This window comes from Gardnerella sp. DNF01157 (assembly GCF_049244225.1).
GTDB lineage: Bacteria > Actinomycetota > Actinomycetes > Actinomycetales > Bifidobacteriaceae > Bifidobacterium > Bifidobacterium leopoldii.
The window spans coordinates 692,058-749,728 of record NZ_CP058388.1; the positions used below are offsets into that span (position 1 = coordinate 692,058).

The window sequence follows — 57,671 nt, forward strand, 5'->3', positions numbered from 1 at the left end:
TATTAATGAGATCAACGCTGATTGCGTCATATGTGATTATTATCGCGCTTATTTTTGTCAATATTTTTGCAATGCTATTTTGTGCGTACCGACGTTGCAAGTCTTAGATTATTTAGTAAGAAGTATCGTAGGGATATTATTTGATAGTAGTTGAGATTTTGTTGGTTGTGTTTGATTATTTATCTCTAATTTGACATAACGTACATTATCGGATAAATATCAAGTAAATCTAGTCAAATAATAAGCTCAACCGACAGAAACTGTGCATGTATGTAAAGAAAAAGCCGTTTTCCCGCCAAAAAACGACCGAAACTTTACGAGGGTGTAAAGAAAAAGCCGTTACGACAAAAATTCTGATTAGATTAAGCGAAATATTCGCAAATTGCAGTGCTTAATTCGCTTACGCTACCAATAATTCTGTAAGATCCGTGTGCTTCAAGCTCGCCAGGCTCAGCATAGCCCCAAGCGCATCCCAAGCAATCCAAGCCGCAATCTTTTGCTCCGTCGGCATCAGTCCAGCGGTCTCCAACCATCAAAGCTCTGTCGCCTTTTTCTGGATTGTAATCAATCTCATCAAAAACATAACGAATAACTTGAGTTTTGCTAATGCGCGACATATCTTTGCTAGCGCCATAAATTCCGTCAAGATACTTCGTTAAACCAAAATAATCGCAAATAGGCTTTACTTGATATTCTGGCTTGCAAGATGCGGTTGCTAAATAATATCCAGCTTCACGAAGTTTTGTGAGTTGCTCAAGTATTCCATCGTATACTTTGTTAAGTAGGCATCCTGGAATCTTTTTACCAGGATTATTTGGATCATCAAAAGTTGCTACTTCAGAATAATACTTGCGATACGTAGCAAGTCCCTTTGCTAGCAGCGATTCAGGCACATTATTGCGTTGAAGAGATTCTAAAATTGAAGGACCTATAAAACGATGCATTTCAGCATCGTCCGGAATAGACTGTTTCAATTCTTTCAATGCAAGCTTTGCGCAAGTAATAATACCAGCATCTGACTTTGTTAATGTGCCATCAAGATCAAGCAGAATAATGCGACGACTAGTGCATCCTGAAGTCACCGAGAATTCACTCATAGTCAGGAATCCAGCCCTCATGATGCATTTTTAGACGTTTGTCTAGTAAAGTTTTTAATTCTTCTTCACTACGACGTTCAAGCAGCATATCCCAATGCGTTCTAGAAGGCTTGTTGAAATCATCATCTGGACGATCATCGTCGCCTTCGCGATGTGCAATCGTGCCGCAGCGGCATTCCCACTCTTCAGGAATTTCTGCGCCTTGAGCAAAAGGAAGAATCGTGCGATGTCCCTTTGGGCACACATACACAACATCATTTCGTGCCGCGAAATCTACATTATCGTCAGATTCTAATGATTTCGCACCAATGCTCATACCGCGTAAACTGCGTTCTGCCATAGTATCTCCTTGTGTAGTACTTTATAAAATTACCGAATTGCACGGACTATATATATAAAAACGATTTATATATACAAAATACATGCGTTTTATTTGTATATGCTCATACTTATACATCTGAGTATGCAACAACTCCACGGTTTAATAGTTTTGCAGCTTCATAAGCGCACGAAGAAAGATTTTTATCTACGCCATCTATAGATTGTAAATATTCTCCTGCTGCGAAAAGTTGAGTAAGTAAATCAATAAGACGTTTAGCTTGACGCACGAAATCTCCTCCAGTGCTGTCGGTATTGCGCAAAATTTCAGCTAGATCAGCACCATTAGCCCAATCATACATAATATCTACAGCACCAAATTCAAGCGGTCTTAACGCTGGCAAATGAGCGTCTGCGCATAATGCGCTAGTACGCATAAATAATTCTTTCATTCGCAATACTGTATTAAATATCGCGCCATCCTTGCCGCCTGGATATCGTCTAGGTTCTCCCCCTGCAGGTCCTCTAGATTCATAAACTAATGCAGACAAGCACGATAATAATTCAAGCGGTGAAAGATTATTAAAAATTCCTTCGCAAATAGCTTCAGCAAATACAATGTCTAGTTCGTTATACAACCTTCTTAACAATTGACCGCGCTCAGTAAGGTGCAAAATTTGGTTTTGTGAAGAATCTTCAGATTGTAAATAATCCAAACTGTACAATACGTCACAAATATGGTCAAAAGTTCTAGCAACAGAACCAGTACGAGATTCGTAGCGTTCACGTACTTGATCAAGTTCCTTATGTTCTCTAATCCAATGGTAGCCCCAACGCAAATGTTGTTGAATATCTGCACAACCTGCACACGGATGCGTTCGCTCAGCTTCTCTAAGATTTGCAATAACATCATCCAGCGCTTTAAACGCTGCTGTGCGTTCTGCATCTGTGTGGAATAAAGTATGTTTCAGTTTACGGCGTTGATCGTGTTGAGCTTCTTTAAGCTTCATACGTAATTGTAAGAATTCAGCAAAATCCCCATGTTCGCAGTGGAATGCTTCTTCATAGCCTTTAAGAGCTGTTTCAAGTTCGTTCATGCGATTATGTAAACGTTCAGCAGAAGCATTAGCTTCCCATTGAGCAAAAGAACGATCTAGTGTTGTTCGAGCAGTATCTGCATCGCTTGAGTTCAGCAAATTAACTGCCATATTAAACGTAGGAACGAAGCTGGAATGTAGTGGGTATACGCGTTTACTAGAAAGCGCTGCAGCCTGTTGAGGAACAAAATCAGCATGATCTACAAGAATTGCGTAACCAATATCGTCAATTCCACGTCTTCCAGCACGACCTGTAAGTTGCGTAAATTCTCCAGGTGTAAGAGGTACATGCCCAGTACCGTCAAATTTTACTAGCTTTTCTACAACAACGCTTCGAGCTGGCATATTTAAGCCTAAAGCAAGTGTTTCTGTTGCAAAAACAACTTTAATAAGTCCGCGTTCAAATAGCGTTTCAACAATGTGACGGAATAGCGCAATCATACCTGCATGATGTGCTGCAAATCCTTGTTCGAGAGCAAAACGAAAACGCTCAAAGCTTAAAGCGTGTAAATCTTCTTTAGAAAGTTGATTTGCAACCATACTGTCAACAATTTTACGGATTTCGTACATTTCTTCATCAGATGTAAGTATTAATCCTGCGTTTAAACATTGTTGAACAGCTTGATCGCAACCGGAACGAGAGAATATAAAATAAATTCCTGGCAGCATTCCTAGGTAATCTAATTCGTCAATAACAGCCCAGCGACGAGGAGTATGTCGTTTCGCGCATTTATCTAACTGTGCAACTCCCCCGTTAGCACTGTGCTTCTTACCTTTTCTGTAACGGTATTTGCTATCGCTGTAAGATTCTTTACGGCGACGAGCGCGGTACTCAAATTCATTAAGTTTCCTAGTCAATGCAGGGTTAACGCGCTTAGTTACGTTTCCATTATTGTCATGGTCGTACAAATCGAGTAACTCAGGCTCAGTTGCAGAATCCTCTTGAATAACAACATGTCTTTCTAAAGGCACGGGTCTGTGTTCGTCGACAACCAAATGAGTTTCTCCACGCACTGATTCTAGCCATGCAGAAAAATCTTCAACATTTGAAACAGTTGCAGACAACCCAATAATTTTCACCGATTTTGGAAGGTGAATAATAACTTCTTCCCACACAGCTCCGCGGAATTTATCTGCAAGATAATGAATTTCGTCAAGAACGACAAACCCTAAAGATTGCAACGTAATCGAATGCTCGTAAAGCATATTTCTTAAAACTTCAGTAGTCATTACAACAATGTCTGCTTCAGGATTTACAGAAGTATCGCCAGTTAATAACCCTACTCTGTCTGAGCCGTACTGTTCGCAGAAATCGTGATATTTTTGATTACTTAAAGCTTTAATAGGCGTTGTGTAAAAAGCTTTTACATTACGATTTTGCGCAAGAAATACAGCAAAATCCGCAACAACAGTTTTACCAGCTCCAGTAGGAGCAGCAACTAAAACATTATTGCCATTTTCTAGTGCATCAATAGCTTCAAGTTGAAAATCATCAAGTTCAAAAGACAAAGAACGCTCAAATTTAGATGCCATTGAACGCTCGTGCTTCATTGTATTTTTAAAAGCTGCGAAACGTTGTGAAGGAGATAATACTACATCATTCTCATTGCAGTCAGTTGGATTGCTTGATTTATTTTTGCAGTCTTTTTTATGTGATAAATGAGACATAAAAAGTATTAGTCGCTTTCTTATATGCTATAGCTGAATGTCTTCTTCGCGAAGAGATTTTTTATCCCAATGCTGCCATATTTTACGGTGATTTTCGCGAATTTTTTGATGACGCTCAATAACTTTTGCGTGCGTTCGCTCATATCGATTCGTTGCATCTTTAATAGGAAGTGTAAATAATGGATCTCGAGGATTTTCATTATCTTCTTTATTTGGTTCATGCAAACGTTCAAATCTAGAAGAAACGTCTTCGGAAATGCCAAAGCAGACCCTAGCTATTTTTATTGCGCTTAAAACGACAATAGCAACTCCTAGCGCTACCATGAGCAGCATAAAAACTGTTATGAGTAGCCAAATCCACCAAGGCATTGTTATTCCTCTGTATTCGCATTATCAGCGTGATTAACGCTTAATTCACGTTGAGCGCGAGCAATAATCATACTACGCAATGTTTCAGGAGCAACAGCTGTAATATGACGTGCGTGAGCAATGCAAAAAGCAACGAACCATGAATCAGAAGAAACAGTAAGATGGACTTTTACTCCGCTGCCACAAGTTTCCATAGTGGCTCCAGAAAGATTCTTCAAAAAGTTCAATTCTGTTTCGTCGGTAATGAAGCAAGTCTCAGTTCCGTTATCAAAGCTCCACTTGCGAAGTTCGCTAACTGGCACATCTGGAATTTCAACTTGAGACACAGGCTCTACAACTTCTGCACGTTCAATACGTGCTACGCGAAGAACTTGCCAAATGCGAGGCAATCCATTCGCTTTATTAATTGTCGTATCTTTAGCAACAAATTCACGTTTATCTTCTGGTGTTTGCTGCTCTACATCAGTCCACACTGCAACATAGTAAACGCCTTCATCAACGTAAATCTTCGACGGTGCAACAATCTTGCGACGAATACGTCCTGCCCCGTCAGTGTATTCCATATCTAGCAAAGATCCAGAGTTAATAGCACTGCGAACAATAGAACAATTTCGAGGCTCAATTTCGTAACCTGTTAAACTCAGCCATGGAGTTTGACCAGGAAGAACATGACGGCGAAGACGTTTATACAAGGATTCAGCTTGTGTGCGCTGCTCAATAGGCAAAAGCAAGGAATGTGCCAAATAATTAGCAGACGCAGTAAGCATGCTCAAATATTGCTGCGAAATTCCAGCAAGTCTTTCCAATCCTAGAGAATTAGTAGCAGAAACAATTCCCTCGTTCTCAAGAAGAGTCCAATCTATATCAAAGAATTGGCTTCCGGCCATTTCCCCATCGTCAGAAACAGTAGTAAGAGTATTTATATCCTTGTGAAGAATTGTAACAAATCGACGAAGTTCATCATCGCTTTTTGGTCTACCAATAAAACGCTCAGCAAGCTCGTCTAATGGGAATTCCTCTCCAAGATGAGCAGACAAGAAAAGCATCAATCGAAGCCTACGATCTACTTCACTTCCAGTTTGGAATGAAGAGCCTTTTTTGGTATGCGATTTATCAGTGTCGCTATTTTGTTCTTCAATATTTTGCGCTTCTTGTATAGCATCTTCTTCATCTTTTTGCTCATTTTCGTCACATTGAGCAAAATTAACTGCTGCGTGCAAACGGCGATGGAAAGCATCAACTGCTTCTTGAGGGCTTACTACGCTAGATCCAGGATGTTCTAGCACAAACATCGCTAAGTCGTCAGCATCAGTATAAGCAACGTTTAAATGTTCACCATCGACATCCACAGTTGCGGCAAATCTGCGAGAATCAATAACTTTTACCAATGAATCAGGTAGCATTTGTGTTCCAAGACCAGGTGCGATTGAATCCAAGCCTAAGCCAGGAATAGGAGTTTGTGGAACTCTAGGAGCAGTGCGAGAAGTGCGCTGTTGCTCGTGTTGACCTGAATCAAGAGAAGAAATAGACATTGAACGAGCAAGATAATTTGCTGCAGCTAAAACTGGTAATTCAGATTGGTCGAAACGTAAACGTACGCGAGGTTCATCGCCTAATTGCAAACGATAAGACGCAAAGTCTTGACCTTCGGACTTTGAAGAATATTCTGGCTGCCTAGATTCGATTGCAATACCCATAGCAGCAAGCTTTGCGCGATCTCGCTGGAATTGTTTTGCGAATGCTGCTTTAGCTGCTTGATCTGCAAGCTCACCGTACGAATCTGCATATGCCTTTACGCGCTGTGCAATTTGACGCGAAGTCAGCCATTGCGGGAATGCGGAAGACAATACAGCGAGTACATCTAACTCGTGTTTGCCCCATTTGTCGGAAAAACGTCGCCTTCCGTTGCTTCCTTCTACCATTAGTCCTCACGTATCATGTTTGTATCAATTTACTTATGCGCCTTGCATACAAGCGACTACGAAATGCAGCAAAACTTGTGTTGCAATACTGCGCACACCTTTTCTATTTTAATGGTGTTTTGCGGTACGTGTGGACATTTTTTAAAAAACTTCTAATAATTATGTATTTTTTATTCACACGAACATCAACAACGTTGAAAATACGCCATTTTTTCGCGACACGCCATATAACTTTTTTATAGATAATTTTATTTACTATCAATAAAAATCGCATATTTGCAAGAAATCTGCTTTAAACCCAAGAGTCTGGTTCAATTCCTTGCGGTCCCACGAATTCTCCGTTCGGCACATAACTTGGTTCTCCTGTATCTTCTAAAACAGCGTCAGCAAACATTGAAACTTGATTTCCAAATGTCCAATCCCCTCTAATAGTTACTGATTTTGCAGCAGCTAAAGCTGGAACAGAATATGGGAATCTTTCGTTGAAATCATTGATGTTTTTGTAATAACGTGGATCCAAATCAATATCAGGAAATATATAGTTACCATCTTCCATTTCATATGAATCAGTAAGATGGAATCTATCTGATCGCATAATAAATAAGTCATTGGTTGTTTTAACAGGCAAGAAACGCATGCGATCAACTTCTACGCAAATTGCGTCATCAAAAAGTGAAGCTATTGCGCCCATTGCTGTTTCTAATTGCACTACTGGTGTGCTGCTTTCGTCAGTTGGGTCAACAGTTTTGTGATTAAAAATAACAGGCAAAGGCAAAATTCCTTTGTGCTCTTTTAACTTTTTTTCTAGAGCATCTACACGAACCCAAATATTATTTGTGTTGAAGTATGGATGTTTTTTAATGCTTTGTGCGCTTCTACGATCCTCAGGATGAACCTGTGTCATTTCTCGTAGTATTAGTCTTCCTGTTTGCGCGTCCCTAACAATGTGACCGCCCTTACGATCTGCTTGCGTTCGCTTCGCAACCTCAATCATGATAGGTGCGCCAGTATTTTCAAAATGTTGAGCAAGAGTGCGCGACGGTCTAGCACCTAAATTGTCAGAATTTGAAATAAACAAATACTCAATTCCATTTTCTTTAAGAGTATGCAATAAATCAGATTCCCACAGAGTTGAAAAAATATCGCCGTGACCTGGAGGGCACCATTCAAGAGATCGATCTTCCTTGTGAGAAACCGGTTCTCCAGTTTCCTCTACTAATTTTGGTTCTTGATGTTGAATAATTTCTACAGGAATATTGTCTTGCACAAACTTGCGATTGCGTTTTAGTACTTGCAAAGTATCATGAGACGTGCGGAAAGAATTCATGAAAATAAGCGGAAGATTAACTCCTAATCGTTGACGAGCTGTAAGAACTTGTCCAATAATAATATCAATAAAGCGCATTTGGCGAGCTTTATGCCTACGAACTGGTAGTAAAGATTTTGCGCAAGACAAGCCCATAGATGTTCCCAAACCGCCATTTAATTTAATAAAAGCAGTTTTTGCGAATGCGTTAACAGCTTTGTCGTGATCAATAGTTTCGTAAATTTCGTGGAAAGTTGGAACGCTTTTAATAGGCTCAACCGTGCTCTCGCGAATAAACTCCGCAGGCTTATCCCCTGATTTATCTAAATTCCAAGCATTATATAAGTGTTTAAATTGTTCAATAGCAATTTCGCTCATGCCTTGTTCGCGCATCTTTGCAGCGGACAACTCAAACGCGTCATCCATGTAAAAGCCTCCTCGTATGCATGTGACCTTAATAGTTTAGCGATTTGTGCGTCGCTGCGCAAATATTGCTTTTAACGGTTATTTTGAAATACTATTATGATTCTACCAAAGTTAGAAATTGCAAGATAGAAAATAATAAGCGCAGCCAATAATAAATACTGACTGCGCTTATGAGAAATTTGCTACTAAACACCACTAAATATGAAATTTAGTTATTTTCTGCATTGTTGTCATCATTTTCTTCCGGTTCATCTCCAGTTTTTAGATGATGCTCGTCATAGCCTTGCAAGTAACGAGTGTGACGCCAATGGTGAATAGAAGCGTTTGTACCGCGATGATGTACGTGATACTTACGTGGAGTACCACCATAAGGAAGCTCTTTAACTTCGCTAGCAACTGCTATTTGGTTCACATTAGAAGGATCCATAATAGCAATTGGAGCAACAGGCTCTGGTTCTGTTGGAGCGGCAGTTCGATTCTTCAAGTGCGATGGCAACCATTGTGCAAACCAAGACAATGCCAAGCAAATAAGGAAATATATTACTGCTGCAACGCTTAATGTTTGCAAAATATTAAAGTACATTGATCCGAGTCGACGCGATTCCTGAAGCAAATCAGTGTACATAATAATTGAACCAAGTGCAGTATCCTTCAAAACAACTACAAGCTGAGTTACTGCTGCAGGCATCATAGCAATAATTGCTTGAGGCATTTCAATTTGTGTCAATGATTGGTATTCGCTCAATCCTAATGCAAGCGAAGCTTCTCTTTGACCGTTTGGCAAGTTGCCAACACCAGATCTAACAAGTTCTGCAACAACAGAACCGTTATACATAATCAGTGCCAAAACAACAGCCCAGTATGATGATTCTTTCATACCAGAAAGTGCGAATGCTCTCCACAAGAAAATCATAAGCATCAATACTGGTACTGCACGGCAAAATTCTACTACTATTGCGGAAATACTACGAATAATAAAATTAGGTAGTAAACGGCAAAGTCCGAAGAATAAGCCAAATACAATAGAACCAACTACTGCAAGTAACGATGCCTTTAGTGTCATCCATAATCCAGGAAGATAAAAATCAACCCAGGCTTCAGATTCGAGTGCAGGATTCCAAAGTGTCCAAGAAAGTTGGTTTTCTCCCTCTGGAGGATTGCTCAAACGAACGAGAATAGCAATAATGCAAATAACAAAAATGCAACCGGCAATAATATTAGCTATGCGAATTTTCTTAAGAGCTTTTGGACCTGGAGCATCAAATAATAATGATTGTTCACGTTGTTTAGCCATTGTTATCACCTTCTCACAGCAAGTTTATTTGACAAATAAGTAGTCAAAATGCCGATAGGAATGATGAGCATAATGTATCCGCAAGCGAAAATTAAGAAGATTGGAACAATCAAATCTGCATGTTTCTCAATCATTTCGCTCATCATTGTTGAAGTCTCTGTGGCAACTGATGCTGCAGCAGCAACTGTAGAATTCTTAAGCAAAGCAATAAAAGTATTACCTAATGGTGCTACTGAACCGCAGAAAGTTTGTGGAAGAATTACTTGTGTTGCAGATTGGAAGAAATTTAATCCAAGAGCGCGGCAAGCTTCTGCTTGGCCAACAGGCACTGTATTAAGACCAGATCTCAAAGATTCGCAAACAAATGCTGCAGTATAAAGCGACAATCCAGCAATTGCCAGCCAGAAGAAATTCACTTCAAAAATTGAGGAGAATCCTATCTTAAGCTGAGCGTAAACGCCTAAAACCATAAAAACCATAATGATGGTAAGTGGCATGTTTTTAAACAATTCAACATAAACTGTAGCAATCATGCGTAATGATGAAACAGGGCAAATGCGCATAGTAACAAGAATTACGCCAATAATTGATGAAAAAAGTACACTCCATAAAGTTATTTCAATATTAACCAAGAATGCTCCTGGAATATTGTAGGAGGTAAATAGCTGCATAAAATCTTGCATATTACTTCTCTCCTTCTTGAGGAATTGGCGGATTATACTTTGCGTTTGGCTTAAAGCCAGTGCCTCGTAAATTGTCGTCTAGAGCTCTTTTCCATGATCCGTTACGAATCATGTCTTTTAAGGCTGTGTTAATTTTCTTAGCTAAGCCTGTATTTCCTTTTTTAATACCAATTCCGTAATATTCTGCGGTAAATGGCTTGTTTACAAGCTTTAAACGACCTCGAGAAGCGGTTGCTAAACCAGCAAGAATAATGTCGTCGGTAGTTACAGCATCTACAATTCCTGAGAATAATGCAGTTGCACATTCTGCATAACCAGGCTGTTGCATAAGCTGTACCTTTGAAGAGTAACGCTCCTTAATAGCAATTGCAGATGTTGAGCCTGAAACTGAGCATAAACGCTTTCCGTCCAAATCATTTGGACCGCTTACTTTATGCTCATCTTTTCGAACTAGTAAATCCTGGCCAGCAATAAAATATGGTCCTGCAAATGTCACCATTTTTTTACGAGCATCCGTAATAGAGTATGAGGCTACAATCATATCAACATCGCCATTTTGGAGCATCGTTTCGCGTTGTTTAGATGGTGATTCTTTCCACACAATCTGATCTTCGGAATAGCCAAGCTTTTTAGCAACATACTTTGCAACATCAACGTCGAATCCAACGTAAGTTCCTGATTTTTTGAAGCCGATGCCTGGCTGATCGAATTTAATACCGATGCGTATGACTTTTTTACCATCGCTACGATCGCACGCTGTAAGTGGCATAACGCAACATATGGTACAAAGCATCGCTAGTATCGCACGAAAAATGCGATTTTGTAATATTTTCATATCTTTTCCCTTCATAAGAACTGTTTTAAAGTTTCAGAATTTTACTGAAAGATAAAACAAAAAGCAGATTAATGCGTAAGAATCTTGGAAAGGAAATCTTTTGCACGATCAGTTTTTGGATGTTCAAAGAATTCTTCAGGAGTGCCTTGTTCAAGAATTTGACCATCTGCCATAAATACAATTCTGTCAGCTGCCTTGCGTGCAAATCCCATTTCGTGGGTAACACAAATCATAGTCATGCCTTCTTTTGCAAGTTCAACCATGACATCAAGAACTTCATTAACCATTTCCGGATCTAGTGCAGATGTAGGTTCATCAAAAAGCATAACTTTTGGCTGCATAGCAAGAGCTCGAGCAATTGCAACACGCTGCTGCTGACCGCCGGAAAGTTGTGAAGGCATTTTATTTGCTTGATTATCAACTCCGACTCGAGTAAGCAATTCCATAGCAAGAGATTCAGCACTTTGCTGATCCATATGGCGCACTTTCATTGGAGCAAGAATAACATTTTCCAAAATAGTCTTGTTAGCGAAAAGATTAAAGGACTGGAATACCATACCAACTTCTGCTCGCAAAGCTGCAAGTTCTTTTCCTTCTTGAGGAAGTGGCTCACCGTCAATACGTATGTCACCTGAATCAATAGTTTCGAGACGGTTAATTGTGCGACACATTGTCGATTTACCAGAACCAGATGGACCGATAATAACTAGTACTTCGCCTTTATTAACAGTCAGATTGATGTCTTTAAGCACATGAAGTTTTCCATAATGCTTTTCGACATGACTTAGTTCTACGAGGGGATTTGCCGCTTTTTGCACTGAAATAGTGCGATTAGTCATATCCTCGGCGTTTGGATTTGACTTTGATACTTGCTTATCCATAACAAGAAGTTTAGCTAACCTGTGTTACGGCTATTTATCACTATCGTTACGTTTTGTAACTCTTACGTTACAAAAAAGCCGTTAATTGTAATCATAAAATCAACAATCAACGGCTTATCAATAACACTTTTTACAAGTATTTCTATTTACTCGTTTTCTTCTGGATCGTAATCAACGCCAGTTTCAGCACGCTGCTCGTCAGAAATCGGAGCAGGAGCGCCGGTTAGAGGATCCCTACCGCCGCCAGCCTTAGGGAATGCAATTACGTCGCGGATTGAGCTTGCGCCTGCCAAAATTGCAGCAGTACGATCCCAACCCAAAGCAATACCAGCGTGAGGTGGAGCACCATACTTGAAAGCTTCAAGCAAGAAGCCGAACTTTTCGTCAGCTTCAGCCTTATCGATTCCAAGAACGTTAAGCACACGATCTTGAATATCGTCGCGGTGAATACGAACGGATCCGCCGCCCATTTCGTTACCGTTGCACACGATATCGTAAGAATCGCTCATAGCGTGCTCTGGATCTTTATCAAACTTATCGATCCAATCAGCAGATGGCATTGTGAATGGATGGTGCATAGAAGTCCACTTTGAGTGACCAACAGCAACGTCGTCATCATCTGGATCATCAGTGCGCTTGAACAGTGGGAAGTCAACAACCCAAGTGAAAGCAAACTCATCTGGGTGAAGCAATCCTGCGCGGCTAGCAAGCTCTACACGAACAGCACCGAGCAAAAGCTGCGAAGACTCGCGGGAGCCTGCTGCGAAGAACACTGCATCGCCATCTTCTGCTCCAACAGCTTCCTTAAGACCTGCGCGCTCTTCTTCACTAAGATTCTTAGCAACAGGACCCTTTAACTCGCCATCTTCACCAAACACAACGTAAGCCAATCCCTTAGCTCCACGCTGCTTAGCCCAATCCTGCCAAGCGTCAAACTGACGGCGAGGAGTTGCAGCACCGCCCTTAAAGAGCACAGCGCCAACGTATGAAGCTTGGAACACGCGGAATGGAGTGTTCTTAAAGTAGTCAGTCAACTCAATAAGTGGGTTTCCAAAACGCAAATCAGGCTTATCGGAACCATACTTATCCATTGCTTCCTGCCAAGTAATACGAGGCAAAGGAAGAGCAATCTCGTGACCAGCTTCCTTCCAAATAGCAGCAATAACGCGCTCTGCCATAGCCATAACATCTTCCTGGCTTGCAAAGCTCATTTCCATATCAAGCTGAGTGAACTCAGGCTGACGATCCGCACGGAAGTCTTCGTCGCGATAGCAACGAGCAAGCTGATAGTAGCGCTCGACGCCAGAAACCATGAGCAACTGCTTTAGAAGCTGAGGAGACTGTGGAAGTGCGTACCAAGAGCCTGGAACCAATCGTGCTGGAACAACGAAGTCGCGAGCACCTTCAGGAGTTGACTTAATGAAAGTTGGTGTTTCAACTTCAGTAAAGTTCATGTCTTCCAAAGCATGGCGGGCAGCCTTAGCCATATCAGAGCGAAGCTTCAAATTGCGTTGCATAGATGGGCGACGCAAATCAAGGTAGCGATACTTCAAACGAACATCTTCGCTTGGAAGCTTGTTCTCGGACTCGTTTTCCAAAGCTGTTGAAACCTGGAATGGCAAAGCGTCTGACTTCGCGAGAATAGTAACAGTTTGAGCAACAATCTCAATTTTACCGGTTGCTAAATGATCGTTTTCGTTGCCATCTGGACGCAAGCGAACTTCGCCGGTCACTTGTACAACGAATTCACTACGCAATGGTCGTGCAGTTTCTTCATCGTAAATAACAACTTGCACTAAGCCTGTGTTATCACGGACATCAACAAAGGCGACTCCACCATGATCGCGGCGACGATCAACCCAACCAGCGATGGTTACTTTTTGCCCGACTAATTCTTCAGTCACTTCAACGGCATGATGTGTGCGATACGCCGTCTGGCTCATAAGTCCACTTCCTCTACAATCTAATTGATATATTCATTTGTTTCTATTGACATGATTTTGCGCACAATATTCAAGCAAATTTGCAAGAACATTATTTAGCGCAAGAAACTGTCTGCCGGGCATAAACAGTATCCGGTTGCCAAGACGTGGCATCCGCGGTTTCCTGTTCGCCAGTAATAATATTTTTTACTTCATCGTGAGATGACTCTGATTCAGTGCTATCAGCAGGGAACCACACATAAGGAATGCCGAGCTTGTCAGCATATTTTATTTGCTTACCAAGCTTTGCTGCGCTAGGAGCAACATCTGCTGCAATGCCTCGATCTCGTAAAGTTTTAGCAATAGCATTGCATGCAGGACGATCTTCTTCATTCCACACTGCAACAAGTACTGCAGCAGGAGAAACTCGAGAAACAGTAGCTCCTGCAGTGTGAAGCATATAAGAAAGCAGTCGAGACATGCCAATTGAAAGTCCTACGCCTGGATACTTCTTCTTGCCCTGTGAAACTAAATTATCGTAACGTCCACCAGAGCAAATTGAACCAAGAGATGCTGCATTATCAAGGAAAGTTTCGTAAACAGAACCAGTATAGTAGTCAAGTCCACGAGCAATCTTCAAATCAGCAACAACAGCGCCTGGGCGAATACGTGCTGCTTCGTCTACAATCATTGCAAGAGTTTCAACACCTTGAGAAGCTAAAACGTAAGACTCGTTATCATCACTTCGAGAAATATTATGCTTATCGCATAATTCGTCGAAACGAGACTTCAACTCATCTCCTGTTTCGGCAGTAAGTTCAGCTAATTCTAAGCATGCATCAGCTTGAGAAGCCGTAGCGCCGCATTCTTTTACCAAAAGCTTGGATACTTCTTCAGCGCCAATTTTGTCTAGCTTATCGATTTCTCGAAGAACTCCCTCGATATCGCTTAATCCAATACCGCGATAAAAACCTTCAGAAAGCTTTCGATTGTTAGCATGAACAGTTGCCTTAGGAAGACCGAACTTACGTAAACGCTCAAGAGCTTCAACCATGACAAGTGGAAGTTCAACTTCGTAGTGTGAAGGTAATTCGCCATTTCCTACGACATCGATATCTGCTTGAACAAACTCACGGAAACGACCTTCTTGTGGACGCTCCCCTCGCCAAACTTTTTGCATTTGCCAGCGCTTAAATGGGAACGTCAAATCACCAGTATGCTCAACGACGTAACGGCTGAGTGGAACTGTTAAATCGAAATGTAAACCAATGCGTTCTTCTACAGGAGTGTCGGATTCGTGACCAACTTCTTGTAAACGCGATAATAAATAAATTTCTTTACTGGTTTCGCCTTTTTTTAATAAGCTTGAACCCTGTTCTACTGCACGCGTTTCAATTCCAATAAAACCGTTGAGTTCAAACACTTCTCTTAGTGTGTCAATTACTTGCTGTTCAACAGCGCGTTCACTAGGAAGCCATTCAGGGAAACCCGATATTGATGAGCCTTGTACCATGTCCACTATAATAGGTGGTGTTGCGGAAAAATCATGGCTTACCGTCATACTTATTCGTAACAATGTTACCGTGCATCTGCTGTAAGGAGTCGTCCCGTGACCGAACAGACTAAACCTGAAGAAACTACTAAAACTACTACCGCGCCAAAGCCAGTTGCTCCATCTCCAGCAAGCTTCGCGCATAAGACTCGTGTTGTTGCTCAAGCACCAACCATTTCTTATAGTGAAGAGGATATTAAAGCCGCAAAAACTTTTGGCCGTGTTGATGAAAATGGCACTGTTTACGTTACTGAAAACGGTGCTGAGCGTGAGGTTGGTCAATACTCCACTGGCACTCCTGAAGAAGCGTTGACTTTCTATATTCACCGTTATCTTGATTTGAAGATTAAGCTTGATCTTTTTGCTAAGCGCTTAGAAGCTTCCAATGTAAAAGCAAAAGAAATTGACGAAACGCTTAATACTTTGAAAGCTGAATTGGAAAATCCTGCTGCCGTAGGCGATATTGCTGCTTTACGTGCGCGACACGCCGAATTGACTGCAAAAGGTAATGAAAAGAAGGAAGCAATCGCTAAAGCTCGAAAAGAAGCTCTGGAAAAAGCTTTGAAAGAGCGTACAAATATTGTAGAACGTGCAGAATTGTTAGTAGCGCAAATGAATGAATCTACTAATTGGCGTGAATTAAACGATAAGCTACGTGCTTTATTTGACGAATGGCAGGAGCATCAGCGTACTACTATTCACTTGAATAAGTCTGATGCCGATGCTTTGTGGCAGCGTTTTTCAAAGGCTCGTTCTGCATTCTCTCAGGCTCGCAATTCTTGGGTTAAAGAACGTGAGCACGTGCGTAATACTGCTAAGCAGCTTAAGGAAGCTATTATTGCAGAAGCTGAAAGCTTAAAAGATTCAAAAGATTGGCGTGAAACTTCTATGAAGTTCAATGCTTTGATGGATCGTTGGAAGAAAGCTGGCAATGCTGGCCGCCAGCACGATGATGCTTTGTGGGCTAAGTTCCGCGAAGCTGCTGATGCTTTCTATCATGCTCGTCAAAATGACCGTGAAAAGGTTAATGCTGGAGAACACGAAAATCTTGCTAAGAAGGAAGCTTTGCTCGTAAAAGCAGAGGCTTTGTTGCCAGTAGAAAATGAAGAAGCTGCTAAGAAAGCTCGTAAGGCTTTGTCTCAGATTCAGGAAGAATGGGATGCTATTGGTTTCGTTCCTCGTGAAGATATGCGTCGTATTGAGTCTCGCTTAAACGACGTTGATAAAAAGATTAAGGCTGTTGAAGAAGCTGCTTGGCGTGAGGCTGATCCTGAAGCTAACGCTCGTAAGTCCAGTTTTGCTTTACAGTTGGAAGCACAACTAGAAGAGCTTAACGCTGCTATTGCTAAGGAAACCGATAATAAGCGTAAAGCTAAGTTGGAAGCTGAAAAGGCTACTAAAGAGCAGTGGTTGAACGCTGTTAAATAATTAGTTTTATAACTAACTAAAAGTATGGGGTCGCTTGATTTTAAGCAACCCCATACTTATTTTTTCGGCTGTATTTTAAGCTTTATTTGCTTTAAGAGTTTTTTATTAAAGATTTAGCTAAATGAATAAAAGTATTAGCTAAATTAGAATCTGCCAATTTTCCATCTTCGGTTAGAACAGCAGGTCTCCCTGCTTCACCAGTTTCTCTAAGCGCAGGATCTAAAGGAAGTTGAGCTAAAAGAGGCACATTAGTGTCAAGAGCGTTACAAAGTTGTTCGCTTACTCTCCTTCCTCCTCCTGAACCAAATAATTCTAAGCGCTCGCCGTTATTTTCAAACCAGCTCATGTTCTCAACAACTCCGCGAACTTTTACAGGAATTTGCAAAGCCATAAGACCTGACCTAACTGCTACATCTGATGCGCTAGGCTGTGGAGTTGTTACTACAACAAGCTCTACGTTTGGTAAGGATTGCGCTACAGCTAATGCCATATCTCCTGTGCCTGGAGCTAAATCAAGAAGTAAAACATCAGGGTTGCCCCACCAAACATCTGAAAGAAACTGCTCTAAAGAACGTTGTAATCGTGGTCCTCTCCACAAAATAGCACGATCAGTTCCAGCAAACATTCCAATAGAAATAAGCTTTACTCCCCAAGCAACTACAGGCATAAGCATTCCGTTTAAATTTGTTGGTTGAGAATTAACTCCAAACATTCGCGGTAAAGAAAAGCCGTAAATATCGGCGTCAATAGCTGCAGTATCGTAACCTAATGCGGCAAAAGTTGCAGCTAAATTAGCAGTTATAGAAGATTTTCCCACTCCGCCTTTCCCAGAGGCTATAGCAAAAATTCTCGTGCGAGTGCCAGCTTTATTAAATGGATTTTCTTTGCGTTCAGCTTTTAAATCTGCAACCAACTTTTCTAATTTAGTTTTACTCATTGCAGTAGCGTTAACGTGCGGTATGAGTATTGCTTGAGGATATTTAGATATAGCTTCTTGAACTCGTCCTGTAATTACTTCTGCAAGAGGGCAATTTGGCACAGTAAGTTCAAGATTTATCTCTACATCATAAGCAAACTTTGTTGTATCAATGGTTTCAGCTTTCTTTATCACATGCACTCCGGTTACCATATTTAATTCGGTAACAGAGCGACCTAATTCTGGATCAATAACGCTACCCAGCAAATCGTAAACTTGTTTTTCGAGTTCACTTGTATTCATGCGTTATGATTCCTCAGCAATGAGATTTGGAACAGTATTATTTGCAATTTGTAGTATTTCTTCTAAGTTCCCAGTTTTTAAAAGAGTATTAAACTGTTGTTCGTTAAGCATAGGGATGCCAAGTTCTTGCGCTTTAGTTGCCTTGGATCCTGCATTTTCGCCTAGAATAACGCAATATGTGTTCTTGCTTACTGATCCTGATGCTTTGCCGCCTCTTGAGACTATAGCTTCTTTTGCGCTGTCTCTTGTAAATCCTTGCAAAGATCCTGTAACAACTATTGTTTTACCTACTAATGTTTGAGCGAAAGATGATGCTTCAACTTTCCCTACTACACCTGCTTCTTGCCACGATTTTAATACTTCAAATTGCCAATTAGCAGGGTCATTAGCTTGTTGGAACCAGTTGTATACTGCTTGCGCAATTTCAGGACCAACTCCATCAATTTGTGTAAGTTCTTCAATAGATGCTTTGGAAATATTGTCTAAAGATCCAAAATTTGCCGCTATAAGACGTGCAGTTGGTGGACCTAGTCTACGAATAGATAAAGCAACCAAAACTCGCCACAGTGCTGCATTCTTGCCTTTTTGAGCTATTTCTTCAAGCATACTACGAGTAGTTTCAGAAGGTCTTGTATACCATGGCACATTTATTGTTTCTTTAGCGTTGTCGCTAGTTTTAGCATTTCTAGTAATGCGCTTATTTTTCCAAAGTACCACTTTAGCGTCAATTGGAACTTGGAATTTAGGATATTGAGGATCCCATTGTTCGTTTGGTGAAGTAGTTTTTTCGGGAGTTCCTTCTGCTTCGTAATTTGTAGATAACTTTGCTTCGATTGTGCGAGTCCAAAATGCTCTAACTTGGTGCCAAAGACCAGATCCGCCTATTTTGCGTGTACGCTTTTTAAAGCTACCGTCTTTACTAACTTCTTTCCACTCTTCAACAAGAGGAATTTCTTTCCAAACCATTACATTTTGCAAATCGTCGGCAGTAATACTAAATAATCCAGCTTCATTTCTAAGTACTGGAGTTTGTGGTTCAGGTAGCGTTAAATCTGGTGCCGGTATATATGATTGTTGAGTTGCTCCTCGCTGAATTATAATTTTATCCATATCTGGGCAGTAAACTTCTGCAGTTGTAGGTCTGCAATCCTCAGGATTTGTAAGAGCTAGCGCAGCGTTATCGCCCAAATTTTCAATATCAAAAGCTTGTCTGGAAGCCAAGTGAATTATTCGTTCTGTAAGTTGAGCTGGGCAGTTTTCTACATTTGGGCAACGAATGTCTTTATCTCCCTCTTTTGCAGGAGCTAGCTTAGTTCCACAAGATGGGCAGTATTCTGGCATAACAAACTTTCTAAGTTCATTTTCTCGCCCTTCCCTAGCTTTAAGTACCGGTCCGACTAATTCTGGAATAACATCCCCAGCTTTACGAACTACGACAGTATCGCCAATTAGCACACCTTTATGTTCAACTTCGTAAGCATTATGAAGAGTTGTGCGAGAAATTGTCGATCCTGCTACAGTAACAGGTTCAAGAACAGCTACAGGAGTTACTCTTCCAGTTCTTCCAACCTGGACAATAATATCCTTCAAATAAGTATTAACTTCTTCAGGAGGATACTTGTATGCAATAGCCCATCGTGGAGCTCTAGAAGTAGCTCCTAGTTGATGCTGTAATGCTCTGTCATCAACTTTTACAACTATGCCGTCTAAAGCGTGCAAAATATTTGCTCTATGCTTTCCGTAATAGTCAATCATTTCTTCTATTTCAGAAAAATTTGTGACTTTTCTTGTGTACGGAGAAACAGGTATTCCCCACTGTTGATAGAGCTTATATGCGTCAGACTGATTAAATTTTGTTTCACTATTGTTATGGTTTGTATTTTCTTTCCAACGAAGCTCACCTAGTCCGTGTGCAAAAAAGCTTAATCGACGCGTGGCTGTAATTCGTGGGTCTTTTTGGCGCAAAGAGCCAGCTGCAGCGTTACGAGGGTTTGCAAAAGCAACTCGTCCAGCATTTTCTTGTTCATCATTTAATTTTCTAAAGTCTTCCCATTTCATAAAAACTTCGCCACGAATTTCCACGAACTCAGGAATATCGTCAGGATTATCAGAATGAAGCTGTGTTGGTATTGCTTCAATCGTTCTTACGTTTAATGTAATATCCTCGCCAGTTACGCCATCGCCTCTAGTAAGACCTTGTTCAAGAGTACCGTTGCGATAAATAAGATTTAAAGCAAGACCATCAATTTTTACTTCGCAAGTCATAGGAAGAGGTTGAGACTCATCCCATTGTAAATCGCGAATTACGCTGTTATACCAATCGTGTAATTCTTCAATTGAAAATACGTCATCCAAACTCATCATTCGAGACGGATGCTTTACAGAAGTAAAATCGTTAGAAAAAGTTCCACCTACGCGATGTGTTGGAGATTGAGGTGTGTCTAAAGTTGGGAAGGCAGCTTCTAAAGCGCTTAGCGCTCGCATTCTTGCATCATATGCTGCGTCTGAACTAGTCGGAGAATCTTCTACGTAATAAGCAATTTGATCAGATTGTGCCCAAGCTGCCAATTTTGCCCAAAGTTTCGCAGCTTGCTCTATAGTAAGCGTCGCTTGCTGCAAGTTTCCAAGAGCCAACGCATCAGTGTCTGTTGGCTGAAGTTGAGCAATCCACGTATCTGTTTTTTGCGTATTTTCATGAGTCTCATTTTGCTCGTCAAAATCGTCAAAAAGAGTCCATTGTGCGTTTTTTGACTCGATATCATCGTGAGCCATACTCATGAAACCCCCTTCAAATCAGCTGTTGCTTTATATAGATTATGTCACTTACCATTTACGCATTTAATGAACGTAAGAACTGTGATTGTACTGCACCTTCACAATCGTCATTCAGTGACATTCGAATATGTGCTACACACAAAGTTCTTGCAATTACAAACATTCCATCGTCAACAGTTAGCTTTGCAGCTTTTCCAATAATATGATTTGCTTCAATATTAGGCCAGACAGGAATATCGTCACTCATAAAGCAATGTCTAACATCATCCATACTAGTAGGAGCTTTATAACACTGCGAGCGCATTCGTGATAATAATTCTTCTAGTTCCATTTGTAGCGGTTCTATTCTTCCTGGAGCTAAATAGTCTGCCATTCGGTAAGCGCTTGCTGCCAGAGTGAACTTGTCTTGCATCCAAGCTGCATAAGCTAATCTATAGTATGCGAATGCTGCGTCGTCTTTGTCTAATGCTACTCGAAGTGCGTTTAGACATGCTGCTACTGTTGACGTCCAATCTTCTTGTTGCGATAATGCTGCTGCAAGTCGCAAATGCGATAATGCGTATGTTGGAGCGTATGAAACCATTGTGTTTAAATGTTTTAACGCCGCATCATATTGATGTAGTTGTGAGAGCAAATCTGCTAATTCCATGTGGGCGTAGAATAATCCGTCTGGAATAAGTAGTGTTTGCTCGTCTGGTGTTGCGAATAAGCGGTTGTACACTACTCGTTCTGCATATGAATTAAAGTAACGTGGCACAGCATTATCTATTGTGAACATGGTGTCAAATTTTGCAATATTGTCCTCATAAGATTCTAATGCTTGTTTAATGTCGCCCTCTATGAGTTGTTCTTGGGCGTGTATGCGCATATCTCTTATATTTTGAGATGCTTTGAAATGAAGTTCCGGTATTGTAGTTTCGTCAATAAGTGAACGAGTTACTATATCTGCTTGGTTGTTAAGCTCTGGGTCGCCAATTTGTTCGATGATATTCATTGCTTCACGAGCTTTTTCAGCTGTTGTTAGCAATGGTTGTGAAGCAATATGATGAAAATCGGCGACTGCTTGCTGTAGCAAGTCTTCTCGTTGTATAGAAAGACCTTTAGCATGTTCTGTTCCGAGTATTTCTTCTTGTTCTTCGTTAAATAGTGTGTCTGAAAACTCTGGCTCTTCCTGTGCGCCGTTAGGTGAGAAGCAAGTGTCATGCAAATCGAATGATGGTTCTACAGTGTTAAGCTTGCAATTTTCGTTTAAGCTTATACGCGCGTTAGATTTTTTGTAGAATTCTATAGGATTTCGTAATCCGTGCGAGCGAATATGTTTTACGAAATTGTCACGTTCGAAAGTGACGGTCATTAAAGTTCGCACTTCTGGCGGTTCGCTAAATGCTGCTAAAGGATTTGTGTTATTTGCGTTGTTTTCATTGTTTCCGGCTGCCATTGCGCTTGTTAAATCATCACTATGCTCATCTACTAATGATTGCGCAGCTTCTACAACATCAGCAAACGGTAGGTGTTGCAAATCTTGCAACTTAGAAGGGTCGCCATGAATGTCTCCATCTTTTGGCTCACCTTTTTCGTGCGTACTATTGTTATCAATTCTATTTAGTGCTCTTAGCGTACGATTTAGTAGATTGCTAATAGCGCTATCTTGTGCAGCAACCATTTCTTCTAAACCTACAGAGTCAAGTCTAATAGAAACTTGCTGTATTTTATCGCTAATACCAAAAGCGAGAGTTGCAAGCATAATTCCAATTCTCAAATTGTAATTTACTGAAATATTGGACTTTTCGCTATCGCTATACTCATGCCACTTATTTTTATGAGTATCGTAGATACTTCTTGGCATTAGTGATGATCCTGTTGCTGTAAAAGCTAATGCAACTTTCCCATCTCCTAAATTAGAGCGAAAATCTGCATCAAAACGGAACGGTAAATACAAGCTACGAATAAGTTCAGCTAAAGATTGGCGATACAACCACTCTCCTGCTTCAGTCTGTTTTAAATACGATGCAGACTGTTGGCACTTGCGAGCTTTGCGCCATAAATGCATTAATGGGCGAATACAGTCATCTTGCGTAGGATCTCCGAAACTTTGCATTCCTAAATCTTCGCTAGCAATAAAAGCTGGATCTTCAATAAATGAGTTATCGATAGCACAAATGCGCTCGCAAGTAATATTATCTTCTAAACTTTTACCACCTTGCGATGCGTTTGCTTGAATGCATTGATAAATTGCTTGTAGTCTGTTTAATGCACCTTCAATGCGCAACACTTTCAAAGCTGCAGAAGGCTCTAATGAATCATCCCAAATCAAGTAATGTGCTGAAGTTTTCTGTGCAGGTTGTAAGTGTAATCTTTCCGCTGCATGGACTGCTTCTAGACTGTGAGTTTGCTCTAATGCTCCAACGTCGCGCATGACGCGTTCGTAGTATTCTTCCAAACCGGAAACTCTAAAACCTTCTTTGCGCGCAGTTTTAATATCGGAAACGCTTCTTCTTATTGCGCCAAGAGGAGCTTCTGTATGCAAGCGGTGTAATACGTGAAAATATCCAAAACCAACTAATGATTGGTGCAAATCTGGCACAAAAAAAGTCGCAAAAAATACTGTAGCAATAGCGTCTTCATATGAAAGATTGCATCTAAAATCGTCACTCAACGATACGCGTGTGCCTTCAATAGTATATTTTTTATGCTTTCCATTGTTTAAGCAAATCCATGAAGCAACTTGATGCAAGCCATCATCTAAAGAAACTTGCATAACAACATCGCCATAGACAAAAGGCTTATCGTTAATGTTTTGTTTTGCGTATGAGCTTGAAGTATTCTTATTTACTTTCTTTTTTCGTAAATTTTTAAATACGCTTTGTAGTTGTTTTGTAAAGTTATGTGATGCTTGTATTTGCTTAGATCCATAGAATCTAGTTTTGTTATATAGATTAAAAGACCCTTGCTCAATAAATGACAATTGTGGTATGCGCTCAATTGCTTCTACAGGAGTTACTTTATCTCCTGTGTAAACTCTCCCATCTTTGTCTGCGATTGCAAGTTGACGAAAATGTTTTCCATCATCTTTGCATAAACCTAGTGCAATTCCAAATAGTTTCCCAGGGATTTTAAACCAAGCTAGTTGGGTATTTGCTGGAAGTCCTGGAAAATCACGAAAAATACGGTGTTTAGAAAAAGTAGGAATGGAAGTAATTTCGCCTTGTTGCCATAAGGAATCAATAGCGTCTGACATGATTGACATACGATCTTCTTTAGAGTGTGTCTGCTCGGTAGATTGCACGTCTTCAGCCATAATCCCCATTCTTTCAAGTCGTTGACATAATGCAAGTTGCGTTCGTAAGCATTCAGCATTTAATCTTATGCGCTGACTGCACTCGTCACATCATAGTTCAGTATATAAGTAGTATATAGGAAACGCATGTTCGATGTGTGAATGTTGCAGAATTGTGGATATTTTATTTTCAAATGGAGCGGACAACGGGACTCGAACCCGCGGTCTCAACCTTGGCAAGGTTGCGCTTTACCAACTAAGCTATGTCCGCAAACAAGTGAATACCTTATATCATTTTCATAAAAAGTGCAAATTAGGTATGTCGCAAGCCTTACAAGTACTGGCTGTACTTGTAAGGCTTACTTGTTTCAGATTTTCAGTGTTTTAAGTTGAAGACTTATTTTATTTGTTTGCTTACTTGCTTTCGTCATCGCGCTTTGGAGAAGATGGTGTTGCACCCTTTTCAAGCACTCGACCAGGGCCTGCAAGATAAGCTGCGCGGCCTGCCTCAATACCAAGCTTGAAAGCTTTAGCCATAAGCACAATATCGTTTGCAGTAGCAACTCCAGTATTTGCCATTACAGCTGCAGCACCCATTTCCATTGCTTCAGCAGCCTGGCTTGGAACGCCAATGCCGGCATCGACAATAACAGGAAGATCGATTTCGTCGATAATAAGCTGAATAAACTTCTTAGTTTCAAGACCCTTGTTAGAGCCAATCAAAGAGCCGAGAGGCATAATTGCGGCAGCTCCAGCGTCGCGCATTGCCTTAGCAAAGTACAAATCTGGATACATGTAAGGAAGAACAGTAAAGCCTTCGTCAGCCAAAATCTTTGTTGCTTGCAAAGTAGCTTCATTGTTTGGCAACAAATACTTGCGATCAGGAATAATCTCAAGCTTGATGAAGTTTCCGCAACCCATTTCGCGAGCAATATGTGCAGTGTTAACTGCTTCCTCTACAGTTACGCATCCGCTAGTATTAGGCAAAATGGTAACGCCTTCTGGAATATGCTTTAAAATTCCTGCAGCTTTCTCGCTATAGCGAATTGCTACAGTAATCATTTCAGCTTTAGCACTATTTACTGCGGCATCAATAAGCTCCTCAGAATACTTTCCAGAACCCAAAATGTATCGAGAAGTAAACTTCTTACCACCTAATTCTAAATAATCTTCATTCTCCATAATTTCCTCCATTTTTTATCCATTTCAACGCTTCTAACGCTTCTAAACTTGCGATAATCGAAACATAAGGCAAATACAAGCCTTCTTCAGGAGAAGACTTAAAATCACCTACTAAGCACACGTTTGAAAGATGCTTAATTTTTACGTTCTTAATATCTCCTAGTCCAGATAAGCCAGAAGCGGTAATAACATATTTGTTAGGATGATTCATGAAATAGTCAAGAACCATTGCTTTCGATTCGCGATTGTCGAATGCTTCAATAAACAAGTCGGAGCGCTCAGCAATCTCATCTAACGATTCCGGCGTAACTTTTTGTACGAAAGCTTCTACTTCAACGTACGGCAAAGTTTCATTAAGCCGTGCTTTAGTAGCAGATACTTTGTGTTGTCCAATTTCGTTAATCGTATAATTTTGACGGTTTAAATTCGAATACTCGATACTGTCAAAATCGTAAATGTACAACTTTTTTACGCCGGCTCGCGCAAGCATCAACGCGATATTTGATCCCAAACCGCCGCAGCCAAGTATTGAAACTGATTGTTGAGCAAACAAATCATTATCTTCCTTTAGCTGACGTTTAAGAACTTTTGCGCGAATATCGTCACTTTCCATTCATCCTCCTCCCATAATGCTAAATACTTCAATTTTTGCGTTATCTTTAATTATGAAAGTTTCAAAATCTTTGCGTTTTACTAATTCACCATCAACTTCTATTGCAACAAAAGTACTGTCGTAGCCTTCGCGCTTAAGTAGTTCAAGTAAATTCTCGTTCTCAACATAATCCACAGTATCGTGATTAAGTTTCAGCACACTTACCTCCTTTCTGTAGAATATGCTTTAAGTTTTAAATATTACGTTTAAAGATTCTACCTAATCCTTAGCTGGATGGAGAATAAACTTGCCCTTGAAGCCTTTGCAAACGCCATTTTCTTGGCTGTAAATTTCTTCGCCGCGAAGCAAAGTTCTTACCACCTGGCAGCCAATAGTGCGACCAACGTATGGGCTGAACTTGTTTCGATACTCAAGGTCTTCAGCTTTAAGAACATAAGGAGCGTTTGGCTTAATGAATGCAAGATCTGCGTCGTAACCCAAACGTATGCTGCCTTTTTCTTTCAAATCGAAGCGTTTTGCAGAATTGCTAGAATTCAATGCCACAAATTGAGTTAATGACATTCCGCGCTTTTGCACAGCTTCATCAAAGAACACATCAACATCGTTTTGAACGCTACCAATACCACCCCAAGCTGTGAAAGCATCATCAGTTTGCTTCAAACTCAAAGGAGCTGGCGAATGGTCGGAAACAATGAAGTTAATAGAACCGTCAAAAACCTTTTCCCACAAGCCATTCTGGTTTTCCTTGTCACGAATTGGCGGAGTGCACTTAGCGATATTTCCAATCTCGTCAAGCTCAGAAGTGTCGAAATACAGGTAATGGTTGCAAGTTTCGCAGCTTACGTCAACGCCATTCTTACGAGCGTCAGCAACAGCTTGAGCGCCTTCCGGTGAAGAAACATGAACAATATGAATTCTGCATCCAGTTTCTTTAGCAAAAAGACAAGCGCGTTCAATCGCTTCAACTTCAGTGAAAACAGGTCTGGTTGCTACGAACTCAGAAAGTTTTCTAGCTCCCATTTGATGAGCTTTCTTTCCAAGCTGGTCTGTAATAGGAGCGTTTTCGCAATGCATAATCAAAATTTTGCCGGTTTTTGCAATCTGCTGCATACCGGTGTAAAGGGAATAATCGTCGCAATTATACAAATCAACTTGCAAATCCTTGTCGCCAGTAGTGCCGAGGAATGCTTTGTAATTAACGACACCCTGCTTATCTTGCTCGCATATTCCGCCATTGAGGTTTTGTGGTTCCAAGCCACCAGTTTGACCAACATCAACCTTGAGCTTTCCGTCGGCTTCTTTAAGCACTGCCTCAAATGATTTTCCATCAGTAGTAGCAGGAATCTGATTGCAAGGCATTTGCAGCATTGTAGTAATACCGCCTTTTGCGCCGGCAGAAGTTGCTGTTACAAAACCTTCCCAATCGTCGCGAACGCCGCCGCCTGGAGCGTTAATATGAACATGAGAATCAACTTTTCCAGGAACAACTATTAAATCAGTTGCGTCAATAGTTTTATCGGCTGTAAAGTTGCTTCCAAAAGCGGCAAACTTGCCGTCTTTAATTGCTATATCGGCTTTAGTTGCTTCATTATCGAATACAACCAAACCGTTTGTGATTACTACATCGTAGTTCATATTATTTCCTTTCTTTAGCCATTGTTGGCTGAAAAACTTTTGATAGTAATATTTGACACACGAAACCTACAGCGCATCCCACGATCCATGAGATTTGAGTAAGTGGTGAAAGTAGAGGAATTATCTGCCCGGAAAGAGCAAATAAAAGCCCAAGTATCGTAGAAGTATAAGATATCCAGTTAGTTCCAGAATAGGCAGATTTTGACGAGCTATTTGTATCGTAATAAATTTGATCAAGATCAATATGCGTGCGCTTTACTACGTAATAGTCGGCAAGTAGAACACCTGCAATAGGGCCTAAAAGCATGCCAATAAGATTCAAGAAGCCTGTAATATTAGCCATAAACTTCCACGGCATTAGCACAGTGCTTACAAGAGCTGCAATAACCACTCCACGCTTATAATTTACAAATCGCGGAGCTAAAGCAGTTAGCTGGTATGCTGCAGGAACAATATTGCCAGTGGCATTTGTGCAAACTGTAGTAAGTAGAAGCAACCCAGTAGCTATTGCAATTGCAGGAAGATTATCCCACTTGTTTATGATGACAAGAACATCTGTAATGGTTTCATGGTAAAAAAGCGATCCGCCCACTAAAATAACTACGCTTGTAAAAGCAAAAAGCGCGTAACTTAGCAAGAAGCTAGCAATTTGACCTTTTAGTTGAGCCATAGTTGACTTTGCGTTTTGCGTAAAATCAGCAATAGAAACGGCAGGAGCAGCCCAAACGCCCAGCACAGAATTTACAACCATCATCATGAAAAGCCCAAGACCGTAATTAGTTGGCGCTTGAACAGTAGCATGATATTGCATGATTGCAGATAATCCACCAGCACAGCTAATAGCCCATACGCTCATGCAACCAAAAACAACGTAAATAAGTGGGCTTAATACTACAGTTAGCTTATTAAGAGTCTTTCCTCCGCCTAAACCAATCGCCAAATTAAGCAACCAAAATATTGCGAAGGAAATAATAATAGGTATGTGCGAACCTACAAATGGTATTTTGTTTCCAAACGTAAGAAGCTCAGGGCAAATTTTGCCAACTAGAATCTCTAAAGCTTTCGCACCTATATATGTTTGAATTCCATACCAGCATATTGCAGCAACTACTCCCCTGAGGAATCCTGGTAGTTGAGCGCCTGCTTTTCCGTATGTTGCGCGCAAATGCATAGAAAACGGTATGCCGTATTTGGAACCTACAACACCGTTAGCAACCATGACAATTGCTGTAAGAATTGCGCCAAGCATGATACCAATCATTACGTAAATTGGAGAGTATCCCATTAAAAGGAACGCGCCAACTGCAGCATAATTAGGAATATTGTGTACAGACTGCATCCACAAAGTGCAAAAATTAAGAGCACTCATTGTGCGTTTTTCTTGCGGCTTTGGCAGTAAATCTTCATTAGTGTAGCCGCGCTCGCGGTAACATTCCAAGTTTTTACTAGCTACTGGCTCATCTTGTAGCAGTTTACTAATTTGCATGCGCACCTCCTTACTTTTCTTGTTTGTAATTTGATTCTTTTTTGTGTTTTGAGTTTTTTGAAAGTAATAATCGCAACTTTGCTCAAAAATAAAAAAAGATACGAAAGGATTTCGTACCCGTGGTGGTGCGCCCCTTCGTATCAGCCTCTTATTCGTGAATAAGCGTTGTACTCTCATTCGATATTCACTTTTCTTCGCTGCGATTAATTAAGCAGTGAAGTTTGCATCGTATATGCCTTTTGCGTCCTTCCTAGATTTCTATTTATTTGGTTTTCGTTATCTTTTTAGTTGGTTTTTAGTTAGTCCTCATAAGCCAAACTATGCAGAGCATCTCGTAAAAGCTTTACTCCGTGAACAGCGTCTTGTGGATCTGTGTACTCTTCTGGAGCGTGACTAATACCATCTTTTGAAGGAACGAAAATCATTCCGGATTTTACAAACGGAGCAAAAATTTGCGTATCTTGACCAGCACCTGAATGCATGACTCTGTACGCATAACCTTGCTTATTAGCTTGATCTTTCAAAAGATTAATAATATCGTCGCTAAGTGGTGTAGGATCGTCAGACATCCACTTATCGATCTGCGCTGTAATGCCATAAGACTTGGCAGTTTCGTGAATATCCTCGTCGAGTTCCTGCAAGAATTTATCAAGAAAAGCTTTATCTGTATGACGGCAGTTCATTGAAAAAGTAACTTCTCCAGGAACAATATTTACTTGATTTGGAACTACGCTGATTCTACCGAAAGTAAGCACCAGTGGGTCGCCTGATTGCTTAGCTTTGTCAAGATTTTTGGCGATTATATGAGACATGCAATCTACTGCATCGTGCCTGTAGGACATCATTGTTGTGCCAGCGTGATTTTGTACGCCTTTAAGATGAATATCCCAACGATGCTGACCAGCAATGCTAGTGATAATACCTAAATCTTCGTGATTGCTGTAAAGCGTTGGTCCCTGCTCAATGTGTAGCTCAATCCAGGCTTCAAGATTTGCGAACTTAGGTTGAGTTGTTTGATAATTGAACCCAGCTTCACGCATTGCTGTTTCGAAAGGAACACCTTCGCTGTCGCAAATATTTTCTACGTCCTCTTTTTGGGCTAGTCCGAAGAAATTCTTTGAACCCCAGAATACGTATGGGAAACGTGAGCCTTCCTCTTCTGCTAAGCAGATAATGCGAAGACTTTTCTTTGGCTTTCCATATCTAGTAAGTAAATTCTTAATTGCTAAATAGGCTGCAACTATTCCAAGTTGGCCGTCAAAACGACCTCCTCTTGAAACTGTGTCAATATGCGATCCACAAGCTATTATGCTTTCTGGTTTTTCGCATCCTTCAACAGTTGCAATTAGGTTTCCAACTTGGTCGAATTCTACAGTCATACCGAGTTTTTCAAATTGTTGACGAAGAGCAAAAAGAGCCTGTTTCCAAGATTTTGTGTAAAGAGGTCGAGTAACTCCTTGTTCTCCTGGTTTTTCTGTGAATCCTGCAAGCCAGCTTATGGCCGATTCTATAGTTTCAGCACTTATGCTGCTATCAATCATGTGCAGTATTCCTCCTCACTTGTGCAAGTTTTCCCAAAAGTGACATTCAGGCGGATATTTTTTGGTTTTGGTGTTTGGTTTTTAGTTTTTAATTGTTTTTTAAATCTTTTTTTTTAATTGTTTAGTTGATACTCGTGTAATTGCTACTACTTTGTGGCAACGCAAGATGTCACGAAAATCGTGACAGAAAGAAATCACTTATTGTAATTGCTCCCTACGCATGTCTTAACAAAACAGGTTCAAAGGGTGTTTCTCAACTGTTTCCAGTACCCCTGCAATTTTCACTTGTACTCGGACGAGTATAGCACGATATTAAATGAACTCAAAATGAACATTAGTATGTGTGTTTCTGTGAAGAAATGATTGGTTGCTTGCTTGGCTGGTCGGTTGGTTGGTTGATTGATTGACTGACTGCTATGAGATATTGCTTCTATTTGTGGTTGCATGTGTGTTTGGCTGCGAAAAATTTTCATATGTAAGTTAGGAAATAAAAAATAGCCAGATAACAAAAAACGCAGTGCTTCTACACTGCGAACATATTGTGGGTGATATAGGAATCGAACCTATGACCCCTTCCGTGTGAAGGAAGTGCGCTAGCCGCTGCGCCAATCACCCAAAATTTTTTAATTATGCGTGAAAGGCAATCCTTTCGAGTGGGCGATACAAGGTTCGAACTTGTGACCCCTTCCGTGTCAGGGAAGTGCGCTACCACTGCGCCAACCGCCCGGTTGTGTATTAAGCTAACCCGCTTAATCGAGGTGGGTACGAGAGTCGAACTCATCTATACGGCTTTGCAGGCCGCTGCCTAACCGCTTGGCTAACCCACCGTAAGGTCGAATAACTCATCGGACCTAGAGCGGACAACGGGACTCGAACCCGCGGTCTCAACCTTGGCAAGGTTGCGCTTTACCAACTAAGCTATGTCCGCAATGCAACTTTACTGAACAATGTCAGCGCCGAAGCACGAGTAACTACTATACCCGAAATATTCTCAAATGCAAGCCCTCGCCTATTTTGGCGTGTCGTTTGGTGTGCTATTTGGCGTGTTTTTCAGCGTGTCTGTTGGTGTGTCATATATTCTATTCGGCGAAGGTGTATCAAAATTGTTGCGTTAAGGAAACAGTTTTGATACGCACTTAATCTTCATAAGCTTACAAATTTTTCTAATTTGAAGAATAGAAAATATTTAACATAAATTCTATTCACAAAATAAGCAAAATGCGGTTAAACTGTAACAGTACTCATAAAGACGGCAATAAGATATATCAAATATTTACAGCAGAGAAAGATATTCTATGAATAACAATGATGTTTCTGACAAAAATAGTGACGTACAAAAAACTCAAATTATAAATAACAGCGCTACACCATATGATAAGAGCCAGATCAACATGTCTCACAAGCCAAATAATGCAAAAAATCCAAAAAATACAAAATCTAAAAAACTTAAACATATACTCCTAACTGTATTAATAATCTTTTTAGCAGCTGGGGTCATAGGTTCGATTCAGCAAAATAAACCAAACAACACTAAAACCAAGTTAAGTGCATCAGAATGTAAAAATATAGCAAAAAACTATGTAGTTGACGACTTTTTGTCCTTGAACGCTATTAAGAAAAAGATGACAACTTCCGGATGCTCCGCGAAAGATTCTGAATCTGCTATAAATTATTTAGACGACACTTACGATTTCAACAATGTGGCAGTAAGAAAATTAAGGCTGCTTGTAGAAGATGATAATAATTTAACTGAAGAAGACGCAAAGTCAAAACTTGAAGACCTTAAGTTTGATGAAACAGAAATAGAATTTGCCATAAATCATTACTCTGACGAAATCTGCTCCGTAAAAAAGAATGACTTGTCTTGCGAAATTGAAAAGGATTCAATTTTTGCCAAAAAAGATAAAGATAGCAAATCCAAGGGTTCCAAAGATAATAATAAAAATAAACCAAAGTCGTCTTCAAATGGGGATTCTGACAATAAAAATCAAACTAACACTAACAAAACAGGCACAAAAAAGAATTCAACAAACAAATCATCTGTAGATAGTTCCAATTCAAATTCTACACAATCTGAAAATAGGAACGCAGAAGAACAGCAAGAGAATCAACAACCTGTCCAAGCACCAGTTCAGCAGCAGGCACAAGCACCTACCCAACAACCATCTCCTGTTCCTCAACAACAGCAACTTCCTCTAGTACACCCGGGAAGCTTCTGCTCTACTTCCGGACAACAAGGAGTGACTATACGAGGAACTCTTATGATGTGTAAACTAGGCGCGAACGACGATAGATTGCGTTGGCGCAAAGTACGGTAGTTTGTAGTTCTGTCTGAATTCCCATTACAGTATTGTAAGGAATTTCGGGCAGAACTGTGTACACTCTTAATTACTCTTACTTTCAGATTTCCACTTTTTTATGAGTTGCAACGCTTCTCGCTCAGACGCATGGTTAAAGTCGTCATTATTATTTTCATAATTCAATACAAACGACGCTAATTTTATTTGTTCTTCTTTAGTGAATTCGTCTAATCTGTTTTTATCAAAAGTTTTTATAGAATAATGAAATTCATATTCAGAAGTAAAATCAAGACAATTTTCTGAATAAAATTTCCAGCCCGTTAAACTATTATATGTTGTTAAGCATAAGAATTTAAGCTTATTCTTCTCATTATTGAATATATTCTTAACATATGAGATTGCATTTTCTTTATCAATACATTTCCATACGTAAAATGCTATACGGAATTGGTAAGAACTTAATATATCTTCGGATTTTGAAATGTATTAAATTTTTTCCGCATAAATTTTTTTTTCAATATCTTCTAAATGTTTAAGGCTAATGAATTGTGTTATAGACAAAAAATTGTGTTTATTAATCAAATGTCTTGTTGTAAAAGGCAAAAAGTATGGGTAAGCATAATGACCCATACTTAAACTTAAATCTTTAGTTCTTATTAGACTTATATAGAGAGCAGATGATTGCGCAGCAGACATATTTGAGAAGAAGGAAGCTTTGGTAAAAAATCATTTTATGCGAAGTCTCATGAAATTATCTGGTAAGTACTCTTTTTATGCTGATTCGCGTTTTGTTGCAGATTCTATTGATATATCAAGGTCTCATAGCTTTAAGAATTGCATTGTTACAACTGAGTGTAAAGATGAAGAAAAATATGTAATTGTAAAAAATAGTTATGGCAATATAATTTTTGAGACAAAAAATGTATTAACAGAAGCTAACAATGTATTAATGTCATTAGTAGGTAATAGACTAGAATATTTTTCTTACAAGCCCAAAGCGTCTTCTAATAGCAGTTCTAGTTTGATTCAATTTAGTTTAAAAGTTGAGATGAATACTGTGAGCATTCCATGTGAGGATATAATTCCAAGAATTGTTTTGGATACAGAAACTACAGGTTTGGATCCTGAATATGATGAAATATTGCAGTTGTCTATAATTGATGGGAATGGCAATGTCTTATGGAATAAGCTATATAAACCAGAATGTGTTACTCATTGGCCTCAAGCTGAAGCAATAAATCATATAAATCCTTTTGATGTTAGAAAATGTGAATGTATTACTAAAGATGTGGAGGCTATACAAAATATCATTAATAGAGCTAGAGAAATATGTGCATTCAATGCTAAGTTCGATTTGGCTTTTCTCGCTGAGATTGGTATACGCCTTAACAGGAACAAGGTTACTGATACTATGCATGAGTATGCTGAAACCTTCTATGGTTCAAAAACAATTGCGTTAAAATGGGCTGCCAAAGAGTGTAAATATTCTTATAATGCGCATGATGCGTTAGAGGATTGCAAAGCTACGTTACACGTTCAAAATAAAGTTGATAAAAAACGTAAGCGCAATGTATTGATAAGTGAAAAAATTGATTCGGAAAAATGTTTAACGGGATATCTGCCATTTAAGGTTCACAGGATGCCACCTAGTAGTAATAAGAAATCTGATGAATTGAATTCCAAATCTTATGTACACTTTATGTTGACTTTAATGTTTGTTGCGATATGTCTTGTTTTTCTATTCAATTCGTGCAATGGCTATCATAATAAAGATTATTATTCAGATGCCATACCAACTACTAGTAATGTTTATCCTGCGAGCTAATTAGAGTAGTTGTCTCATTTTATAGTTTTATCCATGTATTTATTGTCATAAGGTCGAAGTTTCTCTTACACATAATAATAAATTTTCTGCATGTATAATAGTTTTTTTCATTTCTCTTTTACTGTCTATCTTATTGGATGCATTAGAATACATAGTTTACGCTTCTCGTCTTTAGCTACACTTAATTTATTCTTCAATTCATAAAAGAACAAACTGATTAAATTGTTCTTGTCGGAATAATTCCATGGTGAGAATTTAATAACTATTGGATTGTGATTTTGATTTTCTTCTTCAGTTTTTTGTGAAGTATCGAATCTTCTTATTCTTTTGTATAATTTTGAATACCATTTTTCTTTCTCTACTTTTTTGGCTTCGTCTTCGTTTATTGGAATCTCGGATATAGCCATGTTAATAATAGATGTCTTGCCGCTACCCCACTTTCCATACAAACCGATTACAAGACCATCTTTGCTATCATATTCACAAATCGATTTTCCAAATTGTTCAGCAAAATCAGATCTTCCCAATAAATCTTCATCAGCTTTTTCAATAGGTTTATCTGCAACGTAGCTCATATGCCTTCTCCCTACTTTTGCAATTGCAGTATTTCGTATAATAATTTATATTCTAATTATTTATGCAAATTATTCTTTAGCTAATCCTTACATATTACGTATTTCAATAATTGAGATACAAGCCAAAGATTTTGAAAATGCTATCACATAAAACGTAAACGTGGCTTAGACCCAAAAATTATTAACCTTTTTTGATTAATATATTATAGACCATTATCACAAATGGATTGGGAGTACTCGGTCGGCGAAAGCTCCAGGTGTGATGCTTGGAGTTTTTGCCGATTACCCGAATCCTTTGGTACATTGGATATTATAAAAAATAAAGCTATAACGAAAATAACGCGAGGGTCTCGCAGCTGCCGTTTCGTCAGATTGTTGGTCAGGTGATTCCTCGCAATTTTCATTCTACGTATATTTTTCGGGTTATAGGGGTTATAGGCCAAAATTGTTGCGTTAAGGAAATAGTTTTGATACACAGGTGCGTAATGTTGTCAAGCGAAATTATTGATTGCTGCATTGGTTTATAGTGCTAAAATTGCAAACAATAAATTGCGGCTATTTATATTTGCATACTAAAATATTCTCATTAAAAGCAACAAGTTAGTTGGAGATTAAGAGATTATGGAAGATAAAAGCCTTGATTTAACTAAACCCGTTCTTGGTTTTTTGAAGACAGATAATAATGATTCTTCTGAAACTGTAGTTATGTTACATGATAACGGAATGAAATTTGAACTGTCTGTGTTATTCAAAGAGCTTAGTGGTCAGTTTTTAGATGGAAGAGTTACACATATAAAATCTGATGCAGGGAATGAAACAATAAGTAGATTGCCTGTACCTAATATTTTGCAAGTTTTATCACCAAGTAAAACATATACGTTAGTAGGATGTAGAGATACAGAATCAAGCAAGGATGTAATGTGCCCAATTAGAATTGCAACAATTACATGCGACTACATAATCGTTGGTTCAAATGAAAAACAATTCGAAAAAATAAGTAATTTGAGAACGAGTTGTTCAAATCTATATGATTGGTTCGTATCGGGAGGAATTAGCGTTAATAAGCTTTCTGATGATGGTGAAAGTATAAAAATTGATATTAAAAAATCTAGTAGCAAAGAGTTATGCAAAATAAATTCAATGCAAAATGAAAGCAATAAATCACCCATCAGTCTGTCGCTTGCTATCGATCAGCAGGTAAGAAAAATATCAAAAAATGGCAGTATTGTAAGCTTTACAGAAGAAGCATTTATTGAGACTCATAGTGAAGCTGAATTGAATTGGGAAAAGCATATTTCAATTCATAATTGGATTTTAAATCTTATCTCTATATCTAAATTAGAGCGATGCGAATTTTCAAAAATGGAAGTAGGTGTGGAAAACAATAATACTTGCAATGATTCAACAGTAAAATGGTTCCATGTTCTTCATCATTTAAATGCTTATGCGCAAAACATTGATAAAAAGCATAATAAACAATTCTTGTTTGATTTTGACGATATTAATATTTATGGAATAGAAAAATGGTTTGAATTATTGCAAAGATATGGAAGAGCAATGGGAATAATATCGCACATAGCAAAAGAGCAAAATAATCTTCCAGTTGAATCTGTGAATATAATCTTAGGTGTTGCACTAGAAGATATTGGGTGGGAAATAATAAAAAGTACAGGCCAGAAAAATAGAATGAACAAAAACGGTGGATTGGCATGTTTTATGTGCGCATTATGTGCGATAAAAGACGAATTTGGAGAATATTTTCCAGTAGATATCAAGGATTTTGATTGGTTAAAAGAAATGAATGATATTTATAAGAAAAATAAACATGATGATGCTAACGAAAATATGGAAAAAACTCCGAAAGACTATGAAAAAATGTACAGAATTAATGTTTGCTCTATGAATATTATTAGATTGTGGATTGGAAAACAGCTTGGAGCTGACCTACCGACAATGCTTAAAAGACTTAATTCGAACATATTTAAATACAATGAAGCATCTATATAAAAACACGCATACTGAATCATTTTAACTTGCATAAATATTAATTTTATGCAAGATAAAATGATGAATAGAGTAAAAATAATTAAGATAAGCCTAATTTACTTTTTAGGTACAATTTAGCCAAACTAGTGAGAATATCAAAAGGAATATTGATAATTTTATCCGAAAAATTATTTTTTACCTTTTCCCATATTTCGTTAGAACTTATAGAATCAAGAAACTCATTACCATACCAAGTTATGTACATAAGTAAGCATCTACAACGCCAGCTTCACGCTCATCGATATATACATTAATTAAATTACCTTCACCCATTATTCTTATGTTGTAAATAATTTCTTCAAGAGAGTATTTACTACTTTTCTCAGCAATATCGCTTGCTCTAACTTCTTTATCACTTTTAGAAGCTTCAATTAAAATCTCGCGAACTAAATCCATATTTCTTCTCATAAGTTTATTTATCCTTTATAGATTGTTATTTAAATTTTTTACACAAATATCATATGCAAAGTTATACAAGCGTATTAATCACATCTAGACTGTTTAATTTATGCCCGATATCTAAAAGGTCCCAATATATTGAATCTTTAGTAAGTTTGATTTTAGAAATATTAGGTTGCGTAATCCTAGTTTGTAGCAATTGGTACAGAGATTTTACCTATTGCTATTACCACGCCGTAGTGTATAGCGTAACATTCAACATAGTGTTCCCCTCGAAAAACCGTATGTTCTTCTCTGGTTTTAGAGGTTGTACCACCAATAATTTGACCTCTTATACAATTGCGTTTTTTAGCTTCTTCGCCGCAGTTGCATACTTTCCATTTTAGACTATATGGCGTTGGGAGATCCGCATTTGTTATATAAAATTCTAGTTTTTTGTTTGGTTTAAGCAAAATATGATTCCTTATCATATCTCTTAAATTAGCTGGTCTAAATCCATCTTGTGTTACTTTGCACTCAAGATTAAGCTCATATCGTAAATCAATAGGATAAAAATTTTCGATAAACTGTTCCGTGTCATTATACGACGTAAAAAGATCCTTGGCTACTTGTTTGTAGTCACTTAATGGAACAAATCTTCCAAAGACCTCCCGCCATTTCTTGTGTGACTTAACTTCATCGCTTTCATCAATAGCAGCACAACAGAGATCATAGGCTTCTAAAGCTTTTACTTGAAAATTTTTCTTGACCTTTACTCTTTGATTGCTGCCTAAAGCATTCCATGATTCTTGCTTTGGTAAATTGCTTATATATTTGAAGAAATCTCTAATCATATAGTCAGGATGATTTGTAGTGCTAAAATATTTATCGTTATCATTGAGAAATCTCCATGCCATAGTATCTATGAGAAGACCACCCATAAGAACGTTATGTTTATTTTTCCATGCGCGGGCTAACTTACAAATTTTTCTAGCATTCCCCATAGATATTTCATCGAGATCGGATATGGCTTTGATTTCATCTCGGGGTTTGGTTGTTTTCCAAGAATCGGAATACGTATCTGGATACGAAAATGAACCATCGTCTTGTTCAAAGACAGGTTGCACTTCAAATTTATAATTGCTGAATTTTACAACAACTACCAAACGATCTACTCGAATATGCGTTTGTGAATAATGTGTGGCTATACCTTGTTTTACCTTAGATAGAACTTTGCGTGTACCTCCTGACACATGAAATTCATCATATAAATGATAAGGAAGAATATAAAGAAAATCTAAATCAGAGACTCCATTAATGGCTGTACAACGTTCCCATGAACCTACCATTAACCGATTGTCTGATTCTGAATCTGAATCTCTAAATTCTCTATTAAGAGCTTTTGTAATTTCATCTCTACGGTTTCTAATTTCTTTCTTATTAGAAATCTTAAGATTATCGAAGATTTTATCAAAAATGTCTAATTCACTCATGTATCTAGTATTACCTCCTCATTACATTCTGCCCGGAGTTCTATTGTCAATTTCTTCTTGTGATGATTGAGGTTTTTCGTTACCGTTTATAGCAATGTTAGCCTTGTTATAATCTCTGGATGTAGTTCTAGGTGCTGTTGATAGTGCATCTCGCTCTTTAAGTTCTAGCTCATCTCGAATTTTACGTGCATACTCATCTGAAATGGCTGAAGCTTCAAGATCAGAAATTAATGATTCATATCTTTCGAATAAATAGCGAATTTCAACAGCTGACTTTTGATGTTCTGCTATTTTTGCCTTAAAATCAAAAAATTCACCCGAAAAAGAAGCACCTGTTGCTAAAGTCGCGATAAGTGCTACGGCGAAATTCCCCCAAATTTCGTTTAACATAATCCCAGCAACACTTGTAATCAGTGTGCCTGTAGTTACGACAGTTAAGCCAATTGAGAATCTTTTGCGCCATCTTTCCCAAAATTCATATCTATCAGCAGCTTTTTCTTGTGTACGATAAGTGTATAGAAGACGATCTGCGCGAGCATCAAGTAAATGGATTAGTTTGCTTTTATTTTCCATGACATGCCTCGCACTAATTCATATCTTTTATAGAGTTGAGGATATGCTGCTTTTCTTCCTCGTTTAGACCATAAAAGTTGAAAAGCTGCTCATCAATTTCATTTAAAGACAAGTTCCAATTAATTGGTGAATCTTTACTTAAATCAGGAACTGGCACAAAGCGATAAGTTTGTTTTGTGCCATGTTGGCTGACTTTTGCTTGAGCATGAAGGAATCTAGAGAATTTTGTCTTTAGATAGTTAGATAAATTATTTGCATCTTTTTCATCATTTACTAGATCAAAACCAATTACGATGAAAGTTTCTGAACAAACGGAATTCGGAATGGCAACAAAACAATTTTGGTTGTCGTCTTTTAGCTCAGTTCCTATATTATTAGCATAAGGGGTAAGTACTTTCCACTTGTCAATCCAACTATTATTTGATCTTATAATGTTTTGTGGAACATATCCTGTCAGCTTGGATTTGCAATAGCAGGTAACTGGGGATTCAAGTGTGCTCTTATCTAAACTAAAAGCAGTAGTCTTAAATATATCTCCATCTAGGCCGAAGGGCTTGCGTGATGAAACATGATCCGCCAAAGGTTTAAATGAACTTTTGCTTAACAATTTTTTAACAATGGAAACACCTATAGAATCACGCAAAAAGATATCTAAATGAAAACTGTTTAATGGTCTAGTCGCATTATATACATGTTTATTTTCATAATGAGTGAATATCTGTGTTCCACTACTATAATCTGCCTTATAAGTCTTATCAATCAAGAAATAGCAAACACCACCACGATTATTTGTATCAGGGAATACGGTTTCTGGGTTAATAAAATCATGAAGCTGACTTATGTGTGTATTTGCAAGCATATGCTCTCTAAATTGATCGAGTCCTTTTCCTCCTGCGTACCAACGTGTCGGGATAATAAGAGTAGCCTGATTTGTACTAAGCTGATTAGTGATTTCAACAAATTTATGGTAAATAGGGCGAGCGCTAGCTTGAGCTCCGCCATCACTTTCCTGATACGGAGGATTCCCCACAACTGCTCCAAATTCCACTTTTTCACCCCCTTGAATGTTATCTTGTAGTGTAATCTTTTCAAAATCTTTCTTCTGACTAAGAAGTTCAGTTATTCGATTATAGTCCACCTCCTCGTTATCTGTTTTAATATCGAGAAGGTCGTAGCTTGTAAAGTTCTTGGCAATGCAAGCAATATTTAGTCCAAGTATTTCGTAGAAACGTCTTGTGAACTCATAAGCAACGCTTGAAGTAGGAATAGCGTAGATGCTGTTTCTTATTTCGTCAAGCGTAAAGCCTAATGCCTGTAGACGTTTTACGAGTGCTACAGTATATTCGCCTGATTTTGATGCAATATCAAGTAATTTTTTATCTGATTTAATGATGTTGCGCAATTGGTCTTTGGAAAGCATCGCTACCATTTCATCAGCCACTTTTATTGGAGTTATGATTTCAGAAGCAGACATACGGCTAAATTTAGCAAGTGAAGTTACAGCACGATCAAGGGGTTGCAAGTTTTCGTCAGTGGCAAGTGTAGATATATTTTGGATTTTATAATCTAAAGCACTGAGCTTAAAAGCATTGAGTGAATTTCGCAAAACCTCGATATCATCCGTATTGATACCTAAGTTTTTAGCGAGTCGATTATTTTTACCGTTATGCAATGTTTCTAAAATGTCATCTAATGACTTTACTGATTCTGGGCAAAGGAACGAGAAGAAGAGGATGCGCTGATAATATGTGCGTATCTTGTTTTCTAAATCTTTGATTTCTTTATCATCTGTGATATCTGTGGAAGATGGTTGTTTATATGACTCTGTTTTCTCATTATGATCATCCAATATTTCATCTGTATCATCATTAACATCAAAATCCTGACCATCTGTTTCACTTGCATGGGCTTCCAGAGTTAAGCCTGCCTTAGATCCAAATGGATTTTGTGCTTCAATTACATCCCGCATATGCTCGTTATTTAGGATTGAGAGATCTATCGGTAAATCCATTACCTCGTCGGTAATTGAACGAGAATTGTTGTAGTGGCTAACCTCTTTTAGGATATCAGTAGCTTGCACCTGTTCTAAGCGATTATGATTCATTGTAATAACTGGCGATATACGAAGCTCGTCAGCAATACGCTTGTCAAGCAATGAATTACCATTCTTTTCAGTGTTGGCATTGTAAATTAAAGATTTTTGCTCCTGCATAGTAAAAAGACGATGTGGGTCAAAATCTACCAGCAGAGTTTGCGGTTTTAGGCACTCTTTTATAACTTTTGTGCCGTCACTTAGTTCACGAACATATTGGTTTTGTAAGCGAAATATCGCTTGATCGTATTCTTGCGGACTAGATGTGTCTTTTAGATAAATCATCGTGTCCCATTGCTCAACAGTTGAGCCTGTAAGCATTCTATTCACTGTTAAAGTGAGCGTCTTTTTACCTTCTGATTCAAGTTTTGCAATACGATTTTTAATATCGGTTGGCGTATGGAAATGGTGTTGTGCATCTACGCCTGAAATATTTAAAATCTCATACTCGCCGAGATTCTTAAATTCTAAAGCATGGTCATTAATAAGCTTTTCCATTGCATCGCAAGAAGCACAATATGGCAAAACCATTACCATATGCCTGCACATTTGACCTTGCTTAATTTTATCGTAGTCTAAAAATCCTAAAAGTTTTGAGTCGCTAGAAGTACCATCGATAATTTTTAGAAGGTCAAAAACTTCATCTTCATGTACAAATTTTTGATGCGCATTTGTTTTTGTGTCTTTCCTAATGGATTGCGGCTTGAAAAGAGCAGATAAAGCAAGACTTACACCATGCTTTTTCAGTTCATTCATTTTTTCTATAGCTCGCTTACTTGGGTGAAAAGCAAAACGAATCATTTGGGGAAAACCAAAATAAGGGTTGTCCCATTCCTCAACATCATCCTTATATAAGTTTTCAGCATCCCAAGCTTCCTGTTCGTGAGCGATATCTGTAAATTGAACAAAAGAAATAATATCTTCTGGCTCAAATTCTGAACCCATTAATATGCGATAAGGTGTTCCGGAGAGGTGCAACCGCACTTTAGCCTTTAATTCCTTGATTTGCTTATTGACATCTTCCAGATCTATTTGGTCATCTTCCTGCTTATCAAGAAACTTAATATTGTCTTTTAGGTCTTTTTTCTCGTCTGTTTGCACATTGCGCAAAATCTCGCCATAACTTTGAGCACGGGCACCAAAATGTGTTTCATCAACAATTAATAAGTCAATTTTATTTTCAAAGACTTGTGCATGTTTTGCCTTAATCTCAGTGCCTTGCAAGTCTTGTAATGTTAGGAAAATGACTGCCGTTTCATCTTTGGCATGAATATCTGAAATTGCGTTATCGTTCTCTAATAATTCTTTTGAACTTAAAAAGTTATAGCCTTCAAAATTGCCTGGTTGTTCTACGTTCTTCTTCCATTCTTCGCAAACGTCTGCTTTAGCAGAAACAATAAGCACAGTCTTTGCATTTATGGCTTTGGCGCATGCAAGTGATGTGAATGATTTGCCAAATCGCATAACAGCATACATTAAAAGATTTGTGCGCCCCAAGTTTACTGCTTTTATAAAATTATCAACTGTTTCTTGTTGATTTGGGCGTAGTGTCCACTTTGCTCCTCGCTCATAGTGTACTGTAACAGCCAATCGTTTATTGGAATCATAGTATGCATATGTAGAGTTTTTTAATTTATATTGCTCACATATATCGTTAATAGCTTCATCTAGTTCAGAAGTATTAACATCTTTAAAAAATTCCCTACTATAGTAAACATTATTTGTAGATAAATCTTCTGGTTCAAGGCGTTTTTTGCCAAGCGAATTTTCTAAATAATCATGCACAGCATAATCACGAAAATATACATTATCCGAAACTGTTGCTTTATGCTCATATTTTTTGATTAAATCAGGGAATTTGTGCTCCCATTCTTTTAAACGAATACTAACAGGTCGATAGGTATCTCCTACCTTTAAATAATTTGGTATTGTACCAGTTTGGAAAGCATAAATGTGAGGCGTTACTCTTCCAACAATAAGATTATCTAACAATTCAAGATTATCTACTTTCTTCATTCTTTTTCTCCTGTGAAAGTAAGTCATTAAATTTGTTGATTTTATTAGCGCGCCAATCTTTTATTTGACAAGATGATGAAGTTTGTGAATCTACATTCTCTTCAAATTCTTCAAAATCAAATAAAGTTGGCTGAGTATTTGCATGTATCTCACTACAATAAGGCGGATACCCTGTAAGTCCATCCATTTGCCAGATGTTCCAAGAAATAATAGTTGCTATGTTTAAAAGCTCTGATTCTGTAGGTTTTCTATTAAGTGAATCACGCATATAATCAACATATGTTGCAAGAAGGTTTTCTCTTGCTAGAAGCAGACTATCTCCTTGATATTCAAAACCATATATAGATTCAAATGCACGTTTAGACCACTTGAGCCAATCTATTTCATTACTAGTATTCTCTTTAACTACTCTAAGCTTGCGATCCAAAAGTCCGATACGTTGCTTAAGTGGAATTATTTCGCCAGTTGTTGCATCATATCTGCTAACTAAATAAGGAGCCTCTCCGCATGTTATTTCCATTCTACGTTCATCTACATATGCCATCCAATTTTTTGAGCGTTTCTCTGAAAACTCAATTTTTTCTGTTGTAGAAATCCAACTTTTATCTTTACTATGGTTAAAAACATCTTTTCTATCAAACCACGCTTCGTCAACTAAATTATTTTGTTCATTGCAAATCCAAGATGGAGTAAATACCTCAGCCTTATTTTTAGTTCGAGATATTTGCAATTCACGAGATTTTGATGTTCTAGGTGCAATCAACCCTGCATATTTACCAGTAATTGAAGCAACGGTTATTTCGGAATGTGCTTGATGAGTATCACCATAATTTTTATAGTCATTCGTTGCCCAGCAAATATTGCGTTTTGTTGTATGATCTAACAATAAAGCAGAGAAAACCTTAGGATATTTCTCATACAATGTTTGTTCATCAACATTTTGCTCAAAAGCATAATCAAGAATTGATTTACTCATTTACTCATTTCCTTAAAATCAACCACCGTTTCAATAAGTCTTCAATTTTTAGTCAAACGAGGCAAATAATTTTGTTGATATATTATATAATCAAACTCTTTTCCCCTTAAACTTAGTAATCAAATTACTGCCGCAATGACTCTCTTCTTAAATTATATTTTACATACAGTTATCTTGTATCGATATAATCTGCTTATAATTCTTATTCTTCCCCCTATAAATTACATATAAATATCACATATCCCTACTCGGTATGAGAAAAATAATCAGATAAATATATTTTTATTATATTTAAAAATTATGGCTGCAACAACATAGTCATAAAATTTGTAAAAACGTCAAAATTTGTATACGCTTATATGTACGACAAGCTCACTTCACTATAGGAAGTGTTATTGATGGATTAATTAGCTTTTTAAAGACTATAAGGTACAATGAAAATGTAATTGCGGTGTGCGTTTGCGGACACACACCTGTGGGAGCTGACATAGTTTCGGCTCCCTCTTTTATTTTGAGTAGTTGAATAGTAATAGCTAATATCTAGAAATAGTGATAAACTCCCTGATGACAGCAGCCCCCTAAGCCTACTAACAGTGCTCAAATCTGGGAGTTCTTTTTTGATAAGCGTCTCTGCAATTTAAGCATTGGGTTTATAGGCCAAAAAGTGTGTAAAGCCAATCTGGTGAATATTATTGGGGGCATAAGCCAAGATCTAAACACCGTTAAATTCTCAGTCAACTATCTGAGAAAGTAACAGTGTTTGACGATTGCTACGTACTACTTTCTGAATCAACCAGCTTAAAGCCGCAGCGCGCTAAACTTTTTAGGATAGCCTTCGCTAAGTACGCAAAACCGCCTAAAGTACGCAAAACACCTAAACCAACAACGGAAAGCTATAATCTGAATAGTGATTAAACTTTTGCTTTCAATTGCTTGCGTATGCTTGCAACTATTTTGTAAAATGAGTGAAGAAAGGACGCAAACACAATGACAAATACGAATGCTGTATATGCAAGAATCGATACAAATCTTAAAGAAAACGCTGAAAGCATATTGAACCAGCTTGGAATAACACCATCTTCAGCAATCCAAATGCTTTATAGTCAAATCGTTTTACAAAAAGGCATGCCATTTGAACTTCGTCTGCCGACTAATACGCAAGAAAAACCGCTTGCTTTAGGCAACTTAACAAGAGATGAGTTGGATAAGGAATTGCAAAAAGGCATCAACTCACTTTCGACTGGCAAATCTTATAGTGCAGATGAAGTAGACCAATTCTTCGCTAAGGAATACGGCGTATGAGCACAACCTATAGCGTCATTTATTCTCCACAAGCGTTCCTTGATCTCACTGGGCTATACGAATACATTCGCTTTAATTTACAAGTTCCTAAAACAGCTGAAAAACAAGTCAACCGCATTAAGCATGCTATACGTTCTCTTGAGACTATGCCTATGCGATATACGCTTGTAGAGTGGGAGCCGTGGCATTCTATGGGAATACGCAGGGTTCACATAGATAACTACACAGCTTTTTACCTCGTAGATGAAGATAAATGTAGCGTAATGGTTGTTCGTATCTTTTATGCAGGCAGAAACATTGAAAATATTATCAACAACAAATAATGGAAATTCGACAATATGTGACATATCTTTCTAAAAGTCCAATGTAACGTTTTATATGGTCAAAATCATGACTTGGTGCCAATGAACTTTTTTGATCCGACCTACATGCCTCAAGATTTGCGCAAAGCTCATGACGAGCTAGATAGAATAGTAGACGTTGCTTTTGGTGCTACAAAGCCTTGCTCCAATAATGACGAGCGTTTGGAAATTCTCTTCAAATCCTATATTCGCATGACTCAAGAATGAATTTAAGTTAAATAAGTAGAAAAGCCCGACGAGATTTACGCGCCGGGCTTTTAGTGTATTCAGTTAGTTATTGCGTAGATTACTTATTCTTTGCTGCTATCTTCTTTAGCAGTAATATCTTCTTTATCTGCGCTATATTCCTTTTCGCTATCTTCAGACTTATTTTCCTCAGATTTGTTCTCTTCAGTAGCAACAACAGCAGTTGTGTCTATTGTCTCAAACTTTTCGCCTTTAATTGTGAACTCCCCCAGCAATCCTTCGCCTTCAGCATCCACCTTAATGTGTTCGCCGTCAGAAAGTTCACCAAGCAAAATCTTTTCAGAAATAGTATCCTCAATATCTCGCTGAATTACGCGACGCAACGGACGCGCACCGAGCAAAGGATCGAAGCCTTTCTGTGCAAGCAAATTCTTAGCGGCATCCGTAATTTCTAGAGACATGTGACGGTCAAACAGCCTGTCGTTAAGCAACTTCACGTCCATGTCAACAATTTTACGAACTTCTGGCTCTGTAAGCTGACGGAACACAATAGTGTCGTCCAAACGGTTTAAGAACTCTGGACGGAAATGACGCTTAAGCTCAGAATTAACCTGATCTTTCATGCGCTGATACGTGGAATCAGCGTTATTTCCAAGTGTAAAGCCAGTGTTTGCAGCCTTCGCAATATCGCGAGTACCAAGATTGGTGGTAAGAATAATAATCGTATTCTTAAAGTCCACTTTTCTACCCTGACCGTCTGTTAAGTGACCGTCATCGAGTACTTGCAAAAGCGTGTTGAAAATATCTGGATGAGCTTTTTCAATCTCGTCGAAAAGCACCACGGAGAATGGCTTTCTGCGAACTTTTTCAGTAAGCTCGCCGCCTTCTTCATATCCAACATATCCAGGAGGAGCACCGAAAAGCCTAGACGCGGCGTACTTTTCTGCAAACTCTGACATGTCAACTCTAATTAAGGCATTATCGTCATCAAACAAGAAGTTTGCGAGTGCCTTGGCAAGCTCAGTTTTACCAACTCCAGTAGGACCGGCAAAAATAAACGAGCCAGAAGGACGTTTAGGATCCTTCAAACCAACTCGAGCACGACGAATCGAGCGAGCTAAAGCAGACACAGCTTCATCTTGACCAACAATACGCTTGTGAAGTTCAGATTCCATTTGAAGAAGCTTCTGCGATTCCGCTTGAGTAAGCTTTACTACAGGAATGCCTGTAGTGCTTGAAACAACGGAAGCGATCATGTCTTCGTCAACAACCATCTTGACGTTAGACTCGCCTTCGCGCCAAGCCTTTTCCTTCTCTGCAGCTTCATTCTCAAGCTTTTCTTGATCGTCGCGAAGATTGGCAGCTTCTTCAAAATCTTGCTGCTTGATTGCTTCATCTTTCTTTTCGGAAATCTTAGCAATCTTATGGTTTAATTCTTTGAGCTCAGGTGGCTGAGTCAAGCGCTTAATACGCAAGCGCGCACCAGCTTCATCAATAAGATCAATAGCCTTATCTGGAAGGTGACGATCTTGAATGTAACGATCAGAAAGCTCAGCAGAAGACTGTAAAGCTCCATCGGTAATAGTTACATGATGGTGATTTTCGTAGCGAGAACGCAATCCCTTAAGAATCTCAATAGTTTCAGCAATTGTAGGTTCTGGAACTTGAATCGGCTGGAAACGACGCTCCAAAGCAGCATCTTTTTCAATATACTTGCGATACTCGTCAGTAGTAGTAGCACCAATTGTCTGTAGCTCTCCACGCGCAAGCATTGGTTTAAGCATATCGGATGCGCCAAGAGCTCCATCAGCAGAACCTGCTCCAACAATAGTGTGAATTTCATCAATAAAAAGCACAATATCGCCGCGTGTTTTAATTTCTTTAAGCACTTTCTTCAAGCGCTCTTCGAAATCGCCACGATAGCGAGATCCTGCAATCATTGAACCTAAGTCTAGCGAATAAACTTGCTTATTTTTTAACGTTTCAGGCACATCGCCTTCAACGATTTTCTGTGCGAGACCTTCTACAACTGCAGTCTTACCAACTCCAGGCTCGCCAATAAGCACAGGATTATTCTTCGTGCGTCGGCTAAGTACAACCATAACGCGTTCAATTTCTTCAGAACGACCTATAACAGGATCGAGCTTTCCTTCTTGAGCTTCAAATGTTAAATTGCGTCCAAATTGATCAAGAAGAGCAGAGCCAGATTGATTTCGCTTATCTTGCACACTTCCAGCATTAGCTAACTCGCCCTTCTCGCTACCGTTAGGAGCATTATCTCCACGAATTAAATCAACAGTAGTGCTTCGCAAGTCTCCAAGATCAACTTCCATCTTTATAAGTACTTGCGTGCCAACTCCTTCGCCTTCGCGTATAAGCCCTAGCAAAATATGCTCAGTACCAATATAACTGTGACCAAGCTGAAGAGCTTCACGCAAACTCAGTTCAAGCACTTGCTTAGCGTGAGGCGTAAAAGGAATATGACCAGCAGGCGAAACAGTGCCTTTGCCGATCATCTCTTCAACCTGTTTGCGAGTGCCTTCTAGGTCTACGCCTTTTGAGCTTAACGCTTTCGCGGCAATGCCCTCACCTTCGCGAATAAGCCCGAGCAAAATATGCTCAGTACCAATATAATTGTGCTGAAGTGAGCGAGCCTCTTCCTGAGCTAGCACAATCACGCGTCGTGCGCGATCAGTGAACCGTTCAAACATAACTGCCTTCCGTTCTTTTCTTTCATTCCATGGTAACGAGTCGCCATGACGCGAAGCGTCGTATATACTTACTCATTCGTACAGCATTCCATAGCATCACAATAGTCATGCATGATGAACCTAAATATTCATGTTTTCGTTTCTGCATAATTACTTATGCTGTCTGCGAGATTTTCTTTTATATAATCGCATTGATGCGGATGCTGTAGTTTTTGAAGTGTCTTCAGATTCTTGTGGCTCTTCCACTTTTCCTGTTAACGGTATTTCTTCTGTAACAGAATTTTCGTCTACTAAGTTTACTTCTGAAGAATCAGGATAATCTGTATCTTTTTGGGATTTTTTAGATTTTTCAGATTCATTAGCTACAGTCTCTTCAATTTTTTCAGTTTGATTTTCAACTTCAATTTCGCGATTTTTATCATCATTATTTTCATATGATTTTTCGTCAATAGTTGAATTGTCAATTAAATCAGGTTCAGATAAATTATTTTGTTCATCTTTATCTGTTGATGCTTCTTTTTTGTTGCGCAATTTTGAATCTAATTTTCTGTGCTTACGACGATGCATCTTACTGTCTTCAATTGCTTCCTCAATAAGCTCAACGTCTGCTCGCTCATCTCGTGGAGCTTGTTGCAAAATATCAATATGATAATCGTCGTATGCAGGCTCAGATTGAATCCAAAGCTGCGATGGCTCAGGTGGTTCAATGTCAGAATGCTCACCACAAGCATGATCAAGCGAGACAACTCGCCCATCGTCTGGGCTCCACATGTTTGCGCATACGCCAAACATAGAGCCTAAACTTCCAGCTAGAGGAATGAGGAATCCGCATGATGAACATGCTTTGCCATCGGCAATTTTTGTAGATAACGACTTTGGACCATGTTGACCTGCGTACCAGCGTTTAGCTGTTTGCGAAATTGCTTCCGCAGTCATTACTCGTCTGCGAGACAGTCTTAGCGTTGAAACAGCTTCTTCAAGATCTTCATCAAAATCATTATTTGCATCGCAAGATTCTTGATTTTGATTAATATCTTTTTCTGCGTTTGCGTTTGTGTCTGCATCTTCTTCGCTAGTATTAGCTTCAGTATTATCTTCAGCCTCAGTATTAGCTTTAGCGTCATCTTCAGTTTTAGACTCAGAATTATCATCTGAATTTGCTGATTCTATATTCTTTTCAGAATTACTATCATCAATATTATTTACTTGACGGAAGCCATCTTCTAGTCGAGAATCGTCTTCAGATGTGCCAATAGAATCCATTACAGAAAGATCACTTGGTTTCAATCGGTCTTTCCATGGAATCCATGGTGGTGGAAGCAAAGAATCTTCAGTAGGAACAAGCGTTGATTCATTCACAGTCCAACGTTGCGTTTCCTCATCATGATACAACGTAACTGACCACTGCCAGCCTTCATATCCAACTAAATTGCTTACGAAACGAAAGTCTGTAACTCCGTCACCAAGCTCTGTAGAAGATACAAAATCACCTACTGCACCAGTACGTTCTGAAGTTTCCACAGCTATACTTCTAGCTAGTTCTTGTGGATCCATCACTTCATCAGTCATAAATAATATTCCAGACACTATTCCTGAACGTCAAAATTATCTGCCACTGCACGCAACAATGTAGCAAGTTTTTTGCTTTCAGCAGTTGATGGATAATGACGTCGACGCAAACCATTACCAGCAGAATCAAGAAGTTTAATAAGATCTTCTACAATAGCCGCCATATCTTCGGCTTTAGGACGAGTAGCCTTGACAAGCGACGGTGCTGTTGCAATAACATTCAAACCCATCGCCTGTGGTCCTTTGCGACCTTCAATTACAGAAAACTCAACTCGTGTACCCTTGTGTAAAGTTTTTACAGTAACTGGCAATGCTGCTGCTGGCAGGAAAACATCCTTACCATCATCTCCAACAATAAAGCCGTACCCCTTCTGCGTATCGTACCAACGCACGCGCCCATTGGGCATAACACACCTCGCTCCAAATAATTCTCATTTCGCACGCTGAAGTGCACAAGGCATAAAACATCAGCATATGCGATAGGTCTATAGATAGTGTACCAAATATTATTATTACTTGTTTCCTTATTACATTGTAGCGCATACACGCGGGCAATAAAATTTTTTTAACCTACGCAAGTGTTACTCATGCCAATATTTTAATCGCTAACAAGTTTAGAAGGATCTTCAATTTCATTAACTGGCAGCACTACAGTAAGAGTTAAGCCATGAGGTTTAACATCTATCGGCTCAGACCCATCCATAGTGTCATCAAGATTAGTTTTAGAATCGGTCGATGCTTCTGATGGAGAAGATATAGTTGCGCAAATAAAACCATGATGTGCTTTTACTACAGATTGCGCAATTGCCATACCCAAGCCAGTTCCACCTTTTTCTCTAGCTCTTGATGGGTCAGCAATATAGAAACGCTCGAAAATTCTAGATAAAGATTCTTCTGGAACTCCAGGACCATGGTCAACAACTCGAATTACAGCATACTTATGACCAGTATCAGTAGATTGGCTAACTTCCGCTGCCTCCAAAAACTCCTTCAGTGATTCTTTTACAGAAGGTAATTTAGATAATTCATTTGGAGTTATAGATGCCTTCATAACTCCTACTGCAATTTCTACAGGAGAATCAACAGGGGTGTATCTATGAATATTTCCTACGATATTTGTCATTACTTGGCGTAATCTAGCACCATCGCCAAGTAACATAACACTTGGAAGTTTTCCAGCATGGAATTGGAGCTTACGCTCAAAATTGCAATTTGTGCAATTCATAAGCTTCCACTCATCCGAAATAGTCAAATAGCCTTGCTGAACGGATCTAGCAGGATCAAGAGCATGTAAATCATTAGCTGCGTCAGAAAGTATTGGAGACAAGCTAACTTGCTGTGAAATATTAATTCCACGACCTTCATCAAAACGCGCCAAAGAAAGTAAATCTTCTACTAGCTCAGTCATTCTTTCGCTAGAAGCTTTAATGTGAGCAATAGAGTCATCTGCTCTCTCCTGCTCTCCTGGCATGTTGCGCCACATTGTATACAATTCAGCGTATCCATGAATTGCAGCCAATGGAGTACGTAATTCATGACTTGCATCTGAAACGAATCGCTTCATTTTTTCTGTCATATCTTCTTGCTCATTAAATCCTCTTTCAATACGAGCGAGCATAGAGTTAAGAGAAGCTGCTAAAGATCCAACCTCAGTATTTTCAGGAGCAGATGGAACTCGTTTGCTTAAATCTCCAGAAGCAATTTTTGAAGCTGTTTTTTCAATTCGTTTTAACGGTCTTAAAGCTGATTGAATAATAATTGCTGCAAATACTGCTCCAAACAAAATAACTGCAATACTTACCATTATGCAGTAACGAGTAAGTGTGCTAACGGTGTCAATTTGATCGCTAAGAGATAAAGCAATATAGACGTAACCGCTAACGCTTAACTCTGAGTTATAGTTATTCTTTTGACCCCACGTTAATACTAAAACTCTCCATGGTGATTTTGCAGCTTTTTTAGTGATTGCATCGACTTTATTGGTATTTCCCCTGACGATTGCAGGTGCTGTGTAAGGTTTGTGAGTAACAATTTTTTTACTATCAAAACCGTCTGCAGGAAGTTTAGGAACCGAAACAATCGATCCTTTAATTTTTGGTATTAACGGAGTAGAAATAATCTTATTATGCGTATCCCTAACTTGCATAAAGTAATTATTCGGACCTACTGAAGATTGATTTGAGTTTTTCATGCGCAATGAATCAACATTGTCATAAACAAATTGCGCTTGACCGGCTAATTGTGCATCAGTTTTTTCTAGCAAATAATTTCCTACGAGCTGCTGGATCGATAGTGATATGCAAAAAGCAGCTACAGTTAAAATAGCGAGAGTACATGCAACTAAGCGCGTACTCAGTGGTATTGTATTTATGCGACGACGTAGCCAACAGGTTTTACGAGGTTTTTTATCTCTTTTGTCATTTTCGCTTAGCACTATCGCAACACTTTTTCCAGCAGTGCTAACATCTGAATCATCTTTAGAGTTATTATTCGTACTGTTGCTAATAGTTGATTCAGCATTATCGTAGTTATTATTACTAGATTGCATGATCAGGCTTGACCTGCCTTAGGTTCTCGAATCATATAACCGATGCCACGTTTAGTTTCAATAAGAGGAACTACTTTTTGCGGCTTTCCTGAATCGTCAGTAATTTCAATGCCATCAATCTTCTTTCTTAAATAAGAAATATAAGATTCAACTATCGCTGCGTCTCCGCCCCAATCGTACTGCCATACGTGATTCAAAATCTGGCTTTTTGACAGAACTCGACCTTCATTGTCCATAAGATAATGAAGTAGTTTGTATTCAGTTGGGCTAAGTTCGATTGGCATACCGCATCGAGTTACATCATGAGAATCTTCATTAATCTCAAGATCCGCAACTTTTATAATATGAGTTTCTTCATCAGGTTCTTGTGTTCTGCGAAGAATTGCTCGTATTCTTGCCACTACTTCTTCCAAGCTGAATGGCTTTGTAACGTAGTCATCTCCACCAACAGTTAGACCCATAATTTTATCTTGTGTATCGTCTCTTGCAGTTAGGAACAATACGGGAACTTTAATTCCATTTTGACGAATACGCCTCGTAACAGTAAAACCATCAATATCTGGGAGCATAACATCCATAACGATAAGATTCGGATTTACTCGTTCAATTACTTCAACAGCTTCTGAGCCGGATGCGGCAGTTTCTACTTCAAACCCAGCAAAATGCAAAGATGCTACCAAAAGTTCACGGATTGATGGCTCGTCATCGACCACGACAATAGATGCTTCAACGTTCTTACTCATATTGATTAGCATCACTTATCAAGCTGAATGTTTCCTGAATAATTGCTGAAAATAAAACAAGTTATCGAATATTTTTTGTCTACCTGTGACGAGCGTGCCTTCTACGAGCTTTTCTAACACCAGCAAGTATTTGACGTTGTATGCGATTCTTTCTAAACAGAATAATCGCGACTATTGAGAATAATGCCAACAATATTAATAGCATAATAATTGTAGAAATAAGACTTGCAGAAGAAGTTGTTGACGTACGTTTTGCACGCATTATTTGTTTCATCATCATTATTGCAGATTGATCCCAATGCGTTCCAGTTGTGCTTACTAATGGCTTATAAGCTGCATCGGATAACGAGTCTACAGTATTTTTATTTTTGAGCCATTCATCGGAATTAGGCGAAACAGCTACAACTAATCTTCCATCATGAGTTGCTACTGCAAGCAGCACAGTATTTTTAGCTGGAAGCGTACTAATCAACAAATCACTAGCCCATTTTGATGGATTTTTTGTATTTCCAAAAGTAGACAAATATAAGAGCCTAACATTTACTCCTGTACGCTTTTTTGTTGTCTCAATCATGTCAGCAACTTTACTGACAGAATCCCCAAGCAAATTTTCTGTGTCTGTTATTGAGTCTGTTGCAACTATTCCAGAATTTTGCTCATTATTTTCAGCATATGCATTAATTGTATTTACTCCATTTAAAGGTGAAAATATGAGCGAATTTATTGGAAGAGTTGGAAGAATAAAAGAAAAACTAAATAAAAATGCCATTAATAAAAGCAATACGCGTTTAGCTAAAAATAGTTTTGAGTGAAGATGCTGGTAGTTAAAATTTGCAACGCGCGTGCAAGCTAAGCTTTTAACCACATTGGCGCATAAATCTTTTTCGTACTTTTTTGATGGCATATATTCATAATAGCGTGACATCACACAAGTAAAAGTAGCATTATAAAAATCTTTGCTTAATTTATGTGAAATGTTTCGCAAAAATAATTTATAAAGAAGCGTTTATTTAGACGCAAAACAAATGGAGGGGAAATATGGCACAATTTCGAGTTGATTCAGAGCAAATTCAGCAGGCTGCGGCAGCCGTTGGAACCTCGGTTAGTGCAATTAGAGATGCAGTCAACGGGATGTATGCCAATTTACAGCAATTACAAAGCGTGTGGACTGGATCGGCGGCTACACGATTTGCGTCGACCGCTCAGCAATGGCGAGTAGCGCAACAACAAATGGAACAATCGCTAGAAGCAATTCAGCAAGCTATGCAACATGCATCAGGAGTGTATCTTGATGCTGAAACGCAAGCTACTTCGTTATTTGGGATGAGCTGATTAATGTGATGAAAAAGTAAATGGCGACACGCTTACATTGAGCATGCCGCCATTTACTTAAACTATTAAGTTTTAGACTTTTGAGCCACTTTTATTTTTTTATTTAGTAGCCCATGTCGGCACCAGCTTGTGGTGCAGCAGCTGCCTTCTCAGGCTTGTTGGCAACAACAGCTTCAGTAGTTAAGAACAAACCAGCAATAGAAGCTGCATTCTGTAGAGCAGAACGAGTTACCTTAACTGGGTCAGTAACGCCGGCAGCCATCAAATCTTCGTAAGTGTTAGTTGCAGCATTGAAGCCTTCGCCTTCTGGAAGTTCGCGTACCTTGTTGAGAACGACGTCTCCAGAAACACCAGAGTTTTGAGCGATCTGCTTGATTGGAGCTTCTACAGCACGGAACACAATTGCAGCACCTGTAGCTTCTTCACCCTTAAGCTCTGTGATAGCTGGTGTCTTTTCAATCTTCGCAGCAGCCTGAACCAAAGCTACGCCACCGCCTGGAAGCAAACCTTCCTCAATGGCAGCCTTAGCATTACGAACTGCATCTTCAATGCGATGCTTGCGTTCCTTAGCTTCGACTTCAGTAGCAGCGCCAACCTTAATAACAGCAACGCCACCAGCGAGCTTAGCAAGACGCTCTTGCAACTTTTCGCGATCGTAATCAGAATCAGTGTTCTCAATTTCGGCGCGAATCTGAGCTACGCGAGCATCAACATCTTCCTTTGAGCCAGCACCGGAAACGATAGTTGTTTCATCCTTAGAAACAATCACCTTAGCTGCATGACCGAAAACAGAAGCATCGATTGAATCAAGCTTCAAACCAAGATCGTCGGACACAACCTGTGCACCGGTCAAAATAGCCATATCCTGGAGCATAGCCTTACGACGATCGCCGAATCCTGGAGCTTTAACAGCAACAGTATTGAAAGTTCCACGAATCTTGTTCAAAACAAGCGTTGGCAATGCTTCACCATCAACATCTTCAGCAATAATAAGCAATGGCTTACCAGACTTCATAACAAGCTCAGCGATGTGGACGATATCCTGCTGGCTTGAAACCTTGCCAGAAGTGAGCAAAATGTATGGATCTTCAAGAACAGCAGTTTGATCGTCAGCGTTAGTGACGAAGTAAGGGGAAATATAACCCTTATCAAAGCGCATACCTTCAGTGAAGTCCAAGTCAAGACCAAACTTGTTGTTGTCTTCAACTGTGACAACACCATCCTGACCGACTTTATCCAAAGCTTCAGCGATCTTTTCGCCAACTTCAGGATCAGCTGCAGAAATCGTAGCAGTAGCAGCAATCTGTTCCTTGGTCTCAACATCCTTTGCAGAAGCAAGCAATTCCTTAACGATTGCTTCAGCAGCCTTTTCAATGCCGCGACGAAGAGCAATTGGGTTGCTTCCTGCAACAACGTTCTTCAAACCTTCATGCACCAAAGACTGTGCCAAAACAGTAGCAGTTGTGGTTCCGTCGCCTGCAACGTCATCAGTCTTCTTAGCTACTTCTTTAACAAGTTCGGCGCCAATACGCTCGTATGGATCTTCAAGATCAATTTCCTTAGCAATAGAAACACCATCGTTAGTAATGGTTGGAGCGCCGTAGGCTTTGTCAAGCACAACGTTTCGACCCTTTGGACCAAGTGTAACCTTAACAGTGTCTGCAAGCTTATCAAGACCTGCGAGCATACCCTGACGGGCGTCCTCTTCATAGGCAATAATCTTTGCCATTATTCCTCCACATACGTTATTTATGGACTTTTCACTGCAATCTTGAGTAATAAGCCGTCAGCTGCTTATTATCACTCTCAAGGCTTGAGTGCTAATTTGAAGATTAGCACTCTATGTACCCGAGTGCCAACTTTTTTGGCGTTTATACACAAAAACCGGTTAGAAATAATTCTAACCGGTTATTTTTATGCGAAAAATATTACTTGCAAAGCACAACTACAATCGGAGAAACGATTTCTTTTTCGTTTTCGACAGCGCTAATACCTAAAGTCTTTGCAATATCTTCAGCTGCAGCTTTTTGGGAATCGTCTTTATACCAAACAACAGATTCGCTTGGGACTTTACCAGTTGGATTTCCAGCTGTCACATTTGCGTATCCTGCTTGCTTT

The 57,671-nt window shown here is 39.0% G+C and carries 44 protein-coding genes, 5 tRNA genes and 1 riboswitch (2 of these 50 cut by a window edge); of the genes, 9 read left to right on the top strand and 40 right to left on the bottom strand.

The window, feature by feature from the left end:
• Positions 1–107, top strand: partial view of a hypothetical protein gene (locus tag HXT38_RS02550; protein WP_421792000.1) — the 3' end only. The gene continues 163 nt to the left of window position 1, outside the view; only the last 107 of its 270 coding nucleotides appear in the window; the start codon falls outside the window, past its left edge; its stop codon occupies positions 105–107.
• Positions 108–362: 255 nt separating this feature from the next.
• Here the strand turns inward: HXT38_RS02550 and HXT38_RS02555 are convergent, their stop codons facing one another.
• The 12 genes from HXT38_RS02555 to hisS form a co-directional block, all read right to left on the bottom strand.
• Positions 363–1,097: an HAD hydrolase-like protein gene (locus HXT38_RS02555; RefSeq protein ID WP_050397231.1), complete on the bottom strand. Its 735-nt coding sequence runs from the start codon at positions 1,095–1,097 to the stop codon at positions 363–365.
• Positions 1,090–1,437, bottom strand: coding sequence for an RNA polymerase-binding protein RbpA (locus tag HXT38_RS02560; RefSeq protein WP_004106625.1), 348 nt, complete (start codon positions 1,435–1,437; stop codon positions 1,090–1,092). The genes HXT38_RS02555 and HXT38_RS02560 overlap by 8 nt, the downstream gene beginning before the upstream one ends.
• Before the next feature lie 109 nt (positions 1,438–1,546).
• A complete protein-coding gene (locus HXT38_RS02565; protein WP_004106627.1) occupies positions 1,547–4,180 on the bottom strand; it encodes a DEAD/DEAH box helicase in 2,634 nt (877 codons plus the stop codon).
• Between the two features lie 27 nt (positions 4,181–4,207).
• Positions 4,208–4,549, bottom strand: a complete 342-nt coding sequence (locus HXT38_RS02570) for a hypothetical protein (protein ID WP_032842489.1) — start codon at positions 4,547–4,549, stop codon at positions 4,208–4,210.
• A 2-nt stretch (positions 4,550–4,551) separates the two neighbouring features.
• Positions 4,552–6,471, bottom strand: coding sequence for a helix-turn-helix transcriptional regulator (locus tag HXT38_RS02575; protein ID WP_119526605.1), 1,920 nt, complete (start codon positions 6,469–6,471; stop codon positions 4,552–4,554).
• 292 nt (positions 6,472–6,763) lie between these two features.
• Positions 6,764–8,203 (bottom strand): UTP--glucose-1-phosphate uridylyltransferase, encoded by a 1,440-nt coding sequence (locus tag HXT38_RS02580; protein ID WP_004106635.1) that lies wholly within the window; start codon positions 8,201–8,203, stop codon positions 6,764–6,766.
• Between the two features lie 208 nt (positions 8,204–8,411).
• Positions 8,412–9,497: an amino acid ABC transporter permease gene (locus HXT38_RS02585; protein ID WP_004106637.1), complete on the bottom strand. Its 1,086-nt coding sequence runs from the start codon at positions 9,495–9,497 to the stop codon at positions 8,412–8,414.
• A gap of 5 nt (positions 9,498–9,502) precedes the next feature.
• A complete protein-coding gene (locus HXT38_RS02590) occupies positions 9,503–10,180 on the bottom strand; it encodes an ABC transporter permease subunit (RefSeq protein ID WP_004574250.1) in 678 nt (225 codons plus the stop codon).
• A 1-nt stretch (position 10,181) separates the two neighbouring features.
• Complete coding sequence (locus HXT38_RS02595) at positions 10,182–11,015, bottom strand: glutamate ABC transporter substrate-binding protein (RefSeq protein ID WP_064340390.1); 834 nt, start codon at positions 11,013–11,015, stop codon at positions 10,182–10,184.
• A gap of 68 nt (positions 11,016–11,083) precedes the next feature.
• The gene (locus HXT38_RS02600; protein ID WP_004106646.1) at positions 11,084–11,896 is read right to left on the bottom strand and encodes an amino acid ABC transporter ATP-binding protein; all 813 of its coding nucleotides are present in this window, start codon (positions 11,894–11,896) and stop codon (positions 11,084–11,086) included.
• 146 nt (positions 11,897–12,042) lie between these two features.
• Positions 12,043–13,839, bottom strand: coding sequence for an aspartate--tRNA ligase (gene aspS, locus HXT38_RS02605; protein WP_064340391.1), 1,797 nt, complete (start codon positions 13,837–13,839; stop codon positions 12,043–12,045).
• A 91-nt stretch (positions 13,840–13,930) separates the two neighbouring features.
• Entirely contained in the window at positions 13,931–15,331 is a 1,401-nt protein-coding gene (gene hisS, locus HXT38_RS02610; protein ID WP_004106651.1) for a histidine--tRNA ligase, read from the bottom strand.
• 96 nt (positions 15,332–15,427) lie between these two features.
• Here hisS and HXT38_RS02615 point away from each other — a divergent pair, with 96 nt between their 5' ends.
• Complete coding sequence (locus tag HXT38_RS02615) at positions 15,428–16,798, top strand: DUF349 domain-containing protein (RefSeq protein WP_004574246.1); 1,371 nt, start codon at positions 15,428–15,430, stop codon at positions 16,796–16,798.
• A gap of 91 nt (positions 16,799–16,889) precedes the next feature.
• Here the strand turns inward: HXT38_RS02615 and HXT38_RS02620 are convergent, their stop codons facing one another.
• The 14 genes from HXT38_RS02620 to HXT38_RS02685 form a co-directional block, all read right to left on the bottom strand.
• Positions 16,890–18,017 carry an Mrp/NBP35 family ATP-binding protein gene (locus HXT38_RS02620; protein WP_064340392.1) on the bottom strand — a complete coding sequence of 376 codons (1,128 nt, stop codon included), beginning with the start codon at positions 18,015–18,017 and terminating at the stop codon, positions 16,890–16,892.
• 3 nt (positions 18,018–18,020) lie between these two features.
• On the bottom strand, positions 18,021–20,789 hold the full coding sequence (ligA, locus tag HXT38_RS02625; RefSeq protein WP_421792002.1) for an NAD-dependent DNA ligase LigA: 2,769 nt from the start codon (positions 20,787–20,789) through the stop codon (positions 18,021–18,023).
• Positions 20,790–20,847: 58 nt separating this feature from the next.
• A complete protein-coding gene (locus HXT38_RS02630) occupies positions 20,848–24,090 on the bottom strand; it encodes a tetratricopeptide repeat protein (RefSeq protein WP_410299646.1) in 3,243 nt (1,080 codons plus the stop codon).
• Positions 24,091–24,264: 174 nt separating this feature from the next.
• Positions 24,265–24,340, bottom strand: a tRNA-Gly gene (locus HXT38_RS02635).
• 143 nt (positions 24,341–24,483) lie between these two features.
• Positions 24,484–25,251: a thiazole synthase gene (locus HXT38_RS02640; protein ID WP_004108959.1), complete on the bottom strand. Its 768-nt coding sequence runs from the start codon at positions 25,249–25,251 to the stop codon at positions 24,484–24,486.
• The gene (gene thiF, locus HXT38_RS02645; protein ID WP_004106663.1) at positions 25,241–25,864 is read right to left on the bottom strand and encodes a sulfur carrier protein ThiS adenylyltransferase ThiF; all 624 of its coding nucleotides are present in this window, start codon (positions 25,862–25,864) and stop codon (positions 25,241–25,243) included. Before thiF ends, HXT38_RS02640 begins: the two co-directional genes overlap by 11 nt.
• Positions 25,865–26,062 carry a sulfur carrier protein ThiS gene (thiS, locus tag HXT38_RS02650; protein ID WP_004574242.1) on the bottom strand — a complete coding sequence of 66 codons (198 nt, stop codon included), beginning with the start codon at positions 26,060–26,062 and terminating at the stop codon, positions 25,865–25,867.
• A gap of 60 nt (positions 26,063–26,122) precedes the next feature.
• The gene (gene allB / locus HXT38_RS02655) at positions 26,123–27,499 is read right to left on the bottom strand and encodes an allantoinase AllB (RefSeq protein ID WP_410297067.1); all 1,377 of its coding nucleotides are present in this window, start codon (positions 27,497–27,499) and stop codon (positions 26,123–26,125) included.
• Position 27,500: 1 nt separating this feature from the next.
• Positions 27,501–28,985 carry an allantoin permease gene (gene allW, locus HXT38_RS02660; RefSeq protein ID WP_421792005.1) on the bottom strand — a complete coding sequence of 495 codons (1,485 nt, stop codon included), beginning with the start codon at positions 28,983–28,985 and terminating at the stop codon, positions 27,501–27,503.
• Between the two features lie 299 nt (positions 28,986–29,284).
• Positions 29,285–30,526, bottom strand: coding sequence for a hydantoinase/carbamoylase family amidase (locus tag HXT38_RS02665; protein ID WP_421792007.1), 1,242 nt, complete (start codon positions 30,524–30,526; stop codon positions 29,285–29,287).
• Between the two features lie 194 nt (positions 30,527–30,720).
• A riboswitch (TPP riboswitch) is annotated at positions 30,721–30,810 on the bottom strand.
• 258 nt (positions 30,811–31,068) lie between these two features.
• A tRNA-Val gene (locus HXT38_RS02670) sits at positions 31,069–31,141 on the bottom strand.
• Positions 31,142–31,180: 39 nt separating this feature from the next.
• Positions 31,181–31,252, bottom strand: a tRNA-Val gene (locus HXT38_RS02675).
• A gap of 30 nt (positions 31,253–31,282) precedes the next feature.
• Positions 31,283–31,353 (bottom strand) — tRNA-Cys (locus tag HXT38_RS02680).
• A gap of 28 nt (positions 31,354–31,381) precedes the next feature.
• Positions 31,382–31,454: transfer RNA gene (locus tag HXT38_RS02685), tRNA-Gly, on the bottom strand.
• A gap of 367 nt (positions 31,455–31,821) precedes the next feature.
• On the opposite strand from HXT38_RS02685, the gene HXT38_RS02690 reads away from it, so the two are divergent.
• Together HXT38_RS02690 and HXT38_RS02695 are read left to right on the top strand one after the other, a co-directional pair.
• Positions 31,822–32,844 (top strand): hypothetical protein, encoded by a 1,023-nt coding sequence (locus tag HXT38_RS02690; protein WP_421792009.1) that lies wholly within the window; start codon positions 31,822–31,824, stop codon positions 32,842–32,844.
• Between the two features lie 715 nt (positions 32,845–33,559).
• Positions 33,560–34,651, top strand: coding sequence for a 3'-5' exonuclease (locus HXT38_RS02695; protein WP_421792011.1), 1,092 nt, complete (start codon positions 33,560–33,562; stop codon positions 34,649–34,651).
• Positions 34,652–34,776: 125 nt separating this feature from the next.
• On the opposite strand, the gene HXT38_RS02700 is transcribed toward HXT38_RS02695, so the two are convergent.
• Complete coding sequence (locus HXT38_RS02700) at positions 34,777–35,226, bottom strand: P-loop NTPase fold protein (protein WP_421792013.1); 450 nt, start codon at positions 35,224–35,226, stop codon at positions 34,777–34,779.
• Positions 35,227–35,847: 621 nt separating this feature from the next.
• Here HXT38_RS02700 and HXT38_RS02705 point away from each other — a divergent pair.
• On the top strand, positions 35,848–37,233 hold the full coding sequence (locus HXT38_RS02705) for a hypothetical protein (RefSeq protein ID WP_421792015.1): 1,386 nt from the start codon (positions 35,848–35,850) through the stop codon (positions 37,231–37,233).
• A gap of 234 nt (positions 37,234–37,467) precedes the next feature.
• Here the strand turns inward: HXT38_RS02705 and HXT38_RS02710 are convergent, their stop codons facing one another.
• From HXT38_RS02710 to HXT38_RS02730, 5 genes are all read right to left on the bottom strand, one after another.
• On the bottom strand, positions 37,468–37,680 hold the full coding sequence (locus tag HXT38_RS02710) for a DUF2513 domain-containing protein (protein WP_410297332.1): 213 nt from the start codon (positions 37,678–37,680) through the stop codon (positions 37,468–37,470).
• Positions 37,681–37,856: 176 nt separating this feature from the next.
• Positions 37,857–39,143, bottom strand: a complete 1,287-nt coding sequence (locus tag HXT38_RS02715; protein ID WP_421792017.1) for a nucleotide-binding domain-containing protein — start codon at positions 39,141–39,143, stop codon at positions 37,857–37,859.
• 21 nt (positions 39,144–39,164) lie between these two features.
• A complete protein-coding gene (locus HXT38_RS02720; protein ID WP_116971035.1) occupies positions 39,165–39,716 on the bottom strand; it encodes an SLATT domain-containing protein in 552 nt (183 codons plus the stop codon).
• A gap of 13 nt (positions 39,717–39,729) precedes the next feature.
• Positions 39,730–43,824 carry an Eco57I restriction-modification methylase domain-containing protein gene (locus tag HXT38_RS02725; RefSeq protein WP_116971034.1) on the bottom strand — a complete coding sequence of 1,365 codons (4,095 nt, stop codon included), beginning with the start codon at positions 43,822–43,824 and terminating at the stop codon, positions 39,730–39,732.
• On the bottom strand, positions 43,808–44,800 hold the full coding sequence (locus HXT38_RS02730; protein WP_116971033.1) for a restriction endonuclease subunit M: 993 nt from the start codon (positions 44,798–44,800) through the stop codon (positions 43,808–43,810). Before HXT38_RS02730 ends, HXT38_RS02725 begins: the two co-directional genes overlap by 17 nt.
• 987 nt (positions 44,801–45,787) lie before the next feature.
• On the opposite strand from HXT38_RS02730, the gene HXT38_RS02735 reads away from it, so the two are divergent.
• From HXT38_RS02735 to HXT38_RS02745, 3 genes are all read left to right on the top strand, one after another.
• Positions 45,788–46,102 (top strand): type II toxin-antitoxin system RelB/DinJ family antitoxin, encoded by a 315-nt coding sequence (locus HXT38_RS02735; RefSeq protein WP_421788874.1) that lies wholly within the window; start codon positions 45,788–45,790, stop codon positions 46,100–46,102.
• Positions 46,099–46,425 carry a type II toxin-antitoxin system RelE/ParE family toxin gene (locus tag HXT38_RS02740; RefSeq protein WP_004119526.1) on the top strand — a complete coding sequence of 109 codons (327 nt, stop codon included), beginning with the start codon at positions 46,099–46,101 and terminating at the stop codon, positions 46,423–46,425. Before HXT38_RS02735 ends, HXT38_RS02740 begins: the two co-directional genes overlap by 4 nt.
• Positions 46,426–46,506: 81 nt before the next feature.
• On the top strand, positions 46,507–46,671 hold the full coding sequence (locus HXT38_RS02745) for a type IIL restriction-modification enzyme MmeI (RefSeq protein ID WP_223293642.1): 165 nt from the start codon (positions 46,507–46,509) through the stop codon (positions 46,669–46,671).
• 83 nt (positions 46,672–46,754) lie between these two features.
• Here the strand turns inward: HXT38_RS02745 and HXT38_RS02750 are convergent, their stop codons facing one another.
• The 6 genes from HXT38_RS02750 to HXT38_RS02775 form a co-directional block, all read right to left on the bottom strand.
• Entirely contained in the window at positions 46,755–49,361 is a 2,607-nt protein-coding gene (locus tag HXT38_RS02750; protein WP_410299635.1) for an ATP-dependent Clp protease ATP-binding subunit, read from the bottom strand.
• A gap of 150 nt (positions 49,362–49,511) precedes the next feature.
• Entirely contained in the window at positions 49,512–50,930 is a 1,419-nt protein-coding gene (locus HXT38_RS02755) for a DUF3027 domain-containing protein (RefSeq protein WP_101886035.1), read from the bottom strand.
• 17 nt (positions 50,931–50,947) lie between these two features.
• Positions 50,948–51,337 carry a cold-shock protein gene (locus HXT38_RS02760; protein WP_004106732.1) on the bottom strand — a complete coding sequence of 130 codons (390 nt, stop codon included), beginning with the start codon at positions 51,335–51,337 and terminating at the stop codon, positions 50,948–50,950.
• Positions 51,338–51,528: 191 nt separating this feature from the next.
• Positions 51,529–53,478 carry a sensor histidine kinase gene (locus HXT38_RS02765; RefSeq protein ID WP_112928644.1) on the bottom strand — a complete coding sequence of 650 codons (1,950 nt, stop codon included), beginning with the start codon at positions 53,476–53,478 and terminating at the stop codon, positions 51,529–51,531.
• Between the two features lie 2 nt (positions 53,479–53,480).
• On the bottom strand, positions 53,481–54,221 hold the full coding sequence (locus HXT38_RS02770) for a response regulator transcription factor (protein ID WP_004106736.1): 741 nt from the start codon (positions 54,219–54,221) through the stop codon (positions 53,481–53,483).
• A 79-nt stretch (positions 54,222–54,300) separates the two neighbouring features.
• Entirely contained in the window at positions 54,301–55,206 is a 906-nt protein-coding gene (locus tag HXT38_RS02775) for a hypothetical protein (RefSeq protein WP_174143350.1), read from the bottom strand.
• Positions 55,207–55,259: 53 nt separating this feature from the next.
• On the opposite strand from HXT38_RS02775, the gene HXT38_RS02780 reads away from it, so the two are divergent.
• Positions 55,260–55,553, top strand: coding sequence for a WXG100 family type VII secretion target (locus tag HXT38_RS02780; protein WP_421792021.1), 294 nt, complete (start codon positions 55,260–55,262; stop codon positions 55,551–55,553).
• A 103-nt stretch (positions 55,554–55,656) separates the two neighbouring features.
• Here the strand turns inward: HXT38_RS02780 and groL are convergent, their stop codons facing one another.
• Complete coding sequence (gene groL, locus HXT38_RS02785) at positions 55,657–57,282, bottom strand: chaperonin GroEL (protein WP_004119509.1); 1,626 nt, start codon at positions 57,280–57,282, stop codon at positions 55,657–55,659.
• A gap of 199 nt (positions 57,283–57,481) precedes the next feature.
• A protein-coding gene (locus tag HXT38_RS02790; RefSeq protein ID WP_112928640.1) for a LytR C-terminal domain-containing protein crosses the window boundary here: on the bottom strand, positions 57,482–57,671 show its final stretch. The gene runs 485 nt beyond the window's last position; only the last 190 of its 675 coding nucleotides appear in the window; the start codon falls outside the window, past its right edge; the stop codon is at positions 57,482–57,484.

Coding starts and splice junctions, on each gene's coding strand:
- HXT38_RS02555 (WP_050397231.1), bottom strand. CDS start 1,097: ATGAGTGAATTCTCGGTGACTTCAGGATGCACTAGTCGTCGCATTATT.
- HXT38_RS02560 (WP_004106625.1), bottom strand. CDS start 1,437: ATGGCAGAACGCAGTTTACGCGGTATGAGCATTGGTGCGAAATCATTA.
- HXT38_RS02565 (WP_004106627.1), bottom strand. CDS start 4,180: ATGTCTCATTTATCACATAAAAAAGACTGCAAAAATAAATCAAGCAAT.
- HXT38_RS02570 (WP_032842489.1), bottom strand. CDS start 4,549: ATGCCTTGGTGGATTTGGCTACTCATAACAGTTTTTATGCTGCTCATG.
- HXT38_RS02575 (WP_119526605.1), bottom strand. CDS start 6,471: ATGGTAGAAGGAAGCAACGGAAGGCGACGTTTTTCCGACAAATGGGGC.
- HXT38_RS02580 (WP_004106635.1), bottom strand. CDS start 8,203: ATGGATGACGCGTTTGAGTTGTCCGCTGCAAAGATGCGCGAACAAGGC.
- HXT38_RS02585 (WP_004106637.1), bottom strand. CDS start 9,497: ATGGCTAAACAACGTGAACAATCATTATTATTTGATGCTCCAGGTCCA.
- HXT38_RS02590 (WP_004574250.1), bottom strand. CDS start 10,180: ATGCAAGATTTTATGCAGCTATTTACCTCCTACAATATTCCAGGAGCA.
- HXT38_RS02595 (WP_064340390.1), bottom strand. CDS start 11,015: ATGAAAATATTACAAAATCGCATTTTTCGTGCGATACTAGCGATGCTT.
- HXT38_RS02600 (WP_004106646.1), bottom strand. CDS start 11,896: ATGGATAAGCAAGTATCAAAGTCAAATCCAAACGCCGAGGATATGACT.
- aspS (WP_064340391.1), bottom strand. CDS start 13,839: ATGAGCCAGACGGCGTATCGCACACATCATGCCGTTGAAGTGACTGAA.
- hisS (WP_004106651.1), bottom strand. CDS start 15,331: ATGGTACAAGGCTCATCAATATCGGGTTTCCCTGAATGGCTTCCTAGT.
- HXT38_RS02620 (WP_064340392.1), bottom strand. CDS start 18,017: ATGAATACAAGTGAACTCGAAAAACAAGTTTACGATTTGCTGGGTAGC.
- ligA (WP_421792002.1), bottom strand. CDS start 20,789: ATGGCTCACGATGATATCGAGTCAAAAAACGCACAATGGACTCTTTTT.
- HXT38_RS02630 (WP_410299646.1), bottom strand. CDS start 24,090: ATGGCTGAAGACGTGCAATCTACCGAGCAGACACACTCTAAAGAAGAT.
- HXT38_RS02640 (WP_004108959.1), bottom strand. CDS start 25,251: ATGGAGAATGAAGATTATTTAGAATTAGGTGGTAAGAAGTTTACTTCT.
- thiF (WP_004106663.1), bottom strand. CDS start 25,864: ATGGAAAGTGACGATATTCGCGCAAAAGTTCTTAAACGTCAGCTAAAG.
- allB (WP_410297067.1), bottom strand. CDS start 27,499: ATGAACTACGATGTAGTAATCACAAACGGTTTGGTTGTATTCGATAAT.
- allW (WP_421792005.1), bottom strand. CDS start 28,985: ATGCAAATTAGTAAACTGCTACAAGATGAGCCAGTAGCTAGTAAAAAC.
- HXT38_RS02665 (WP_421792007.1), bottom strand. CDS start 30,526: ATGATTGATAGCAGCATAAGTGCTGAAACTATAGAATCGGCCATAAGC.
- HXT38_RS02690 (WP_421792009.1), top strand. CDS start 31,822: ATGAATAACAATGATGTTTCTGACAAAAATAGTGACGTACAAAAAACT.
- HXT38_RS02695 (WP_421792011.1), top strand. CDS start 33,560: ATGCGAAGTCTCATGAAATTATCTGGTAAGTACTCTTTTTATGCTGAT.
- HXT38_RS02700 (WP_421792013.1), bottom strand. CDS start 35,226: ATGAGCTACGTTGCAGATAAACCTATTGAAAAAGCTGATGAAGATTTA.
- HXT38_RS02705 (WP_421792015.1), top strand. CDS start 35,848: ATGGAAGATAAAAGCCTTGATTTAACTAAACCCGTTCTTGGTTTTTTG.
- HXT38_RS02710 (WP_410297332.1), bottom strand. CDS start 37,680: ATGAGAAGAAATATGGATTTAGTTCGCGAGATTTTAATTGAAGCTTCT.
- HXT38_RS02715 (WP_421792017.1), bottom strand. CDS start 39,143: ATGAGTGAATTAGACATTTTTGATAAAATCTTCGATAATCTTAAGATT.
- HXT38_RS02720 (WP_116971035.1), bottom strand. CDS start 39,716: ATGGAAAATAAAAGCAAACTAATCCATTTACTTGATGCTCGCGCAGAT.
- HXT38_RS02725 (WP_116971034.1), bottom strand. CDS start 43,824: ATGAAGAAAGTAGATAATCTTGAATTGTTAGATAATCTTATTGTTGGA.
- HXT38_RS02730 (WP_116971033.1), bottom strand. CDS start 44,800: ATGAGTAAATCAATTCTTGATTATGCTTTTGAGCAAAATGTTGATGAA.
- HXT38_RS02735 (WP_421788874.1), top strand. CDS start 45,788: ATGACAAATACGAATGCTGTATATGCAAGAATCGATACAAATCTTAAA.
- HXT38_RS02740 (WP_004119526.1), top strand. CDS start 46,099: ATGAGCACAACCTATAGCGTCATTTATTCTCCACAAGCGTTCCTTGAT.
- HXT38_RS02745 (WP_223293642.1), top strand. CDS start 46,507: ATGAACTTTTTTGATCCGACCTACATGCCTCAAGATTTGCGCAAAGCT.
- HXT38_RS02750 (WP_410299635.1), bottom strand. CDS start 49,361: ATGTTTGAACGGTTCACTGATCGCGCACGACGCGTGATTGTGCTAGCT.
- HXT38_RS02755 (WP_101886035.1), bottom strand. CDS start 50,930: ATGACTGATGAAGTGATGGATCCACAAGAACTAGCTAGAAGTATAGCT.
- HXT38_RS02760 (WP_004106732.1), bottom strand. CDS start 51,337: ATGCCCAATGGGCGCGTGCGTTGGTACGATACGCAGAAGGGGTACGGC.
- HXT38_RS02765 (WP_112928644.1), bottom strand. CDS start 53,478: ATGCAATCTAGTAATAATAACTACGATAATGCTGAATCAACTATTAGC.
- HXT38_RS02770 (WP_004106736.1), bottom strand. CDS start 54,221: ATGAGTAAGAACGTTGAAGCATCTATTGTCGTGGTCGATGACGAGCCA.
- HXT38_RS02780 (WP_421792021.1), top strand. CDS start 55,260: ATGGCACAATTTCGAGTTGATTCAGAGCAAATTCAGCAGGCTGCGGCA.
- groL (WP_004119509.1), bottom strand. CDS start 57,282: ATGGCAAAGATTATTGCCTATGAAGAGGACGCCCGTCAGGGTATGCTC.